The 57,049-nt window shown below is 54.6% G+C and carries 52 protein-coding genes and 1 tRNA gene (2 of these 53 running past the window's edge); 26 read left to right on the top strand and 27 right to left on the bottom strand.

Annotation, left to right across the window (positions count from 1 at the left end):
* The 6 genes from HMJ29_RS09870 to rpmH all read right to left on the bottom strand — a co-directional run.
* A protein-coding gene (locus HMJ29_RS09870; protein ID WP_171591322.1) for a DUF2480 family protein crosses the window boundary here: on the bottom strand, positions 1-176 show its 5' end (the start). Its footprint begins 337 nt before the window's first position; only the first 176 of its 513 coding nucleotides appear in the window; its start codon is at positions 174-176; its stop codon lies off the left edge, out of view.
* 85 nt (positions 177-261) lie between these two features.
* Positions 262-960 (bottom strand): tRNA (adenosine(37)-N6)-threonylcarbamoyltransferase complex dimerization subunit type 1 TsaB, encoded by a 699-nt coding sequence (gene tsaB, locus HMJ29_RS09865; RefSeq protein WP_171591321.1) that lies wholly within the window; start codon positions 958-960, stop codon positions 262-264.
* Positions 961-990: 30 nt separating this feature from the next.
* A complete protein-coding gene (locus tag HMJ29_RS09860; protein WP_171591320.1) occupies positions 991-1,701 on the bottom strand; it encodes a hypothetical protein in 711 nt (236 codons plus the stop codon).
* A gap of 60 nt (positions 1,702-1,761) precedes the next feature.
* Complete coding sequence (locus HMJ29_RS09855) at positions 1,762-3,471, bottom strand: S41 family peptidase (RefSeq protein WP_171591319.1); 1,710 nt, start codon at positions 3,469-3,471, stop codon at positions 1,762-1,764.
* A gap of 24 nt (positions 3,472-3,495) precedes the next feature.
* Positions 3,496-3,921 carry a ribonuclease P protein component gene (locus HMJ29_RS09850; protein WP_171591318.1) on the bottom strand — a complete coding sequence of 142 codons (426 nt, stop codon included), beginning with the start codon at positions 3,919-3,921 and terminating at the stop codon, positions 3,496-3,498.
* A 34-nt stretch (positions 3,922-3,955) separates the two neighbouring features.
* Positions 3,956-4,114: a 50S ribosomal protein L34 gene (rpmH, locus tag HMJ29_RS09845; RefSeq protein ID WP_045689549.1), complete on the bottom strand. Its 159-nt coding sequence runs from the start codon at positions 4,112-4,114 to the stop codon at positions 3,956-3,958.
* A 231-nt stretch (positions 4,115-4,345) separates the two neighbouring features.
* Between rpmH and HMJ29_RS09840 the strand changes: the two genes are divergently transcribed.
* Complete coding sequence (locus HMJ29_RS09840) at positions 4,346-6,079, top strand: M61 family metallopeptidase (protein ID WP_171591317.1); 1,734 nt, start codon at positions 4,346-4,348, stop codon at positions 6,077-6,079.
* Between the two features lie 55 nt (positions 6,080-6,134).
* Entirely contained in the window at positions 6,135-7,022 is an 888-nt protein-coding gene (locus HMJ29_RS09835; RefSeq protein WP_171591316.1) for a hypothetical protein, read from the top strand.
* A gap of 91 nt (positions 7,023-7,113) precedes the next feature.
* On the opposite strand, the gene HMJ29_RS09830 is transcribed toward HMJ29_RS09835, so the two are convergent.
* The 3 genes from HMJ29_RS09830 to HMJ29_RS09820 form a co-directional block, all read right to left on the bottom strand.
* Complete coding sequence (locus tag HMJ29_RS09830) at positions 7,114-7,389, bottom strand: hypothetical protein (protein ID WP_171591315.1); 276 nt, start codon at positions 7,387-7,389, stop codon at positions 7,114-7,116.
* Between the two features lie 135 nt (positions 7,390-7,524).
* Positions 7,525-8,460 carry a PfkB family carbohydrate kinase gene (locus tag HMJ29_RS09825; RefSeq protein ID WP_171591314.1) on the bottom strand — a complete coding sequence of 312 codons (936 nt, stop codon included), beginning with the start codon at positions 8,458-8,460 and terminating at the stop codon, positions 7,525-7,527.
* Between the two features lie 156 nt (positions 8,461-8,616).
* Positions 8,617-8,690 (bottom strand) — tRNA-His (locus HMJ29_RS09820).
* Between the two features lie 267 nt (positions 8,691-8,957).
* Here HMJ29_RS09820 and HMJ29_RS09815 point away from each other — a divergent pair.
* Positions 8,958-10,388 (top strand): DEAD/DEAH box helicase, encoded by a 1,431-nt coding sequence (locus HMJ29_RS09815; protein ID WP_171591313.1) that lies wholly within the window; start codon positions 8,958-8,960, stop codon positions 10,386-10,388.
* A 207-nt stretch (positions 10,389-10,595) separates the two neighbouring features.
* Here the strand turns inward: HMJ29_RS09815 and HMJ29_RS09810 are convergent, their stop codons facing one another.
* From HMJ29_RS09810 to HMJ29_RS09800, 3 genes are all read right to left on the bottom strand, one after another.
* Positions 10,596-11,009, bottom strand: coding sequence for a hypothetical protein (locus HMJ29_RS09810; RefSeq protein ID WP_216634106.1), 414 nt, complete (start codon positions 11,007-11,009; stop codon positions 10,596-10,598).
* A gap of 178 nt (positions 11,010-11,187) precedes the next feature.
* Positions 11,188-11,895: a uracil phosphoribosyltransferase gene (upp, locus tag HMJ29_RS09805; protein ID WP_171591312.1), complete on the bottom strand. Its 708-nt coding sequence runs from the start codon at positions 11,893-11,895 to the stop codon at positions 11,188-11,190.
* Positions 11,883-12,863 (bottom strand): GNAT family N-acetyltransferase, encoded by a 981-nt coding sequence (locus HMJ29_RS09800; protein ID WP_171591311.1) that lies wholly within the window; start codon positions 12,861-12,863, stop codon positions 11,883-11,885. Before HMJ29_RS09800 ends, upp begins: the two co-directional genes overlap by 13 nt.
* A 161-nt stretch (positions 12,864-13,024) precedes the next feature.
* Between HMJ29_RS09800 and HMJ29_RS09795 the strand changes: the two genes are divergently transcribed.
* From HMJ29_RS09795 to HMJ29_RS09760, 8 genes are all read left to right on the top strand, one after another.
* Positions 13,025-14,914: a hypothetical protein gene (locus HMJ29_RS09795; RefSeq protein WP_171591310.1), complete on the top strand. Its 1,890-nt coding sequence runs from the start codon at positions 13,025-13,027 to the stop codon at positions 14,912-14,914.
* 197 nt (positions 14,915-15,111) lie between these two features.
* Complete coding sequence (locus tag HMJ29_RS09790) at positions 15,112-15,480, top strand: ADP-ribosylation/crystallin J1 (protein ID WP_171591309.1); 369 nt, start codon at positions 15,112-15,114, stop codon at positions 15,478-15,480.
* 55 nt (positions 15,481-15,535) lie between these two features.
* Positions 15,536-17,383 (top strand): ABC transporter ATP-binding protein, encoded by a 1,848-nt coding sequence (locus tag HMJ29_RS09785; protein WP_171591308.1) that lies wholly within the window; start codon positions 15,536-15,538, stop codon positions 17,381-17,383.
* Between the two features lie 132 nt (positions 17,384-17,515).
* Entirely contained in the window at positions 17,516-17,926 is a 411-nt protein-coding gene (locus HMJ29_RS09780) for a hypothetical protein (protein WP_171591307.1), read from the top strand.
* 8 nt (positions 17,927-17,934) lie between these two features.
* Positions 17,935-18,519 (top strand): D-sedoheptulose 7-phosphate isomerase, encoded by a 585-nt coding sequence (gene lpcA, locus HMJ29_RS09775; protein WP_244678954.1) that lies wholly within the window; start codon positions 17,935-17,937, stop codon positions 18,517-18,519.
* Between the two features lie 177 nt (positions 18,520-18,696).
* Positions 18,697-20,235, top strand: a complete 1,539-nt coding sequence (locus HMJ29_RS09770) for a YifB family Mg chelatase-like AAA ATPase (RefSeq protein ID WP_171591306.1) — start codon at positions 18,697-18,699, stop codon at positions 20,233-20,235.
* Between the two features lie 115 nt (positions 20,236-20,350).
* Entirely contained in the window at positions 20,351-21,382 is a 1,032-nt protein-coding gene (locus tag HMJ29_RS09765; protein WP_171591305.1) for a quinone-dependent dihydroorotate dehydrogenase, read from the top strand.
* 63 nt (positions 21,383-21,445) lie between these two features.
* Entirely contained in the window at positions 21,446-21,559 is a 114-nt protein-coding gene (locus tag HMJ29_RS09760) for a 30S ribosomal protein THX (RefSeq protein WP_171591304.1), read from the top strand.
* Between the two features lie 72 nt (positions 21,560-21,631).
* Here HMJ29_RS09760 and HMJ29_RS09755 read toward each other — a convergent pair whose 3' ends face one another.
* On the bottom strand, positions 21,632-22,273 hold the full coding sequence (locus HMJ29_RS09755) for a DUF2306 domain-containing protein (RefSeq protein ID WP_171591303.1): 642 nt from the start codon (positions 22,271-22,273) through the stop codon (positions 21,632-21,634).
* 141 nt (positions 22,274-22,414) lie between these two features.
* Positions 22,415-23,533 carry an acyloxyacyl hydrolase gene (locus tag HMJ29_RS09750; RefSeq protein WP_171591302.1) on the bottom strand — a complete coding sequence of 373 codons (1,119 nt, stop codon included), beginning with the start codon at positions 23,531-23,533 and terminating at the stop codon, positions 22,415-22,417.
* Between the two features lie 267 nt (positions 23,534-23,800).
* On the opposite strand from HMJ29_RS09750, the gene HMJ29_RS09745 reads away from it, so the two are divergent.
* The 5 genes from HMJ29_RS09745 to HMJ29_RS09725 all read left to right on the top strand — a co-directional run bounded on the left by HMJ29_RS09745 (position 23,801) and on the right by HMJ29_RS09725 (position 27,783).
* Positions 23,801-24,556, top strand: a complete 756-nt coding sequence (locus tag HMJ29_RS09745; protein WP_171591301.1) for a porin family protein — start codon at positions 23,801-23,803, stop codon at positions 24,554-24,556.
* Between the two features lie 150 nt (positions 24,557-24,706).
* A complete protein-coding gene (locus tag HMJ29_RS09740) occupies positions 24,707-25,378 on the top strand; it encodes a porin family protein (RefSeq protein ID WP_171591300.1) in 672 nt (223 codons plus the stop codon).
* A gap of 138 nt (positions 25,379-25,516) precedes the next feature.
* Entirely contained in the window at positions 25,517-26,215 is a 699-nt protein-coding gene (locus tag HMJ29_RS09735; RefSeq protein ID WP_171591299.1) for a porin family protein, read from the top strand.
* A gap of 164 nt (positions 26,216-26,379) precedes the next feature.
* Positions 26,380-26,973 (top strand): porin family protein, encoded by a 594-nt coding sequence (locus HMJ29_RS09730; RefSeq protein ID WP_171591298.1) that lies wholly within the window; start codon positions 26,380-26,382, stop codon positions 26,971-26,973.
* 99 nt (positions 26,974-27,072) lie between these two features.
* Positions 27,073-27,783 carry a porin family protein gene (locus HMJ29_RS09725; RefSeq protein WP_171591297.1) on the top strand — a complete coding sequence of 237 codons (711 nt, stop codon included), beginning with the start codon at positions 27,073-27,075 and terminating at the stop codon, positions 27,781-27,783.
* 75 nt (positions 27,784-27,858) lie between these two features.
* Here the strand turns inward: HMJ29_RS09725 and HMJ29_RS09720 are convergent, their stop codons facing one another.
* The 9 genes from HMJ29_RS09720 to HMJ29_RS09680 all read right to left on the bottom strand — a co-directional run bounded on the left by HMJ29_RS09720 (position 27,859) and on the right by HMJ29_RS09680 (position 41,366).
* Positions 27,859-29,220, bottom strand: coding sequence for a dipeptidase (locus HMJ29_RS09720; RefSeq protein WP_171591296.1), 1,362 nt, complete (start codon positions 29,218-29,220; stop codon positions 27,859-27,861).
* Between the two features lie 336 nt (positions 29,221-29,556).
* Complete coding sequence (plsY, locus tag HMJ29_RS09715) at positions 29,557-30,198, bottom strand: glycerol-3-phosphate 1-O-acyltransferase PlsY (protein ID WP_171591295.1); 642 nt, start codon at positions 30,196-30,198, stop codon at positions 29,557-29,559.
* 197 nt (positions 30,199-30,395) lie between these two features.
* On the bottom strand, positions 30,396-35,555 hold the full coding sequence (locus HMJ29_RS09710) for a hypothetical protein (protein ID WP_171591294.1): 5,160 nt from the start codon (positions 35,553-35,555) through the stop codon (positions 30,396-30,398).
* 227 nt (positions 35,556-35,782) lie between these two features.
* Complete coding sequence (gene prmA / locus HMJ29_RS09705) at positions 35,783-36,619, bottom strand: 50S ribosomal protein L11 methyltransferase (RefSeq protein WP_171591293.1); 837 nt, start codon at positions 36,617-36,619, stop codon at positions 35,783-35,785.
* A gap of 390 nt (positions 36,620-37,009) precedes the next feature.
* Positions 37,010-37,387: a 7(1) septoil knot domain-containing protein gene (locus tag HMJ29_RS09700; protein ID WP_244678952.1), complete on the bottom strand. Its 378-nt coding sequence runs from the start codon at positions 37,385-37,387 to the stop codon at positions 37,010-37,012.
* A 175-nt stretch (positions 37,388-37,562) separates the two neighbouring features.
* Positions 37,563-38,327, bottom strand: coding sequence for a triose-phosphate isomerase (tpiA, locus tag HMJ29_RS09695; RefSeq protein WP_171591292.1), 765 nt, complete (start codon positions 38,325-38,327; stop codon positions 37,563-37,565).
* An 82-nt stretch (positions 38,328-38,409) separates the two neighbouring features.
* On the bottom strand, positions 38,410-39,225 hold the full coding sequence (locus HMJ29_RS09690) for a TspO-related membrane protein (protein WP_171591291.1): 816 nt from the start codon (positions 39,223-39,225) through the stop codon (positions 38,410-38,412).
* Positions 39,226-39,374: 149 nt separating this feature from the next.
* Positions 39,375-40,028: a response regulator gene (locus HMJ29_RS09685; protein WP_171591290.1), complete on the bottom strand. Its 654-nt coding sequence runs from the start codon at positions 40,026-40,028 to the stop codon at positions 39,375-39,377.
* A gap of 264 nt (positions 40,029-40,292) precedes the next feature.
* Complete coding sequence (locus HMJ29_RS09680) at positions 40,293-41,366, bottom strand: LacI family DNA-binding transcriptional regulator (protein WP_216634105.1); 1,074 nt, start codon at positions 41,364-41,366, stop codon at positions 40,293-40,295.
* A gap of 599 nt (positions 41,367-41,965) precedes the next feature.
* Between HMJ29_RS09680 and HMJ29_RS09675 the strand changes: the two genes are divergently transcribed.
* The 3 genes from HMJ29_RS09675 to HMJ29_RS09665 all read left to right on the top strand — a co-directional run bounded on the left by HMJ29_RS09675 (position 41,966) and on the right by HMJ29_RS09665 (position 44,992).
* Entirely contained in the window at positions 41,966-43,240 is a 1,275-nt protein-coding gene (locus HMJ29_RS09675) for a sugar MFS transporter (protein ID WP_171591289.1), read from the top strand.
* 111 nt (positions 43,241-43,351) lie between these two features.
* On the top strand, positions 43,352-44,410 hold the full coding sequence (locus HMJ29_RS09670; RefSeq protein WP_171591288.1) for a LacI family DNA-binding transcriptional regulator: 1,059 nt from the start codon (positions 43,352-43,354) through the stop codon (positions 44,408-44,410).
* A gap of 78 nt (positions 44,411-44,488) precedes the next feature.
* Positions 44,489-44,992: a cupin domain-containing protein gene (locus tag HMJ29_RS09665; protein WP_171591287.1), complete on the top strand. Its 504-nt coding sequence runs from the start codon at positions 44,489-44,491 to the stop codon at positions 44,990-44,992.
* 80 nt (positions 44,993-45,072) lie between these two features.
* Here the strand turns inward: HMJ29_RS09665 and uvrA are convergent, their stop codons facing one another.
* The gene (gene uvrA / locus HMJ29_RS09660; RefSeq protein WP_171591286.1) at positions 45,073-47,910 is read right to left on the bottom strand and encodes an excinuclease ABC subunit UvrA; all 2,838 of its coding nucleotides are present in this window, start codon (positions 47,908-47,910) and stop codon (positions 45,073-45,075) included.
* A gap of 165 nt (positions 47,911-48,075) precedes the next feature.
* Between uvrA and HMJ29_RS09655 the strand changes: the two genes are divergently transcribed.
* Complete coding sequence (locus tag HMJ29_RS09655; protein WP_171591285.1) at positions 48,076-49,035, top strand: hypothetical protein; 960 nt, start codon at positions 48,076-48,078, stop codon at positions 49,033-49,035.
* 12 nt (positions 49,036-49,047) lie between these two features.
* Here the strand turns inward: HMJ29_RS09655 and HMJ29_RS09650 are convergent, their stop codons facing one another.
* On the bottom strand, positions 49,048-49,746 hold the full coding sequence (locus tag HMJ29_RS09650; RefSeq protein WP_171591284.1) for an SGNH/GDSL hydrolase family protein: 699 nt from the start codon (positions 49,744-49,746) through the stop codon (positions 49,048-49,050).
* A gap of 350 nt (positions 49,747-50,096) precedes the next feature.
* On the opposite strand from HMJ29_RS09650, the gene HMJ29_RS09645 reads away from it, so the two are divergent.
* Entirely contained in the window at positions 50,097-51,590 is a 1,494-nt protein-coding gene (locus tag HMJ29_RS09645) for an alpha/beta hydrolase family protein (RefSeq protein WP_171591283.1), read from the top strand.
* A gap of 263 nt (positions 51,591-51,853) precedes the next feature.
* Here HMJ29_RS09645 and HMJ29_RS09640 read toward each other — a convergent pair whose 3' ends face one another.
* Positions 51,854-53,137: an MFS transporter gene (locus HMJ29_RS09640; RefSeq protein WP_171591282.1), complete on the bottom strand. Its 1,284-nt coding sequence runs from the start codon at positions 53,135-53,137 to the stop codon at positions 51,854-51,856.
* Positions 53,138-53,324: 187 nt separating this feature from the next.
* On the opposite strand from HMJ29_RS09640, the gene HMJ29_RS09635 reads away from it, so the two are divergent.
* The 5 genes from HMJ29_RS09635 to nth all read left to right on the top strand — a co-directional run bounded on the left by HMJ29_RS09635 (position 53,325) and on the right by nth (position 56,354).
* Positions 53,325-53,753 carry a hypothetical protein gene (locus HMJ29_RS09635; protein ID WP_171591281.1) on the top strand — a complete coding sequence of 143 codons (429 nt, stop codon included), beginning with the start codon at positions 53,325-53,327 and terminating at the stop codon, positions 53,751-53,753.
* A 45-nt stretch (positions 53,754-53,798) separates the two neighbouring features.
* Positions 53,799-54,383 (top strand): DUF6799 domain-containing protein, encoded by a 585-nt coding sequence (locus HMJ29_RS09630; RefSeq protein WP_171591280.1) that lies wholly within the window; start codon positions 53,799-53,801, stop codon positions 54,381-54,383.
* A gap of 315 nt (positions 54,384-54,698) precedes the next feature.
* The gene (locus HMJ29_RS09625) at positions 54,699-55,334 is read left to right on the top strand and encodes an RNA polymerase sigma factor (protein WP_171591279.1); all 636 of its coding nucleotides are present in this window, start codon (positions 54,699-54,701) and stop codon (positions 55,332-55,334) included.
* Complete coding sequence (locus HMJ29_RS09620) at positions 55,273-55,503, top strand: anti-sigma factor (protein ID WP_171591278.1); 231 nt, start codon at positions 55,273-55,275, stop codon at positions 55,501-55,503. The genes HMJ29_RS09625 and HMJ29_RS09620 overlap by 62 nt, the downstream gene beginning before the upstream one ends.
* 131 nt (positions 55,504-55,634) lie before the next feature.
* Positions 55,635-56,354 (top strand): endonuclease III, encoded by a 720-nt coding sequence (gene nth / locus HMJ29_RS09615; RefSeq protein WP_171591277.1) that lies wholly within the window; start codon positions 55,635-55,637, stop codon positions 56,352-56,354.
* 63 nt (positions 56,355-56,417) lie between these two features.
* Here nth and HMJ29_RS09610 read toward each other — a convergent pair whose 3' ends face one another.
* A protein-coding gene (locus tag HMJ29_RS09610; protein WP_171591276.1) for a glycosyltransferase family 4 protein crosses the window boundary here: on the bottom strand, positions 56,418-57,049 show its 3' portion. The gene runs 571 nt beyond the window's last position; the window shows 632 of its 1,203 coding nt (coding positions 572-1,203); its start codon lies off the right edge, out of view; its stop codon occupies positions 56,418-56,420.

The raw sequence follows: 57,049 nt of genomic DNA, 5'->3' as shown, positions 1-57,049 counted from the left end.
TACTGGGTCCAGTCGTGGGTTTTGATGAACTCGCGGAAGTCCTTTTCGCGCAGAATCAGGCCGTGGAACAGGTTGTCTTTGATGTCGTACACCACCCGCTCACCGGGGTGCAACAGCTCCTCTAGGTTGAGCGAGGTAAGAGCGCTTTGCGCTACGCGGTTGATGATTTCTTCCATGATGCAATACCGGCTGATAGCAGGCAATTTTGGGCGATGTTATAGAAAGCGAGGCCAGTTGCGCGAAGGCACCTAGTTAATAGGCTTACTTGGCTTTAGGCGTCGTGGTGTATACTTCTTTGAGGTAGAAGGGCTCGTAGTAGGCCACATCCCGGAACCCCTGCCGCTGGTAGGCCTCTACGCCAAGGGCTCCGACCGCCACCGCGGAAGGCACCACCTCAGCTAAAAAGCCAGCTTGCGCAGTAGTTGGGAGAAGTGTCTGAAACTTTGCCGCTCCACTACCAAAGAACAACAACCGATGGTGGGCCATTTGTTCGGCTAGGGTATCCGCATCTAGCAGAAGCGGCGTGGGTGCCAGCACTTCTTCGCCGGTGTGCGTGTACACAGCACCGTATACTTCCATCCGGCGCGCATCCAGCATAGGGCAATACAGGAACTGCTCGGGCCAGGCGGTGCCAGCTGCTACCTGATGCGCTAAGCTTTGCAGGGTGCTTACGGCAAGCAGCGGAATATCGAGGGCGTAGCACAAGCCTTTACCGGCGGCGGCCCCAATGCGTAGGCCAGTATAGGAGCCCGGTCCATCTGACAAGGCAACTGCCGCCAGATCTTGAAGTGTATGCCCACTGTTCTCAAGTAACTGGCTTATCAGCACACTCAGGTGAGAAGAGTGCGACTTCTCCAAGCGCAGCTCCGACTGGCCTACAAGGCTACCATCGGCCACCCGGTGCAGGGCTACTGAACAAACGGGAGAGGAAGTTTCGAGGGAAAGCAGCAACGTAGACATAGAGCAAAGGTACTCCACGTGAAGGATTGCTTAATAAATTTCCTCTGGGGTAGCCGGATGCTTACTGATCTTGATTAGCTGTAAGCAAATAGACTTTACTGGATGGCTTTTTAAATCTGTAGACACTTCATGGTATTTACCATTCCGATAAACTTCAAGAGTCCAGTATGAACCATCTGTATGTGAAGGTGCCGGATAAACCGGCTTCATATCCCAAAATCCAACAGTGTCAAGTAACTGAATCACTGTGGGAGTTTTATTTGTAGGCAGCCTCTCAACATGTTGTTGGAATACAAAAGGTGGGATTTTGCCTCCTGGCTTACCACTCACCCAGAAAGTAAAATCCTTATTTAAGGATTGAATGTCTGTCTTATATGTAGCAAACCACTCCTGCCAAACTTCTCGCTTGATATTGCCTGAATCTGAGAAAGCTATTGTTGGCCTATTCTCTAGACGAATAATAGCTAGGCCATGAAAAGAGCGCCACCAGATGAAGCTCAAGGCAATCCGAGTTGTGTCTTCAATCTTACTGTAATCTTCTTCAAAATTTCTTCGCAGGAATACTTGGCGCTTCTGACAGTTAGTCAATTTATTATTGAAACGAACTGTATCGATATCAAAACTGATGCTACATGAATCAATTGTTGCAGCAGAGCTATTTACCGGAGCCTTTACGGGATTCTGTTCGCATCCTATTGATACAAACAGGAGGGATATAAAGTATAGTCTAATGTGATTCATTGTAAAACAGAAAAGCAGCCCCAATATGAGGCTGCTTTTCTGTTTTACAATTCTGGATTCTTACTTCCCTCCTGCCGTGCTGCGCTTGGCTTCGGGGCGGGTTTTGGCTTCTGCAGTGCCGGGCTTCAGGAGAGCCGCGTAGCGCGACTGGTCATTGAGCACGTTCATGGCCATCAGGATGTTAGGGTCATCGTCGAAGGTGGCTTCTACGCTGCCTTTCTGGAAGTAGTAGCGCGACACAATTTCCTGCTCTAACAGCTCCTTGATTTCGGGCTTAAAGCGCGTCAGGTCATTACTCTTATTGGTGAATACCTTGCGGCGCATAGCTTCGAGTTCCGTCTTCACGTCCTCGTAGTGCTTTTCATCCTTCACCTTCTTGGTGAGGTCAGCCAAGGCTTTTTCCGCGTCGGTGCTGTAGTTGATATCCTTGTTCTTCAGGTAGTCAACAAACTTTTGGTAATCGGCGTCGGAGAGGGAGAACTGACGGGCTGGGGCAATAGTGGCGTGCTCAGACCGGAAACGAGTAGCGTAGTCGAAGAGGTAACTCTTTTGGAGCAGCACCCGCGTGATGTCAGCAATTTCGCGGTCCTGCACCTCTACATCGGGCGCTACGCCACCGCCGTCGTATACCGTGCGGCCAGCCTGTGTCTTGAAGGAGGTGCGTAAAGAATCCGGCACCTTACCTAGCGTACCATCTTCAGCTCGGTGGCTGTAGTCGATTTCCTGAATACAGCGGCCGCTTGGGATGTAGTATTTCGCGGTAGTAACCTTTAGCTGCGAGTTGTAGCTCAGTGGCCGAGTGGCCTGCACCAGCCCTTTGCCAAAAGTCCGCTCTCCTACCAGTACGGCACGGTCATAATCTTGCAGCACTCCCGACACAATTTCGGAAGCCGAAGCGGAGCGGTTGGAGGTGATAACCACCATCGGAATTTGCGTATCAAGGGGAGCATCAAGGGCCTTATAGGTCTTGTTCCATTCCGTAACCTTGCCTTTGGTGCTCACAATATCAAGCCCTTTGTCTACGAACAGATTGGCGATATTAACCGACTCATTCAGTAGGCCACCCGGGTTGTCGCGGATATCAAATACTAGTTTCTTAGCCCCCTGCTCCTTCAGCTTAGCCACGGCCAGGCGTACCTCCTTGCCGGCATCAACCGTAAAGCCCGACAGCTGGAAGTACCCTATTTCTGGGGTGAGCATGCCATAGTAGGGCACGTTTTCCACCTGAATTTTATCGCGGGTAATCACAATTTCAGCAGGTGCCTCCTGCCCGTAGCGGGTTACCAGCAGCTTTACCTGAGAATTGGCCTGCCCCTTCAGCAGCTTGCTGATATCAGAGTTGGTCTTTTTATCAACGGCAATACCATTGATGCTTAGAATCTCGTCGCCAGGTAATAGGCCGGCTTTCTGAGCCGGATAGCCTTCGTAGGCAGCTTGTACTACCGTTTTGCCGTTGCGTTTCACCACAATGGCCCCAATCCCGCCGTACTGTCCGGTGGTCATGGTGCGGAAATCCTCAATGTCGTCCTCTGGGATGTAGTTAGTGTAGGGGTCCAGCGACTTTAACATCGCATCAATCCCCGTCTTCACCATTTTCGCCGGTGGTATCTCGTCAACGTAAAACGTATTCACCTCCCGAAATAGGGTAGCGAAAATGTCGAGGTTTTTGGCGATTTCGAAATACCGCTCGTTCTCAGAAGCCGAGCGGAAGGATACGAGTAGGGCTGCACCGCCGAGCAATGCGGCAGCAGCCAAGGATTTTTTACGCATAGACGGGGCAGCAGAGAAACTATCCTACGAAGGAGATGCCGCCCCCGGTATTGGAGGGGCACCCGTTAGTAAACGCTCTAGCCCTGAAATTAATTTTTTTTCGACCAGCGTAAAAGGCTTTTTTTCCTTGCCGGTATAGATAATCGCTAATTGCCCTACGCGGTGCCCGCCCTCGGCCTCCAACAGCCGATATTTATTGAGGCGGTAGGCCTCTCGCATGAGGCGCTTGAAATAGTTGCGGTCTACGGCGCGCTTAAAATTGCGCTTGCTCACGCTAACTAGCACTTGAGGTGGCGCGGTAGTAGGCTCCGAGGTAGGCAGCCATACCAACCGGAGCGGGTATAAACCAAAAGAAGAACCCCGACCGAAGAGCTCATCAATGAGCTTCTTGCGGCACAAGTGTTCTTCTTTCGGAAACGAAAAGGAGCGCGCGCCCGGCGTAGAATTCATCGTCAGGAGCGGTGCGGCGGAGGCCGTCAGCGGCTTAGCGCTTATGACGACCTTCGTCGGATACGGTCAGGCGCTTGCGGCCCTTGGCACGACGACGGGCAATTACGCTGCGGCCGTTTGCGGTTTCCATGCGTGAGCGGAAACCGTGCTTGTTGCGGCGTTTGCGCTGCGAAGGCTGAAAAGTACGTTTCATGATATTGTTAAGTGACTCAGTGACAGGTAAGGCCGGCAAAGGTAAGAGGATGAATTGGAAAAGACAACGGTTAGCTGCGGTTTTTCCGGTTCAGCTCAGAAATGGCTCTTACTGTATTCAGGCGTAAATCTATGCTGGTTTCTGCTGAAAGCCGTATGAAAAGCCGGGCTTACCGCCCTGCAATTCGTAGCTTTACGTCAGGTTTACCGGCAGTTGCCGTTTCGCGCTTCCATGATCCATTATTACGCTTCCTTCGAGAATCCGCTTACCTTTTACCTGCAGATACAAATGACCTTTGAAGTGGCCGCTGATGCCACTCAGGCCTTGAACCTGCAGCTCCCGGCGTGGCGGCCGGGGCGTTATGAAATTCAAAATTTTGCCCAGAAGCTGCAGCACGTTGTCATTGAGGACGCCGCTTCGGGCGAGGCGCTGGTAACGCGTAAAGTCACGAAGGACCGCTGGCAGGTGACGAATGCTGCCGGCCGCACCGTGCGGGTGCGCTACAATTTTTACGCTCATCAGATGGATGCCGGGGGCTCCTGGCTCGATGAAACTCAGCTTTACCTGAACCCCGTGCAGGCGCTGATGTACATTGAGGACCGCCAGCAGGAGCCGTGCCAGTTGGCGCTAGACCTGCCAGAAGGCTGGCAGCTCTCCTGTGGCCTACCCCAAAGTGGCCCCAACACACTACAAGCGCAGAACTTCGACCACCTCGCCGACTCTCCCCTCATTGCCAGCCCCACGCTGCAATACCGCAACTACGAGGTAGAAGGCATTCCGTTCTACATCTGGATTCAGGGTGAGTGCCCCGTCGACTGGCCTAGATTGGTAGCTGACTTCCGGGCTTTCTCACAGGAGCAGCTGGCTTTGTTCGGAGGTTTTCCGGCCAGCGACTATCATTTCCTGAACCAGATTCTGCCCTACAAGCACTACCACGGCGTAGAGCATCTCAACTCTACTGTTATTGTGCTGGGCCCCGCGGAGCTGCTAATGACGGAGGGCTTGTATAAGGAGCTGCTGGGGGTAAGCTGCCACGAGCTCTTTCACGCCTGGAACATTAAGAGCATCCGGCCCCTGGAGATGCAGCCCTATGATTATGCTCGGGAGAACTACTTCCGGACGTGCTTTATTGCGGAAGGCATTACTACCTATTATGGTGAGTACCTGTTGGCCCGCGCCGGAGTACGCACGGCCGCGCAATACTTTCATGAGCTTAACGCTGTACTGCGCAAGCATTTTGATGATTATGGCCGCTATCATCTGTCGGTAGCCGATGCCAGTATGGACCTCTGGCTGGATGGCTACAAGCCCGGCGTGCCCGACCGTAAGGTATCGGTATACCATAAAGGTGCTCTCGTAGCACTGCTACTAGACCTTACCCTGCGGCAGCTTTCCAACCACAAGCGCAGTCTCGATGACGTAATGCGCCGCCTCTGGACGGAGTTTGGGCAAACCGGGGTGGGCTACACCGAAGAAGACTACACCCGCATTGTGAACGATGTGGCCGGTCGTGATATGCAGGCCTACTTCGACAAGTTCATTTACGGCACGGCCCCACTGGAAGAGCCCTTGAACAGAGTACTCAGCTTTGTTGGCTGCCGCCTGCATACTGAGGAAAACGCCTCGGCTTCAGAAGGTATCTACGGATTCCGAACGGTGGTGAAGAACGAGCGCACTGAGGTGACAAACATTCTGCCCGATGCTCCGGCAGCGTTGGTGCTCACCGTTGATGATGAAATTGTGGCTGTAAATGGTCGCCGAGTAGCCATGAATCTTCACTCGCTTCTCAGCGACGGAGCTCTTCAGCACGAGGTAACCGTATTCCGGCAGAACCGTTTGGTTACGGTGCCACTGGTAGCAGAGCCCGGCCACCGTTTCTGGCAGAAGTTTACCGTGGAAAAGCTCCCAACGGCTACTCCCGAGCAGCAGGCCAGCTTCCAGCAGTGGTTAAAGCAAGATTTTTAAGAGCAGGGCAGCGCATTCCTACTTACAGCCGTAAGCACTTGCTCACTTCTGTTGCTTGAAATTTCCCTCACAGCATACCTACTGCTATTCGATTTCTCTCTACGTACCATCGTTTTCGTTGAACATCGCCATGTTTCGGCTGCGCACCGTCGCAAAAGTGTTGCCTCTGGCTGCTGTACTGTCGGCGTGCTCCATCAGGATGCAGCCCGCGGAAAAGCAACGGCCAGCCGTAACGGCTATGCCGCAACTGCCTAAGCCGCCCAAGCCGCCCCGTATTTACCGCCTCGACCATCTCGATACCATTGTACAGGTACCGGGCCGGGTGCTACGCATATATCCCGCCGCCAGGCCAGTTTATGAAAAGCTGGAAAGTCCGGCGTGGCTTACGCCTAAGCCCACTTCTGCTGAAGAAGAGGAAGCTTTTCTGGATTTTACAGTAGAAGAGAGGCGTCGTATTACGCAGGCCGGGACCCGCGTGCAACGCACTGGACGGGCCCTGCGCCTTCGCCCGGCCTCGGGCCCAGAGGTAAAGCTTATCAACAACCCCGTAGAGAACGAGCACAATGTGGCCTACGAGTTTGTGGCCAGCCTGCCGGAGATAAAGCAGTGGCTTGTTTCCGTGCACCTGTATGAGGGTGGCTACTACATGCTGGTTGACCAGCGCACCGGCCGCAAGACGCAGCTCATGGCCCCGCCCGTTATCTCTCCAGATGGCCGGCACTTCGTGTGTGGCAACTCCGACGTACTTGCCCGCTTTGAGCCGAGTGGCCTACAGCTCTGGTCGGCGGAGGGAAATAGCCTGCGTCTGCTCTGGGAACGGCAAACAGAATGGGGATGCACCAATCCCCGTTGGCTTGATAACAAGACCATCTTGTTTGAGCAAGACTTCTTTGATAAGGGTGATGTTGATACCCGCGTAGTCCGGTTAAGTATTGTACCGTAACGCGTAGGCGGTTAGCGGTTAGTATAAAAGCGAATCCCCAATCTGACGTATCAGACCGGGGATTCGCTTTTATACTTTTGTGTACACAACCCTATTTCTGGCTTTGCTGGCTGGGGTTGGGGTTGCTACGGGGTTTATTGGTTCTAGCCGACCGTACCTCATTGATGTTACCGCCCGGCGTGTTGTTTTTGATTGGATTACCGCTCACGGTAATCTGATTCTGGTTAGGATTCTGAGTATGGGTTCCTCCACTGGTAGAATGGTTACCTGGGGCAGCAGAGCCTGGCGCATGCTTTAGTGCATCAGGCCCCATAGAAGTATCATGCTGCTGGAGAGAATCGGAGGAATCTTTTTTATGCTTAGACATGGCGGTGGGTGCTAAGAGTGAAAAAATCTTCTCTCTTTTACCCTATTACCTACCAGAAGGTTATGTAAAAAGAAACGCCTCTCCACCTCTGAATACATCAGCAATGGAGAGGCGTGAAGGCCAGCAAACTATTACTTAAGCGTTTTGCACGGCTGAGGCAGGTACTACGGCTACCAAGTCGGCAAACTGCTGCTCACGGGCTTCAATTTCTTCCTGAGTAAGGTTGAGCAGGCGCTCAGTCCCGAACTTTTCTACGCAGAACGAAGCCATGGCCGAGCCGTGAATTACGGCGCGTTTCATGTTGTCAAAGCTAATGTCATCGGTAGCGGCGAGGTAACCGATAAAGCCACCCGCGAAGGTATCGCCGGCACCGGTGGGGTCAAACACTTCTTCCAGGGGCAAAGCAGGCGCATAAAACACCTTGTTCTTGTGGAAGAGCAGGGCACCGTGCTCACCTTTCTTGATGATGAGGTACTTGGGACCCATGGCCTGAATAATTTTGGCGGCTTTTACCAGCGAGTGCACACCGGAAAGCTGGCGAGCTTCTTCATCGTTGATGCTAAGCACGTCTACCATCTCGATGGTTGTTTTCAGGTCTTCCAGAGCCACATCCATCCAGAAGTTCATTGTATCCATTACAATGAGCTTAGGCCGGTTTACGAGGCGCTGAATTACGAGGCGCTGAATCTGAGGCGTGAGGTTGCCCAGCATCAGGTATTTGCAATCCTGGTATGAATCGGGGATGATGGGGTCGAAATCAGCCAGTACATTGAGTTCTGTAACGAGCGTTTCGCGTGAGTTCAGGTCGTTGGAGTACTTACCCGACCAGAAGAACGACTTCTCGCCCTGCTTGATCTGCAAGCCTTCGGTATCAACGCCATGCTCTTCCAGCAGCATAATATCCGACTGGGCGAAGTCATCACCGACTACGGCTACCACCTTCACGGGCTTCACGGAGTAGCTGGCCGACAGGCCAATATAGGTAGCAGCACCACCAACAATCTTGTCGGTTTTGCCGAATGGCGTTTCCAGGGCATCAAAAGCCACAGTTCCGATAACAACCAGACTCATAAGTCAGAGGGGTAAAAGGTGATTCATGCAAGACACTTCTGCGCTGCAACACCACAAATATCCAAATCCTTCCGAAGAGACACGAAAAAGAGCCTGATGCGTGGGTGGCAGTTAAATAAAAAGGCCTCTACCGTGCAGCAGAGGCCTTTTAAGGTGGGTAAGTAATGGGGCTCGAACCCACGACCTTCGGAATCACAATCCGACGCTCTAACCAGCTGAGCTATACCTACCATGTGGGGTATTGGAGCGACAAAAGTAGCCGGTAGCCGCTACTTTGCAAAAGAATGCGCGAGTTTTTTTGAATCTAAATCGTAATCCTCTGTTAGTCTTCACCAAGCATTCCTGAACCCCGCCTGCTCTGATAGGATTGGCTAGGCCAGTCTACGCAGGGCGCAGCACGAGCTTGACTTGTGGAGATACGGACAGCGGTTTTAGCACTAAGCAAAGCTTGCCGCCGGTATTCCCCGTACCTTTGCGCTTTGTAATACCCTTTTGTCATGTCAGATACGCCGCAGCCGCTCACTTTTGCCGATTTTAAGCTCAACAAGCAACTCCTCACGGCCGTGGCCGAGGCGGGCTTTGAGCATCCTACCCCCGTGCAGGAGCAAACTATTCCGCTGTTGCTGGCTGGCCATGATGTGTTGGGTATTGCTCAAACCGGCACTGGCAAAACCGCCGCTTTTGGTTTGCCTCTGCTGATGAAGGTGAAATATGCTCAAGGCACGCACCCCCGAGCCCTGATTATGGCTCCCACCCGGGAGTTGGCCATGCAGCTGGAAGCGCACCTAAAGAAGCTGGCCGTGTACACCGACCTGCGCATTTTTGCCATTTACGGTGGCCTGGGTCCCAAAACGCAGATTGAGACCATTGCCAAGGGCGTTGATATTCTCATTGCCACACCTGGCCGCTTGATGGAGCTGTACCTAAAGGGCGACTTGGTACTGAAGGAGCTCAAGACGCTGGTGCTGGATGAGGCCGACAAGATGATGGATATGGGCTTTATGCCCCAGATCCGGCGGTTGTTGGAGGTTATTCCGCGCAAGCGCCAGAACGTGCTGTTCTCAGCCACCATGCCCGATAAGGTGACCACGCTGAGTGAGGAGTTCCTGGAGTTTCCGGTGCGAGTGGAAGTAACGCCCGCCGCTACCTCGGCCCAAAATGTATCGCAGAGCCTGTACGAGGTACCTAACCTTGTCACGAAGATTAACCTGCTGGAGTACCTGTTTCTTGATTGGGACAGCTTTAATAGGGTAATGATTTTCACGCGCACCAAGCAGCACGCTGAGAACGTTGCGAACTTTTTGAAGCGCAAGGCCCACGGAGAAGTGCGCACCATTCATGGCAACAAGGGCCAGAATGTGCGCATCAATGCTATGGAGGCCTTTAAGGCCGGTGAGGTCAGGTTCTTGGTAACAACAGATGTTGCTGCACGGGGCATTGATGTGCCCGAGGTGAGCCATGTCATTAACTTCGACGTGCCGCTGGTGTACGACGACTACGTGCACCGGATTGGCCGCACCGGCCGGGCCCAGCACACTGGCGCAGCCATCACGTTTGCCAATGAGGCTGAAATGCACCACATGGAGCAGATTGCCGAACTGATTCGGCAGGAGATTCCACTATTGCCCTTGCCGCCTGAAGTGGAAGTGGTGCCTACTCCGTTTGAGGAGCAGCAGAGCATGGACCGCGAAAAGGACGAGCGCCGTAAGCGGGAAGACCCATCTTTCCAGGGAGCCTTCCACGAGCGTAAGGAGTGGATTAAGCCTGGCGTGACCATTGACAAGCGTACCGGCCGGGAGTTTGCCGTGGGGCCAAACCGCAGCCAGAAGGGCAATAAGGCCAACCCGTCTAAGGGCAAAGCCTCCTCCCCTTCTTCCAAAGCTTTTCGCGCAGCTCAGGGCCGTGCCCGCAGCCGCCGCAGTAAATAAATGGTGAGTCAGTGATTGAGTGAGTAAGTGCAGTGTCATGGCGAGCAGCGCGAAGCAATCCTTCCTTTTCGGATTTTAAGGCCCAGAGAATAGAGAAGCCCTTACTTCCATGCAGGAGGTAAGGGCTTTTTGCGATAGAAGAGTCAGCGCGCTGAATAGGCAAGATTACTTCGCGCTGCTCGCCATGACAGGCCTAGGGCATCTCACTCACCGGTAGTGGTCGAAGATGGGTAGGTGGCTGAAGCGGATGGCTAGCATAGTAAACATGCCACCCCACAGCACTGCGCTCCAGAGCATGTGCACCAGAATACGCCAGCGCGGCACGTGCAGCTGAGTGGCAATAACGGTTCCGCCAATGGGACTGAACAGAATGGGCGTGAGAAAGGCAATGCCCACAATGCCAAAACTCCGGTAAATGCGCACAATCACGCGGCTCTTTCGGCTGAAAAGTGGCTTGCCCTTTTGCTTGCGTTTGCGGCGCTGATGCAATGCCCACGCCTGCCCCACCCCGGAAATAATAACAACGGTTGTCATCATCCCCGTAACAGATAGGCCCCAGACCAACATCATGGGCAGGCCGGCTGCAATGCCCGCAACAGGCCCTGCCACAAACTTGAACATGCTGAGCAGGAAAACCGACGCGTATTTTAAGAAAACCGGAACCACTGATGCTTAACTGAAACTACTTAGTACTCCTAAGAATGCGCAAGGGCAAAAAAACGTTGCCTTCCCTACAAAACGTTACAGCCCCGCAAATACCTTACCCTTTCCCGGTCTGCTGGCTAGTTGCTGCAGTGGCCTAGAGCTTGCTGCCGTACGACAGGTCACCGGCGTCGCCGAGGCCGGGCACGATGTAGGCCTGGGCATTGAGGTGGTCGTCGATGGCTGCCACCCACAGATTGGCTTCGGGCACTTCGCGGGTCACGTACTCTACGCCTTGGGGGCTGGCAATAACGGCGGCAATGTGCACCTGGCGGGGTGTGCCGAAGCGTAGCATAGCGCGGTAGGTTTGCACCAATGACTTACCAGAGGCCAACATAGGGTCGGCCAGAATCAGCACGCGCTCATCAAGGCTGGGGGCCGACAGATAATCAACCTGCACTTGTACCTGGGCTGTGCCCTCAATGCGGTAAGCAGCCGCAAAGGCCGAGGGTGACTGATCAAAGTAATTCAGGAAGCCTTGGTGGAATGGCAAGCCTGCCCGCAGTACTGTAGCCAGCACAGGAAAATCGTGGAGGTGCTTGCTGCTGGATTCTCCCAGCGGGGTGTGCACGGTTTTATCGGTGTAACTCAGTTGGGAGCTGATGCGGTAAGCCATGATTTCGCCGAGGCGCTGCAGGTTGCGGCGGAAGCGCAGCGAGTCTTGCTGCACAGTCACATCGCGCAGCTCGGCCAGAAAATGATTGGCAATGGAAGGCTCAGCGCAGACCACATGAACACGGCTGGGCTCAGACGGGGCACCCGTAGCAGCTAGAGAATCGGGGGAAGTAGGCTTTAGCGCATCCATGATAGGTACCAGGGTTGTGGAGAGGTGAAGGAAAGGGCCGCATACGGTATGGGCGTGGCCCCGAAATTGGCAAAAAAACGGGCAATTGAGGGTATCATTCCTCCTTCAAAGTCAAGAATAAGCTGGGGAGTGCCTGCGTACCGCCGAATTTGGTGGTCAAGCAACAGCAGTGGAGCCCCGGCCTTTTTGCCGGCTTCCGAAGCCGCCGCAAACAGGTAAATCAATCGGGTCCGGTACCTGACGAACAGCGCCCCCGCCAACAGCTCCTGGGTAGCCGGCTCGTGCACTTCTACTATTTCCAATAGCTGCCGGGCCTGCAGCTCGGCTACCAATCGGCGCAGGATGCGGTAGTGACGGGCTTTTAAACCAGCCGCCCTTCCTTTAGTAGCACGAAACAACGTGAGTAGCGGCGCTGCTTGGGTTGTGGAAGTGACGCGCAACGGAGAAGTAGCTGTTTCCTGAAGCCGAAGCCGGCGGCGGTAATCGGCCGTGTAGCCGGCGCGTAACACGTCGTAGGCCACTCCGAGGGGCAGATGATAGGTGTAGCGTTGCCGGACGAGTGCAACTGACTGGCCTACACCCTCAGCTGGCCGGGCAGGCAGATGATTAGCGTCGTTGAGCTGAGTATAGAACTGCCGGTAGCGGCTGGCTAGATGGGTCACACTCGCCTTATCCAGTGGGCTTATACGAGGTAGCTCAAGCCAAGAAGCCCTCTGTACAAGGCCAAGTTGTTGCGTGAAAGGAGGCTGATACACTTCACGGCCCCACAGGCGGCGCTTTACCGGCAGGGGCCAAACCGCCAAGTATTGTCCCGACTCGTCGTCTACTGTTATAAGCGCGTCCCAGCGGCCTGCGGTGGCCTGCAGCCACCAGGAATGGGCATAGGGCACCACCTCACGGGCCGCCGCTACGCAGGCGTCCCAGGCAATCAAGTCAATTTCATGATGGCGGAATAGAACGCGACGCAAGCACATGTACCAAAGGTAAGAGCTCAGGAGGTTGCTCAGCTTTCCTAGGCCAGTCACAGACGATTTTTCTAGCCTCATTCGTTGGGTCCTCATTCCACTCTTGCTGATCCTGCGTAGGTTTGCCGACCCGCCCGTCAGTTTCGGCGTAAAGGGCTCTGCTTATGAGAAATTCCTACCTCCTTTTTCTGGGTTTAGTGAGTCTGCTGGCGGCACCAGCCGTAGCCCAGGATACCCCTACTACCCGCCCCACCGATGGGCAGGGTAACTGGCTGACCTACGACAAGCCGCCCCAGGCGCCCCAGCCCGCCCAACCGGCCGCCCAGAATAGCGCTTCGGGCAAGCCGGCCAAAACCACTATGGGCACCACCTACGTGCCCCTTGATGCCGATATCTACCGCCTGATTGATCGATACGCCATTCAATACGGCTCCGATTCTCTGGGCGATATTCATACCTCGGTGCGGCCCTACACCCGCGCCGCCGTAGCCCGGTTAGCCGAGCGAATTCTGCAGGATTCTTCGGCGGGCCTCTCTCGCCAAGACCGGTTCAATGTGCGCTACTTACTGCGCGATAACTGGCACGACGCCCGGTTGGACTCCGCTACTAACCTGCGGCCCGAGCCTATCCTCAAGCACTTCTACGAGCGGCGCTCCGACTTGTATAGCCTGGAGCTGCCCAACTTCTCGCTGCGCGTAAACCCCGTGCTAGGCCTTAGCCTGGGCAACAACGATGGGGTGAAGAGCTACAGTTTCCTGAACACCCGCGGCGTGCAGGTAGAGGGTACCATTGACCAGCGCCTGGGCTTCTACACTTTTCTGGCCGACAACCAGATGGCCGTGCCCCAGTACGTGCAGGACCGGGTTGAGCGCGACAAAGCCGTGCCGCACGAGGGGTTCTGGAAGCCATTTAAAACCGCTACGGGCCAGTACGACTTTCTTTCGGCGCGGGGCTACCTCACGTACGCCGCCAGCAAGCACATCAGCCTGCAGCTAGGCCACGACCGCAACCAGATTGGCAACGGCTACCGCAGCCTGATCTTATCAGATTACGCGGCTCCGTATCTGTTCCTGAAGGTGAACACGCGGGTGTGGAAATTCCACTACGAGAACCTGTTTGCCCAAATGACGGCCGACGCGCCGAACGTGGATGCTTCTTACGACCGGAAGTACCTTGCCTTCCATCATTTGAGCTTTGATGTGCTGCCCAACCTGAACGTGGGCGTGTTCGAAAGCGTGGTATACAGCGGCTATTCCTCCACCAACGACACCCTGTTGGTTACCCGTGGGGGCGTGCAGCAGCAGGTAACTCAGCCCCGCCGCCGCGGATTTGAACTGCAATACCTCAATCCCATTATCTTCTACAGGGCAGTAGAACAGGGCACCGGCTCCGAGGACAACGCTCTGCTAGGCCTCGACTTCAAGTGGAACATCAAGCGCCAGGTGCAGCTCTACGGACAGTTAGTGCTTGATGAGTTTGTGCTCAGCGAGATACGGGCGGGCGATGGCTGGTGGGCCAACAAGCAGAGCATTCAGTTGGGTGGTAAGTATATCAACGTGGCAGGTATTCGAAACCTCGATATTCAGGGAGAATTCAACTTCCTCCGCCCCTTTATTTATCAACATGAAGATAAATTCCGAAACTACCAGCACTACCAGCAGCCTCTGGCGCACCCCATGGGAGCTAATCTGTGGGAGCTGATTGGTATTGTGAGCTACCAGCCCCTGCCACGCCTGAATGTGGTGGCTAAAGGCTTCTACGTGAAACAGGGCCTCGACCCTAATGGCCAAAACTTCGGCTCGAACCCCAATTTACCTTACACCACTCGCTCACAGGAGTACGGGTATAAGGTGGGCTCAGGCATTACCTCTTACCTCTTCCACGGCGACTTCACGGCCAGCTACCAGGCAGCGCACAACCTATTTTTGGATGGCAAAGTTATCTACCGCCATCGCACCCTCGATCAGCCCGTTGCCTATTTCACCGCCGATGGCGGAGTGCTGGCGTCAGTGGCCCTGCGCTGGAACATTGCCCAGCGTCTGCACGAGTTCTAGGCCAGTCGGCTTCCTACTACCGTCATGCTGAGCGCAGCCAAATGACCTCGCGTATTGATGTCTGGTTACTATTCCAACATCAGCACGCGAGATCCTTCGGCTGCGCTCAGCATGACGTCTTTTTTTTGTTTCTAGGCCAGTCTGTCTCCACTTCTTGTTATCACTACCTCACCTAATCACCTCCTGCCCCAAACACAATGCGCCACGAACCACAGGCTCTACTCCTATATTGGCCCGTTGATCAGCAGGAGCTGGACCTGATTGCGGCCTCAGGCTGGCTGGCGTTTCCGGCGCGGCAGCCGGAGTGGCCTAGCTTCTGCCCTACCCTTCGGGAAGAATATGCGGCGAGGTTAGTAAGCCAATCGGGCGCTTCAGGAGCGGTGGCCTACGTGCTGCGCTTTGCCATTGATGCCGAATACGCCGCCTGCTTCCCCATGCGCACTACGGTGGGCGGCTTAGAACAAGAGGCCCTTTGCGTACCAGCCGAGGAGTTAGCTGACTTCAACCAACAGCTCATTGGTCAGATTGAGATTGTGAGCATGCTGCAAGGTAGCCTAGGCCACTAGCCGTGATGGCAGCGAACCCAGTGCCACTCGGAATGCACTACCTTTGCCGCTTCCGATGAAAACCTACCTCCGCATTCTGCAATACGCGCGGCCCTGGGCCGCTTTTCTGCCGCAGTACCTGATATACACCGTGTTGGGTACGTTCTTCGGCCTGGCTAACTTTACACTTATCATTCCTCTGCTGAAGGTTTTGTTTGACAAGACCGATAAAGTACCCTTGCAGGCTCCGGAGCATATACCAGCTTTCCAGTTTAGTCTTGACTGGATCCGTGATACGTTTAACTACTATTTCGCCGATGTACTAGTATCACAGGGTAAGTTAGGCGCCTTGGGGTTTGTCTGTGCCATCGTGGTAGTATCTGTGTTGCTCAGCAACGTATTCCGCTACCTCAGCCTGCGCTTATTGGCCAAAGTGAGGGCGCGCGTTATTAGCAATTTGCGCCGCGATTTATATCACCGCATCCTAGGTCTGCAAATGAGCTTTTTCAGCAACGAGCGAAAAGGTGACCTCATGTCGCGCTTTACCAGCGATGTGCAAGAAGTAGAGACCTCCGTTGTGAATACGCTCACAGCAGTTATTCAAGAGCCATTTAAAATCGTAGCATTTTTTGCTCTGCTGTTCTACATATCGGTGCCCCTTACCTTATTTACGCTGGTTTTGCTACCTATTTCGGGAGGCATCATTGCCAGTGTCTCTAAGCGGCTGCGCACGCAGGCCAAGCAAAGCCAAAGCACCCTGGGTACCATGCTATCGGTGATTGATGAAACGCTGGGCGGAGTTCGGGTAATCAAGGCCTTCAATGCTCAGGAATACATCAAGGGTAAGTTTGAAGATCAGAATGACCAGTACGCTCACACCTCCCGCGCCATTGATAACACCCGCGACTTAGCCTCGCCGTTTTCGGAGTTTGCCGGCGTTTCGGTAGTGGCCGGCTTACTGTACTTTGGCGGCACCCTAATTTTGGGTGGGCAGTCAAACCTAACAGGCGAAACGTTTATTGGCTATGTAATTCTGTTTTCGCAGGTGCTTACGCCGGCCAAGGCTCTGTCCTCGTCGTTTGGCAACATTCAGCGGGGCCTAGTGGCGGGTGAGCGGGTGCTGAGCATCATCGATACTGAGCCCGCCATCCGCGACAAGCCCAACGCGCAGGTGCTGCCACCCTTCGAGCAGCAGATTGAGCTGCGCAACCTGCAGTTTGCCTACGGCGATACGCCCGTGCTGCAAGACATAAACCTCACCATCAAGAAAGGCAAGACGGTAGCGCTGGTAGGCCCCAGCGGCGGCGGCAAAAGCACCCTCGCTGACCTGCTGCCACGTTTCTATGACCCCACCGGCGGCCAGATGCTCATTGATGGCCACGATGTGCGTGACTGCACTATTCATTCCGTCCGCGACCAGATGGGCATCGTGACTCAGGAGAGCATTCTGTTCAACGATACTATTTTCAACAACATCCGTTTCAATACTCAGGCCACCGAAGCCGAGGTAATAGAAGCCGCCCGTATTGCCAACGCCCACGACTTCATTACGGCCACGCCGGAAGGGTACCAGACGATGATTGGCGACCGGGGCTCCCGGCTTTCGGGTGGGCAGCGCCAGCGCCTGAGTATTGCCCGCGCTATTCTGCGCAACCCACCCATCCTGATTCTGGATGAGGCCACTTCCGCCCTCGATACGGAAAGTGAAAAGCTGGTGCAAGAAGCCCTTACGCGCCTCATGCAGAATCGCACCTCTCTGGTCATTGCGCACCGGCTAAGCACCGTGCAGCACGCCGATGAGATTGTAGTGTTGCAGCACGGCCGCATTGTGGAGCGCGGTACGCACGAAGAGCTCGTCCGCCATGAGGGAGGCCTCTACAAGCGCCTTAGCCTGATGCAAACCACCAACGCCGCCTTGGTTTAACCAGAATTGGTGGCAGTGAGGTGAAGCTGAACGCTAGAACAAGCCGGAGGCAATGGCAAAACACTATATTTAGTCCGGGAACTGCGCTTCTGCGTAGTATAGCCCTAGTTTTCTCCTTAGCTTCTGAACTCCATGCTCGCTATCAAACGTCTGGTTACAATTCTGGTAATGGTGTTTTTGCTGCTGGCGCTGCTGATTCTGCTTAGCCCAGCCGTACGCAACTCCTTCGCTAATATGGCCGGCTCGCCGGAGTCGTTGTTCTTCACACTCTTTATTGCGGCCGTCATTCTGTTAGGCCTGCAGCTCATTACCGAGAACCTTGATAGTGTACTGCTGCGCCGCGAAGTAACGGCCCGCGAAAGCAAAATCAACGAGCTGAAAGCCCGCCTGTATGACCAGCAGATGGAGCAGCAGCGCCTTGCTGACCGCGTGCCCAGCACGGGTGCCCGCACCGGCACCACCACCATTCCCGACGGCTACGTGACCCCTACTACGCCGCCATCCTCTACCCCCTACGACCCCTCGGGCCAGCCCCTGACCTAATTTTTCCCGTGTCTGAACTGCTTACCGATATCATCCAGGCCGAGCTAACGGAAGCCCGCGCCGTTCTTGACCGTTTTCTGCAGGAGCCCGCTAACCTGCAGGCCATTGAGCAGGCCGCCCGCTTAATGGCCGACTCGCTCAACAGCAGTGGTAAAATTTTAACCTGTGGTAATGGCGGCAGCCTCTGCGATGCCCAGCACTTTGCCGAGGAGCTGACGGGCCGCTACCGCCAGAACCGCCGTGCCCTGGCTGCCATTGCCCTCACTGAGGCCTCCCACATGAGCTGCGTAGCCAACGATTTTGGCTATGACCGTGTATTCAGCCGTTTCGTAGAGGCCCTTGGGCGGCCCGAGGACGTACTGCTCGCTATTAGTACCAGCGGTAACTCGCCCAATATTCTGTTGGCAGCCGAAGCGGCTAAGGCGGCCGGCATGAAAGTAGTAAGCCTCACGGGCAAGGACGGCGGCAAGCTGGCCGGCCTCAGCGATGTGGAGATACGGGTAGCCCATACCGGCTACGCCGACCGCATCCAGGAGGTGCACATCAAGGCTATTCATATTATGATACTACTGATTGAGCAACTAGTAAAATAAGGTTTTCAGCAGGCAAACAGAAGGGTTTATCGATGGGCAGAACACACTGGTCGAGCAGTGTCCGTAGCCCAGCGGTAAGCCCTTTTATTCTGTTTAGAGTGGCCTAGTTTTGTCGTCAGCCTGGTAAACTCACTATCGGGGAAGTTTCTGATTCTTACCGCTTATTCAGCTTGATTTATGCTTACTAAAACCTTCGGCTCTGCCGTGCAAGGGGTTAATGCTTATACTATTACCATTGAAGTAGTTGTATCACAGGGAACGGGCTTTTTTGTAGTGGGCCTCCCGGATAATGCCATCAAGGAGAGTCAGCAGCGAGTGGAGGCCGCACTCAAGTTCCGCAACTACCGCATGCCCCGTACCAAGGTGGTAGTAAACATGGCCCCGGCCGACATCCGGAAGGAAGGGTCCTCGTATGATTTGCCCATTGCCCTGGGCATTCTGCACGCCTCACAGCAGCTCAACACTGAGCGCCTGAGCGAGTATGTGGTAATGGGTGAGTTGGCCCTCGATGGCGCTTTACGCCCCATTCGGGGTGTACTGCCCATTGCTATTCAGGCCCGAAAAGAAGGCTTTAAGGGCCTGATTCTGCCGAAAGAGAATGCCCAGGAAGCAGCCATTGTCAACAACCTTGATGTAATTCCGGTGGAGACGATGCAGGAAGCCGTAGACTTTCTGGAAGGCCGCCAGACGATAGAGCCCGTGGTTATTGACACGCGAAACGTGTTTCAGCACACAGCCAATCAATACGCCGCCGACTTTGCCGACGTGCAGGGCCAAGAGAATATCAAGCGCGCCCTGGAAATAGCGGCGGCGGGCGGTCATAACGTAATCATGATAGGCCCTCCCGGCGCGGGCAAGACCATGCTGGCCAAGCGCCTGCCTAGCATTCTGCCGCCCCTGAACATGCAGGAGGCCCTGGAAACCACTAAAATTCATTCGGTGGCGGGCAAGCTGGGGGTTAACAGCTCCCTACTGAATAACCGCCCATTTCGCAGCCCGCACCATACTATTTCGGATGTGGCGCTGGTAGGGGGTGGCGGCAACCCACAGCCGGGCGAAATCTCACTGGCGCATAACGGGGTTCTGTTTTTGGATGAGCTACCGGAGTTTAAGCGCACGGTGCTTGAGGTAATGCGCCAGCCTTTGGAGGAGCGCCGGGTTACTATCTCCAGGGCCAAGCTCAGCATTGACTTCCCGGCTAACTTCATGCTTATTGCCAGCATGAACCCATGCCCCTGTGGGTATTATAACCACCCGGAGAAAGAGTGCGTGTGCGGGCCCGGCGTGGTGCAGCGCTACTTGAACAAGGTAAGCGGCCCCCTCCTCGACCGAATTGACCTGCACGTAGAGGTAACGCCCGTTACATTTGATCAGATGACGGAAACGCGCCGCGCAGAAAACAGCCAGGATATTCAGCAGCGCGTGGAAAAGGCCCGGCAGCAACAAGCTGCGCGCTTTCAGGAGTTTTCGGAAATCCATTCTAACGCCATGATGCCCTCGCAGATGGTAAAAGATATCTGCCGCATTGATCAGGCCGGCCTAGCCTTGCTGAAAACGGCCATGGAGCGCCTAGGCCTCTCTGCCCGAGCCTACGACCGAATACTGAAAGTAGCCCGCACTATTGCCGACCTCGCCGACGCAGAGGAAATCCGCATTGAACACCTCGCCGAAGCCATTCAGTACCGCAGCCTGGACCGCGAAGGCTGGGCCGGTTAGGTGGTGAGTTGGTGACTGAGTGAGGTGTCATTGCTTCGTCCTGCGTCCTCGCAATGACACCTCACTCAGTCACCAACTCACCATTTCGCAAATTCACCTCTACCTTTACAGGGCTATGTATAAAGCGCTGCTGAAACCCCTGTTCTTCCAGCTCGATGCCGAACGGGCCCACCATTTGGTATTCGACAACCTGAAGAGGGCCCACCAGGTGCCGGGTACGGCGGCGCTCCTGCGGGGCCTGTACGACTTCCGCCATCCGACGCTGGAGCGCGAGGTCTTCGGTCTTAGGTTTCGTAACCCAGTGGGCCTGGCAGCTGGCTTTGATAAAAACGCCCTGCTCACGGATGAGCTGGCAGCGCTAGGGTTTGGGTTTGTGGAGATTGGAACGGTTACACCGCGGCCACAGCCCGGCAACCCGGTGCCCCGCCTCTTCCGGCTGCCGCAAGATGAAGCGCTGGTAAACCGGATGGGCTTCAACAACGAAGGTGCCGCGGCTGCCGCTAACCGTCTGCGGAAGCGCCGCTCCGACATAATCATTGGGGGTAACATTGGCAAGAACAAGGACACCCCCAACGAGCAGGCGGCCCAGGACTACGTAGCCTGCGTAGAGGCTCTGCACGAAGTAGTAGATTACTTTGTGGTGAATGTTTCCTCGCCCAATACGCCCAACCTGCGGCAACTGCAGGAGCGTGAACCACTAATTGCTCTACTGCAGCAGGTGCAGGCCCGAAACCAGTCGCTGCCCCAGCCTAGGCCACTATTACTCAAGATTGCCCCCGACCTGACGGATGGACAGCTCGACGACATCCTGCTGATTGCCCGCGAAACCCAGCTGAGTGGCCTAGTAGCTACCAATACCACCATCAGCCGCGACGATTTGCAGACGCCAGCCAGCCAAGTGGCCGCGCTGGGGGCAGGTGGGGTAAGCGGCCGGCCACTGCGTCGTCGCGCCACTGAGGTTATCCGGTATCTGCATCAGCATAGCCAAGGTGAGCTACCTATTATTGGAGTGGGCGGTATTCACTCGCCGCAGGATGCCCAGGAGAAATTGGTCGCAGGGGCCTCCTTGGTGCAGCTTTATACTGGCTTTATCTACGAAGGCCCGGGCTTAGTGAAGCGAATAAACCAGACCTTGGTGCAGGCTTGACAAAGCCATTCGGTTGCTGTAGCTTAGTTAATTGTCAGTTTCACCTTTAATTAACTAGCAGTTATGGGCAAAGGAGACATCAAGACCCAAAAAGGCAAACGCAGCAACGGCAGCTACGGGGTACACCGCAAAAAAACGGCGCGCCGCGAAGGCTGCAGCTCCCAAACCAACCGATAAAAAATAAAGCAAAAGCCCCGAGCCAGGTATAGTCTCGGGGCTTTTGCTTTGAGCAGAGAGGCTACTACTGGCCTACGCCGCTAGCGGCTGGTAGCGACGCTGCATCCAGATTAAAACGGGTACTAGCACCAGCGTAGGCCACAGGAAGTTGAGCGGGAAGGGAATGAACTTCAGACTGGTGGCTGAGAAAGCCGAAACTGCGGCAATGTAAGAGCCTACAAAGCCCGAAATATGATTGCGCAGCCACTGCCCGGCTGGCCACGGACCGGGGCGCATAAACCCCCGAAGCTGGCGCAGGGTCGTCAGTAGGCCAATGCCACCAAACACCAAGGGCACCGGGTTAAATGGTCGGCTCAGGATTCCGTAGGCCAGGGTGCCCGCGAAAAGCAGCAGGCCCAGCGTTACCACACTCCAATCATATAACTCAGGCTTTTGGTGCTCGGTGCCCATGCGCTTGTGGTACAACGAGCGGTAGCCAAACTGCGCCAGATACAGGCTAAAAACCCCAGTCAACAACAGAAACGTGAGGCCATTGAGGCAAGCAGAAAGTATAGCCGTGGTGCCGGCCACCAGCATCGACCAGAAAAACACGCGGCCCCAGAGCCGGTGCGCGGGCCCACCCTTCCGGACGGCCAATGCTACGGGGGCCACAAAGAAGCCGGTAAAACCTGCCGCAATGTGCAGCCAGCGGTTCAGATGCAGGAAAGTTTCCATGGGTTAAGAAGAGCGTGCAGTAAGTGGCAGTGAAGAATCTGTTCCAAGGTTCAGCTACTTGCGCTATTCTCAAATCGCATCTTTCTCAACCCGCACTATCCCCTACTGAAACCGCCATTCGGCTTCCTGAAATGTGCAGCGCTATAGCCGCACTCCCAGGCGAAACTCTACCACATCGGCGGCGCCGCGGTGCACTTTTAGGTCTACGTTGCCAAACAGACGCTCAGTAAACCGATATTTCAAGCCTAAGCGCTCGTAATAGAACTTGTTGGACTTGTAGGGATTATAGAGGTAGAATCCCAGCTGCGACACAAATGCCAGCCGCCCAAAGAGCAGCTCATGCCCAACGTAAGCCCCGGCCTTCCTGACGTCTGGGAGCTTATCGGTGGTACGGGCTGTGTCGAGGAGTTCGGCCCGGAGGCTGCGGTCGTAGAATCCTTCCACTCCTACTACCAAGTTACTTTTGCGATTCACGCGGCGGCCAGCCGAAATAGTCACCGAGTTGACCCAGTACTTGGTGCGGTCGGTTTCATTGCGCTGCTTCACGCCGGCCGTAGTGCTCAGCTCCACAAAGTTGCGGCCCAGGTCGGGGGGCATAATGGCAGCCTCTCCTATTGGCAGCGGTGCAAAGGGCCGTTGCTGGTGGTAGTTTAGGCCCAGCAGCACCGTGGGCAGATTAATACCGAAATTAGGTTTGGTGGTAGCGCCATTGGAATAGTGGTTGAGCCCCACCCCCAGCAACAGGCCTACGTGCTCCGACACGGCCACATCGTACTCCAGCCGCGTTTGAATGGTGGCATTCAGGCGGGAGCTAACGATGGTATTTTTGTGGTTGGTTTCCTGATTATACCGGGTTGGGAAATACCCTAGGCCAGTACCAATCCGGAAGTTTAGCTCTTGGCGCTGCGTGCGCAAAAAGGGCTTGTTGATGTACACCGTGGCGGCATATGACTTCCCTAGCACGGGGTTATGATAATCATAGTAAACCAAGGCGAGACCCACTTTAGGGTAGCGGTACCAGGCGTGCCAGGGCGCCGAGCCGTTGGTTTGGCGTTGCAGGTTTAACTCTGCTCCCGTGGGGTGCGAAACCGCCAGATGCTTTACAGCGGGCGTGTGCGCAAGTATAAAGCTACCCTGCGCGTAGGCTCCCAGTACCACGGGGCCGGTGGGCTGAACAGGCCTAGCACTCTGCCCTCTTGCATGGCCTGCACCAGTGGTGGCAAGTAGGCCTGTTAGCAGCAGTACAAGTCGAGTCGTCATAAAAAGCAGAAGGCAAGCAGGCCAAAATTAATGAAATTGGCCTGATGGGGGCACCTACTCTATTTGCCTCCAACGTAGATAAAGTACTACTACTGTTAAGCTTGGCATAGCCAGATACAACGAAACATTTATTTAATACTAATAAAAGGCTACTTAGTCGCAACCCTGACTTATTGCTTACGGTATGAGTCCCTGTGAACCACGAAGAACGTGGCTGCGTCGGTCCGTGAAGTGGTATTTATTGGTGTTATCCCCATCCTCATCCCCATGAAAAAAATTGCAGCTCTCACTTTAGTATTGGCTTCGGCTGCTTCTCTAGCTCACGCCCAAGATGCGGGCGGGTTTCGTATCGGTGTAAAAGCCGGTGCTACGTATTCTAACATCTCCGGTGATAATGTTAGCCAGATTACCGGCCCTAATTACAGCAGCGACCTAGGCGACTATAAGCTAGGCTATAATGCGGGCGTGTCGCTTTCTGTTCCGCTGAGCAGCGACGGCTTCTTCTCGTTTGCCCCAGAGCTGTTGTACAACCGCAAAGGCTACGAGATTAAGTCGAACCAGTCGGGCAACCTGGGCGTAGAAAACGGCAAAACGATAGAAAGCCGCGAGGTGGAGCAGCAGCGCGTACTCCATTACTTAGACGTGCCACTGCTGGCCAAAATCAATGCTGGTGGTCTTTTCTTTGAACTAGGCCCTCAGGTTAGCTATTTGTTCGGCTCGAAAAACAAACAGCAAACTACCACTAAGTACACGGACGGTACCAAAACCAAAACCGATAATGATGGTGGCTTCTTGGATTACAGCGGCATCAAGCGCGGCGAGTCATCGAAGTCTGATTTAGCCCAGTTTGACATCAGTGGGGTGGCTGGTCTTGGCTACATGACCGAAGGAGGCCTAAGCCTTGGCCTGCGTTATGCACGAGGCTTTAACTCCCTCATCGACACCAAAAACACCGACAACGAGCCCAAAGCCTTCAACAATGCGTTTACCCTGCAAGTAGGCTACCTGATTCCTACCCGATAAACGTCTGGTATGTGATTCTCAACAGAGCCGCTCCCTCAAGGAGTGGCTCTGTTTTTTTATAGAATCACGCTAATATTCATATACCAGCGTTAAAGGTGTATTACTACAGTATTTGCCCCCTTCCTTTCACTCTTCATTTTTAGCTACATCATGAAAAAAGCAGCTTTTGTGGCTGGTGCGCTGCTGGCGGCCGCCACGCTTTCTTCCTCCGCCGCGCACGCCCAGGGCGTCCGCCTGGGTATTAAGGGAGGAGCCAACCTCTCCAACCTCTCCGGCGACCTAACTGACGAGGACCGCTTTGAAAATAAGGTAGGCTTTCATGGCGGGCTAATGCTCAACGTAGGCCTCCTCGATGATGGTTTCCTGTCGTTGCAGCCAGAGGTGCTGTTCTCGCAAAAGGGCTTTAAGTACGCCGACAGCCAGTTCAACATTGGCGGCAATACCATTAAGTACGAGGGTGACCGGACTTACAATTACATTGATGTACCGGTGCTGCTGAAGATTAACGCCGGTGGCTTCTTCGTAGAAGCCGGGCCGCAATATAGCTACCTGCTCAAAGTGAAGGACGACTCCAAGACTTCCATTAATGGCAACACTGCCGCGCAGCGCAGCGGCACCAGCGACCTGAGCAACGTGAACCGTAATGAAATCGGGTACGCCGCCGGCCTGGGCTTTCAGTCAGATGCTGGCTTGCTCTTGGGCCTGCGCTACAACGGCTCCTTTACAGATTTTGGTAAAGATGGCTACCAGGATAGTGACGTGCGCAACGCCCGCAACTCCGTATTCCAACTCTCTCTGGGCTACCTGATTCCGAGCAAGTAGCCATGCCTTGCTGCATGGTAAAAAGGCCGTTCTCAGCTGTGGGGGCGGCCTTTTACCTGGCAAGCTGAAGTGTAATTGGCACACTTTTAGTTCAGGCTGCATCAGTGCACTTTCTCTACCTCTAACTTTTGTTGCACCATGAACCACAAACTGCTTACTGCTGCCTTGCTTACCGTAGCCGCAGCAACCTCTGCCCAAGCTCAAGGAGTACGCCTGGGCCTGCGTGCCGGCACCAACTATTCTAACCTGGCCGGCAACGTTAAAAACGAGAATACCTACAACAACAAGTTCGGGTTCTTGGGTGGCGTGATGCTGAACGCCGACGTAACCGGCGATGGGTTTTTCTCCATTCAGCCGGAAATTTTGTACTCGCAGAAAGGCTTTGAAAACAAGCCCAACGAGTACACCAATACTGTTTTAGGCGTAGGCTACACCGAGAAGCGCGAAGGCAAGGTGAACTACAACTACTTAGATGTACCAGTGCTGCTGAAAATCAACGCCGGTGGCTTCATTGTGGAAGCTGGCCCCCAGTATTCTTACCTGCTGAGCGCCAATGACCAAACGAAGCTCACTCGTACGCGCCAGCCGAATGGCACGCCTACTGTCACGGAAACCCAGGACAAGAAGGACGTAAGCGGCTTTAAGCGCAGCGAGCTAGGCTACGTAGCTGGCGTGGGCTACCAAGCAGATAATGGCCTTAGCCTGAACCTGCGCTACACCGGCGCCTTCAGCGACTTTGTGAAGAGCGACAATGGCACCTACTTCAACGGCGACCTGGCTAATGCCCGCCACTCAGCGGTGCAGCTCTCCCTGGGCTATCTGATTCCCAGTAAGTAAGCCCTCTAGGCCACTTGCTCTTGTGCCGCCCGGTTCCTTGGTAGGAGCCGGGCGGTTTTGCGTTTAACTTAGGGGGTTAGACACATGAAGCGGCCTACTGAAGCATGCACGAAGTATTTCAGCGTAGTTTCGCGACAATAATTACCGTGTTTTTGACGACTACAATGAAGAAAATTTTCCTCTCCGGATTGCTGCTAACAGGCCTGGCCAGCACCGTACAGGCCCAAAGCGATGTATCTCTGGGCTTGAAGGTGGGCGGCTCTCTGTCTTCCTTCTCGGGTGAGCAGGCCTCTGGCTATAAAAGCATCGTTGGGTACCACGCGGGTGTATTTGCCAACATTGGCCTCACCCGCATGTTCGCGTTTCAGCCTGAACTGCTGTACTCGCGCAAGGGCGCTAAACTCTCGGGCGCCGACTTTACTACTCACCTCGACTACGTAGATGTGCCCTTGGTTTTCCACGTAAATGCCAACGGGTTGTTCTTTGAAGCAGGACCTCAAGTGGGTTTCCTGATAGCAGCCAAAAACAAAACCAGTAACATCACTACTGATGTAAAGAACGGTTACAATACGGTTGATGCCGGCTATGTATTCGGGTTGGGCTACCAGCGTAAAACTGGCTTAGGCATAGGCCTACGCTACAATGGTGGATTTACTAACGTAGAAAAATCAGTTCTTGTGGGCAGCACTAAAGTGCAAAACAACATCCGTAACAGCGTATTTCAGCTATATTTAACTTACTCACTGAATGGGCGATAGTGACCCAAATATTTCGTAAGCAGCAACTGCCCTGCGCTTACCCGTGTTGGGCATTATATTTACTTACGCCTATACATTTATAGTTACTTCACTATTGTGATGAAAAGAATTGTTTTGGTTTTGCTAGGCACTATTGGTTTAGCAGCAAGTGGTTATGCACAATCCCTTCACTTCGGCGTAAAGGCAGGCGCTGGCCTAGCAACACTCGTTGGCCCCGGTGCTGGAGTTTCTGGCCCTGCCGGGGCTGTTGCCAACAAGAATAAACTGGGGCTCAGCGCCGGTGGCTTCGCACAGATAAGGTTGCGAGACGATAACTCCCTTATGTTACAGCCAGAATTGCTGTACTCGATGAAGGGCACTCGTACCTATTCAGAATCCTTATATCCTGGGTCTACCACAGTACTAAACTTCACACAGACAGCCACAAAGCTCAACTATATCGATATACCAGTGCTAGTACACTTCACGGCCGGCAGTCTATTTTTCGAAATAGGGCCTGAGCTAAACGTGTTAGTTAAGCAAAAAGTAGAGGTTGAGGGCGGTGCAATAAGAGGTCGCTCAACTAAGGTCACCAGTGAAAAGTACTCTTACTCTTTTCCAGGTGTTTACAAACGTGTAAACCTGAGTGGGGTAGTCGGAATCGGCTATCAAGTAAGCAAAGACTTCAGCGTTGGCATACGCTATAGCAGAGGTATTACTTCTGTCTATACAGCCATGTTCGGGCTTGGGGCGTATGGGCAAAATACCGAGACCCGTCTCTATACCTCAGGGTTGCAGCTTCAGGCCAGCTATAAGTTGGGTGGTCAATAGCCAGTAGGGCACAAGAAAAGGCTCGCCTCCAACATCGGAAGCGAGCCTTTTCTTGTGCCCTACTGGCTATTTTTTCTATTTTATGGCTGCCGCGTAGTTGCGGTAGAAATGCGGGATAGTCTCAATGCCTTTCAGGAAGTTGAATACGCCGTAGTGCTCGTTGGGCGAGTGAATGGCATCCGAGTCGAGACCAAAGCCCAACAGCACGGTATCAAGACCAAGCTCAGTTTTGAACATGGCTACAATTGGAATGGAGCCGCCGCCGCGCGTGGGGATGGGGCGCTTACCGAAGGTGATTTCCATGGCATCGGCAGCGGCTTTGTAGGCCACTGAGTCGGTGGGCGTAACTACGGGCTCGCCACCGTGGTGGGGCCGCACCACCACCGTTACGCCGCTGGGCGCAATGCTGGTGAAGTGCTTCTGGAAGATTTCGGTGATTTCTTCGGAGGTCTGGTGAGGCACCAGGCGCATCGAGATTTTAGCAAAGGCCTTAGAGGCAATAACCGTTTTGGCGCCCTCGCCGGTGTAGCCGCCCCAAATGCCGTTCACGTCCAGCGTAGGCCGGATGCCGATGCGCTCAACTGTAGTATAACCTTTCTCACCGTAGGTATCGGGCAGGCCGATGCTCTGCTTGAACTCGTCGTCGGAGTGCGGTACGCGGTTCAGTTCGGCGCGTTCCTCGTCCGTGAGTACGGCTACGTTGTTGTAGAATTCCGGAATGGTGATGTGGTTGTTCTCATCGTGCAGGCTGGCAATCATCTTGCAAAGCACGTTGATGGGGTTAGCCACGGCGCCGCCGTAGAGACCGGAGTGCAGGTCGCGGTTGGGGCCGGTTACTTCCACCTCATGGTAGCTCAGGCCCCGTAAGCCTACCTCAATGCTGGGCTGGTCATTGGCGAGCATGCCGGTATCCGAAATCAGGATAACATCAGCCTTGAGCTTCTCCTTGTTTTCGCGCACGAAGATGGCCAAGTTATTCGAGCCAATTTCTTCCTCGCCCTCAATCATCACCTTCACGTTGCAGGGCACGCCACCATCCTGGTTCATCACTTCCAGGGCCTTCACGTGCATGTACACCTGGCCTTTATCGTCGCAGGCGCCACGGGCGTAGATCTTGCCGTCTTTAATAACCGGCTCGAAGGGGCCAGAAGTCCAGAGCTCGTACGGGTCGGCGGGCTGCACATCGTAGTGGCCGTACACCAGCACGGTGGGCAGGCTGGGGTCAATGATTTTCTCGCCGTACACAATGGGGTTGCCGGCCGTGGGGCACAGCTCCACGTTCTCCAGGCCTACTTCCTCGAAGCGGGCTTTCAGGTACTCAGCGGCACGCAGTACGTCGCCATGAAACTTAGGATCAGCGGAAACCGACGGGATGCGGAGCCAGTCCATCAGTTCGCTCAAAAAACGCTCTTGGTTCTGTTCGAGGTAAGAAGCCATGCGGCGGTGGGGTTAGTTGGAAATGCTAGGGTAAAATTAGGGAAGGAAACGATAGTGGATAGTAGCCCCCTGTTTCATATAACCTGCAGAGTAGCTACTTTACTTCTATCAATAAGCTAACCATGCACTTTCATAAAATCTTTTGTGCAGTTCTGCTTGCAGCCTGTTTGTATCCTAGCGGCGTTCAAGCTCATGGCGGATCAGATTGGCTGTATACCGCATTTGCTGTAGGCCCAATTTTGATTGGCCTTTTCTTGATCAGCTTACTGCTATTCTTGGGCTACAACCTGTACCACTATTTTAAGCGTAATTGAGCTTAGTGTGTACTTTTGGGCACTATTTCTTATCCCACGGCATCGGCACGCGGCTCTCAGTACCAGCGCGCAGTCGCCCGATATTAGCACGATGAGTGTACACCAGCAGCACCGCCAGCACGAAGCCAAACCACACCAGCAACTGGTTATCGGGCCGGAAGTGCGGCAGCAGCTGGAGCACAGCAAACGTCACACCCGCCGTCATAGAGGAAAGCGAAACGTAGCGCGAAATCAGTAGGGTGACAATGAATACCAGAATGCACACGCCCACAGTGGCCGGGGCAATGGCCAGCATCATGCCCAGCACAGTGGCCACGCCTTTACCACCCCGGAAGCCGGCATAAATGGGATAGATGTGGCCTACCACAGCCAGTACGCCACAGGCAATTTGGTAATACAGCAGCTGCTCCGGCAGAATGGCGCCTTGGTTCAGCATCACGGAGGCCAAGGAAGTAGCGGCCCAGCCCTTTAGCACATCAATAGCCATCACAAAAGAGCCAGGCTTCTTACCCAACACCCGGAAGGTGTTAGTAGCGCCCGAGTTACCCGAACCGTGCTCCCGGATATCAATCCCGAAAAATAAGCGCCCCACCCATAAGGCAGTCGGGATGGAGCCAATGAGGTAAGCGGCCACCAAGAGGCCTAGAACGAGGGGGAGATTCATGCAGGAGGTGGGTAGATGTCGAGCTATGGGGTAAAGATACGTTTCTGATGCCGTGGTGTTGAGGGAATAAGCAGTGGTGTATCGATTGCGCCACTAGCAGCTATTTGCTACGCTTTAGGTGTGCATAAAAGTGGCCTAGGCCACTAACAGCAAACCGCCCCGCCAGAAGCTCTAGCGGGGCGGTTGCAGTTGGGGGGTTACTCTTCGCCGAAGGGGTCGTTGGCGTCTTTCTTCTTTTTCTTTTTCGTGTCCTTTTTAGGGTCTTCGGCAGGGGCCGCGGCGGGTGGCGTAGCTTCTACCACCTCGTCCTTTTTCTTCTTTTTCTTACCCGTATCGGCGGGGTCGGCCTCAACGGGTGCGGCGGCTTCTACGGCCTCATCTTTCTTCTTTTTCTTTTTGCTGGTATCCTCTGCCGGAGCGGCACCAGCATCCGACTGCATAGCTTCCTCTACGGGGTCGAGCTTCTTCTTTTTCTTCCTCGAATTGCCCTCCATGTTATCGAAGTTGCCGGTACTCACGGGTTGGGTGGTATTCACCTTGCGCTTACCCGACTCCTTCAGGTAGTCTTTGCGGAAGTGGTTGAGGAAGGTTTGCACCTCCATGTCATCGCCCAGGAAGAAGCCGTACTGCGTGGCTGTGTTATAGTCGCCTTTTGCTTTCAGACCAATGATTTCGTCGAAGGAGCCGTGCTGGGCTTTGGCCAGCATTACATTGTTAGAGTACTTGAGGTAGTACCAGGTCTGAGGCTCGGCCTCCAGGTACAGCTCTACAGCGTCGCCGGTGCTTTCCTTCTTGATTTCAATGTATCCATCAATCAGGGCATTGATGTCTTTCTTACCCACGCTCACCAGGCCTATTTTACCCACTGAGTACCAGGCGCGCAGCTTCTCGTTCCAGCGCAGGTTTACCTGGTTGAGCACCACCGTGTGCAGGAACTTCGGCGACACTTTTTGCAGGGGCACGTATGAGCCTTTGCGGGCACTGTAATCCTGTACGCCCTTGTTGCCAATGAACTCCGCCATTTTATATAGCTGGCTCTGCGAACCAGTGAGGGCTTCTGGCAGGCCCTTGGCGTTGGTGGCTAAGTCGTTGCCCATGGCTTCTACTGCTTTCTCAGGCAGCACAATATCGAAGGCCATGAAAGTATCGAGGTCATAGATAGCGCTGTCGGGTTTGGCATAGCCTAGGCCCGAGGCCGTCAGGGTATAGTCTTTGTTGGAATTTATGAGGTTGAGCTTACCCCGGAAGTTCATGGCGCCGGTAGAGTCATTCAACGTCAGTACTGAGCCCTCATAGATGTCAGGGCTGTTGATGTCGTGCTGACTGATACCATACATGCGCTTTTTCTGATCGTAGCTAAGCGTACCATCCACTTGGAATACGTTTTGATCCGTCACTCCAGGTTTAGCCGCTACAAACAGCGGGTACACCTTACCCGAATTTTCTGACAGGAACAGGCCCGAGAGCATTGGTGTCCCGTCTTCTGTTTTTGGCTCGTTGAGCTTAATCCGGATGCCCTTGGGGTCAATGCTATCCTGCACGGCAAACCACTCTGAGGCGGCGGTGCTCTTCACAAACTCCAGCTTAGCCTGTCCATCAAAGGTAAAGCCCCGCTTTTGCGAATTCATTTTTACAGCCCCGCGATAGGCAATGCGAGGAGCCAGATGGAACTTGTCGGTAGCGGCAATGCTGGCCACAGCGGTTGTTGGCAACGAAACCGGCGCATCGTCGGGGTTGGCCCCCCGCTTCAGAAGGCCTTTCCCCAGCTTGCCCACCTTGGCTCCGCTCATTGCCAGAGCGGCGGCAGAGTCGGCCTTAAAGTTGGTAAACTTAATGGCGAACGAGTCGGCGGAGGCGTTTTTGTAGCTGTACAGTGCGTTACCAGTGAACGAGGTGCGCGAGTCAATTTTTATTTCGCCCTTGTACAACGCATGGTACTTGTGCAGGGTATCCAGTACAATACCGGCGTTCTGGAAGCTGCGTATTTCAGCGTTGGGCAGCACGTACACTTTGCTGGAGTCGGGCATGATCCAGGCATCGGCGGCGGCAATGTGGGGCACGCCACCCGCCACCAGCCGGTAACGGCTCAGGTCATACTTACCCGTGGCTGCCTGAAATTTAAGTCCGCGCTGCTCTGGCTTGGTGCTGAAGAAGTAAGAGCGCGATGAGTCGGCGCCGGCTTCTACGCTGAGCTGCACAATCTTCTTCTTGAAGTCCCACTTACCGCCCGAAAGCGTAGTGCGATACTGCGAGTACGGCAGGTCGATGCTGGATTTATTGTCTCCGGCTTCGCGGGCGAATTCTGTGTTACCCGCCTTCAAATCGTAAGTAAAGCCTACGTTGTTTGCCGTAAGAGCCGGCTTATTCACTTCCGCCGACTTGATGCTGAGTGTAGCGTTCTTACCCGTGTAGCGGGTGGGCTTGAATACAAAGCCAGCCGAGCGGATGAAAGACTGCGGCCCATCCATGCCGCCGTTGCCGTAGAGGCCGCCGGGCGTGTAGGTGAGGGTACCTTTGAAAGCATACGTGGCATCATACATCTTTAGGCCCTGCCCCTGCTGGCTGCTCAGGTACATAGAGTCCTGCTTCACGGCCCACTTCATTTGGTAGCCGGGCTGTAGTGTTACCTTGGCAAACTCAGTCCCGTTCAGCGGCCCCTGCAGAATAGTGCCCGACTTACCTACCGTTACTACGGAGTCTTTATAGAAGATGAACTGGTCGCTGGCGAAGTCGCCGGTCAGGTACTTCAGGTTACCAATGCCCTGCAGGCCCCGGTTACTCATAGTAACCTTGTTAAACAAACGCCCTTTGCTGCCATACAGCGGGAAACCCTCCTTGGGTACGTCGTACACGAAGCCCAACGAGCCATCATCCTGTAAGGAGAGCTTGGTTTTGAAGGAAGGCATAATGCCCCCCGACACGAATGTACCTTTGAAGCCTACGGCACTACGGTTTTTATTATTAAGTGAGTCGAGCCTGAAAGGTGGGATATCGAAATACATGGTGGTATCATAGGCCCCACCCAGTATTTCGGGCTTATCAAAGTACACGTAAGCCCCAGTGCTGGCATCGAAGGATGGATAAGCCCCCAGCTTTTTGCGGCCTGATTTGTTGTTGGGCGCGTTGATATAGAGCTTCCCCGAAGAGGTTTTCTTCTTGTTGGTAAGGGTGAAGTCGGTGTCTTTGCGAGCCTTCATCACCGAACCTTTAGAGCCCTTGCCTTTCACAATGATGGAGTCAATCTTCACTAGGTCAATGAAGAAGCCATCATAGTCGAACTTGAACTCTTTGCCTTTGAAAACAAAGGCAGAGGCTACCACCGTGCCGTTAAACAACACCCCCCGATTTTTCTGGATGCGGATAACGCTGGAGTCGGGCTTCACAAATACCGTTACGGAGTCGTCGGAGAAATTGAAGCGGTCAACGCCCCGCACCAGCAGGTCGTTGGTAGCCAAGTTGAGCGTGGCGTTTTTACCCGAGGGCGACAACGATTTAATGGCAATGTGGTCGTAGTCTTTCTTACCCCGCGAGGAGTTTACGTAGTGCGACGCCTTCGGCAGCAGCACCACCTGGTCGGTCTGTGGATACCACTTCACGTACCCATCACGCGCCAGACCCGACATAGCCGAGCGCAGGTTTTCCGGGCTGATCTTCAGCGCCGTTACCATATCTTGAATAGTGAATAGCCGGGTATTACCGTGGCTCTGGCTATAGCCCACCACCATTTGCAGGGGGTGCATCTTATTGATGGACTTAATCTGCTGATAGCGGGTGTTGGTGTAAAATTCCTTTGATTCGAAGTTGGCAGTAACTTGATTTTTAGCCGTTAGAATCGAGAAATCAATGTTAGACGTCCGGAGCGGCCAGGTGAGCAGCTCGGTCGTGATTTCCATCTGGTGGTAAGAGTCGTAGTAAGGCGTGTTTTTATACATGCCTTCCTCGCGGGTGAGCTGCAGTACCTGCGGCCCCTTTGAATACTTGAGCTTTACCCCAGGGTGAGTAAGCGAGTCCTGCTTGTCCTGGAAAATGGTAACGGCTGCCCGCTGGCTGCTGATAATAGAGTCGCCGAGTGCGTAAGAGAGCGAGGAAGCCTTAAACTTGGGCTTGCCATCTACCTCCACAATAATCCGGGAAAGGGCCCCATCCAGCGAAGCCGACATGGCCCGGTTGCCAGAAAGCGTGAAGCCGCCGTAGTAGCGAATGTTTTCGCCGATGTTTTTTACCCGGGCGTCGTTGGTATTCGAGATAAAGCGTGGGTAGCCGGTATCAGCGGTGGACGTTTTGCGCTTGAGGCTGCGGTAGGCCAGCCAGCCTTTCACGGGAGCCTCCAGCACGGCCGGATACGTGAGCGTAACCGGCTGAGCCGTGAATTCAGCCTTGCTGATGTCGAAGTTGTAATTCGTCAGGTCGGCCGTAACGGGGTTGTTGTTTATCTGCCAGCCGTACTGGCCGCCGTAACCTACAAACCGGTTTTGTGAGGTGATGGCTCCGCTGGTTTTATGAATGATGACGGAGTCGCCGGGTGAGGCCATAAACAAGTCAGCATCCTTCAAAATCAGGACCGGGCCACGGGTGGTAGGCGCCATGTACGTATCATAGGTGGGAGCCAAACTAGGGGTAGAAGCACTACCCGTGTCATCGGCGCCCCACATATCAGTAGAGTCCCAGCCATCGGAGGCTTTTTTCTTGCCCGTGCCTTTAGCGTTAAGCGGCTTTGATACAACGGCGGCCGCAGCCGGCGCGGCCGGTGCTACTGGCGGAGCCATGGAAGGCATATCCGTTTCGTTGTAGGCGTAGCTGAACGTACCACCCTCTACCCGCAGCCGGTTGTAGCGCGAGCGGTAGAGGTACTTGGTTTGCAGGAACTGGGCTGAGTTTGTAAGAAACTTCTCCACTTCGGGGGCTTGCTCCTTTGCCAGCGCTTTCCCTACTACGTTCAGAAACTCGGTCATTTGGGCATCCGAGAAGTTCTGCACCTGGGCGCCCGCCGTGATGGAGTTATAGAAGGCTTCGAAGTGCGGCTTAGCTTTAAACTTGCGCGCCAACATCTGCTGCGAGAGTGCTACAATGTAAGCCTGTTGGGTAGCCGTGAGGCGGTTACTGGCCCACACCTCCTGCAAACGAGCAGCGGCAGCTTTGCCTGAGGCCACATTGGCGGTGGCCATCATTGACTGCACATCTACCATAAACTGCTGAGGGTCACTGCTCAGCTTACCCGTAAATCGGGGAAGGGCCGGAGCCGCTGGTGCAGTTCCGGCAGGTTGTTTAGAAGGTTGGGGTTTGGTCTGCTGCGCCCACGCCGGAGTACTCAATCCCAGCAGCAGCGCGCATACCCATCTAAAAGTAAAATGCTTCATACTAAGTCCGTCAGCGCCTAATTAATCGCCTACAATTTCGACAAAACCCGGCACTTTCCGCCATCTCCGCCCCTATCCCTCCAACAATCATACCCAGCCTGAATTTTATACTATTTCCAGAGCCATTTTCGAGGACCTAACAGCAAAATAAAAGGCCGATTCCTCAGAACCAGCCTTTTAACTCCTAAAACGCTATATATATTTCTCCACACTGAGGTGGTATGTTTTTAGACTGGCTGGCGGAACACAGCTGATACCCAGTGGTTCTGGGTACGGTGGCTCTCGTACCGGAAACCGGCCTTTTCCGCGGCCTCCTGAATAAGGGGAAGGTCTTCTTCATAAAAGCCAGAGAACAGGATAGGGCCGCCCGGCTTAAGGTACTGGGCATACGCTGGCATATCCTCCAGCAGCACGTTGCGGTTAATGTTAGCCAAAATAATATCGAAGGGCTTCTCTCCCTCTAGGGCCGTTACATCGCCGAGGCGAGCTTCTACCTTGTCCTGCACGTTGTTTTCGGCGGCGTTGTCGGCAGCATTTTCCGCGGTCCAGGGCTCTACATCTACCGCCAGCACGTAATCGGCTCCCAAATGCACGGCCATCACGGCCAGAATGCCGGTGCCACAGCCCATATCCAGCACGCGCTTATTCTGATGGTCGATGTCGAGCTGGTTGGTAATCATGAGGGCCGTGGTATCGTGGTGGCCGGTGCCGAAGGACATGCGCGGCATAATCACGATTTCGTAGGCCAGGTCGGGGCGCGCCTCATGAAAAGGAGCCCGCACCGATACTTTATCGGCAATAACCAGGGGCTGGAAGTTCTTTTCCCACTCGGCGTTCCAGTTCTGGCGCGTAATTACGCGGTGCGTGTAGCCCACTTCGCCCAGGCCCAGGTAGCGGCTCATGATTTCGGCCACGTCGTCGGGGTTGAATACGTCTTCGGTGGTGTAGGCGCAGAAGCCTTCGTCGTTGTCTTCGAAGGTATCGAAGCCTAGCTCAGCCATCTCGGCTACCAGAATATCAGACAGCTCGCGAGGAGCTTTTACGGTTACTTCTACAAAGTCCATGTGGGGCGGCAAGTGGTATCAAGAGAAAAGGAAATTGCCGCCCAACAAATCAGGACGGCAATTCCGGCGCAAAAATACAGATTTGGCCTGGAGGAACTGGCCTAGGCGTTCAAGTCAGGCCAAAGCTGGTGGCGTAGGCTACCTTCATTACGCTTAGCCAATGCGCAGGCAGGCCCGGGAAATAGCCGCTTATCTCACTACTGATGACCCAGTAAATTTATTTGCTAAGCTATGCCGATAACAAGGGCTTGAGACAATGAACGAACGTCATGCTGATCGGAGTCGAACCCTCGCGTTCCTGTTGCTTATTATCCACGCAACCTGATTCACTGACATGCCCTTCTCAAAATACGAGAAGAGCGTGTTACTGAATCAGGCAATGAGCATTGCCTACTGTTTCCGGCAACCAGCGTAGGAGCGCGACTTTGTGAACTGAATACTGAAGTCGGCGAGGTTGCGGTTATCAGTGACGAACAGCACGTAATCGGCGAAATTCGGAGAATCGGCGAGGTACCACAGGCCTACCTTATCGGCGAAGAGCTTGCTGGTTTCTTTGAACACCATCAGATCAGCAAAATCTGCTTCGGGCTCCATGTACACCGAGCCAAAGCAGCGGCTCTGCCGGCGTGGGTCGGTTTCTAAGTACACGGTCCCGAAGATGCGGCATGGGTCAACGGATGTTACCGCAGTGGCCGCTAGGGGCACGCGCGGCGCCGGCTGAAACGGGTTCAGCGCCAATAGCCCAGAAACAAGTAGCGTGGAAAGCATAAAGAGAATGAAGACAAGTCTTTTGCTGCCGGACAATTATCCGGCCGCGTTTAGTTCGCTTGCTCCGCTAGGCCAGTATAAACTATCATCCCAGGCAAAGCGAGAAAGCTGAGGCAGCCTTTAGGCCCAAACCACGCTTCCTCACTTTGCTCGGAATAATAGCTCAAGAACTGGCCTAGAATGACTTGATGATGTCGGTGAAGTCGCGGGACTTAAGCGAAGCGCCACCAATGAGGCCGCCGTCTACGTCGGGCTGGCTGAACAGCTCACGCGCGTTTTGAGCGTTAGCCGAGCCACCATACAGAATGGTGGTGTTCAGGGCTGCTTCGGCGTCGTAGGCGCGCGCAATTTGCTCCCGAATGAAGGCGTGCACCTCCTGCGCCTGTGCGCTGGTAGCCGTTTTGCCGGTCCCGATGGCCCAGATGGGCTCGTAGGCCACCACCACCTGGTCAAACTCCTCGTTGGAGAGGTGAAACAACCCGTCTTTCAGTTGCTTGCTGATGTAGTCGAAGGTTTCGTCGGCTTCGCGCGTCTCCAGTGACTCACCCACGCAGAAAATGGGTTGCAGGCCGGCAGCCAGAGCAGCTTTCAGCTTCTGGCTCAGCAGCTCATCATCTTCGCGGAAGTACTGGCGGCGCTCTGAGTGGCCTAGAATTACGTACTCTACCCCTACCGATTGCAGCATACGGGCTGAAACCTCACCGGTATAAGCGCCGCTGTCTTTCTGATGGCAGTTCTGAGCACCCAGGTGAATCAGGCCACCGCTGGGCAGGTGCTTGCCAATGGTAGTCAGGAACGGGAAGGGCGGGCACACCACCACCTCCACATTGGAGCCAGTGACTTCGTCCTGTACCATATTTACGATTTCGGAAATCAGCGCTTGGCCATCCTGGAGGGTAGTGTTCATCTTCCAGTTACCGGCCACAATATTCTTACGCATAGCGGAAAGGATTGAGGTTGGGAGTTGGCGCAAGTTAGAACAATGAGCAATTAGTACTGAGTACCAGATACGCAAAGGCTGCTCAGTGCCCAGCGTTACTTGTCCTCCTGCTTCCCCACCACGTGAGCCCCAGGCCTAGCACAGCCACCAGCACAGCGGCGGCCAGGGCCATAATGGCCAGCACCTCCGTATCGGGGCTGGGGCGGCGGGCTACGTAAATGCCCAGCAGGCCCCAGGCTACGGCGGCCGGGTAGGCCAGCTCTGCAAAGCGCCAGGTAACACTCAGGGCCAGACCCGCCGTGATGCCCACCAGCACAATGGCTAACTGCAGGCTCAGTTCCGCATCGGGCTGCCATTTGGTGCCCAGTGCCAGCGTTACGTTTACCACGGTAGCTACTGAAATCCAGCCCAGATAGAGCCCAAACGGGATGCTGCTGTACCAGGGCGCATCAGCACGGCGTACCAGCTGGCGGGCCCGGCCATATACTACTGCCAAGCTTGCCAGAATACCCAGCATCACCAGCATGCTGGGTACCAGGAGCTCATACGCAAAAACTACCAGCCAGAGGCCCGTCAGGAGGTTGGCCCACACCAAGGGGCGAGCTACGGCGTCGGGCAGCAGGTTGCGGCGCTGGGCAGGGCGCAGCTGCCATATCGCGTAGGCCAGCAGGCTCAAAAAAATCAGCCCCCAAATGCTGAACGCATAGCCCGCGGGCGTGAGCGGTGTGGGGTACTTATACGAAACCTGCGCGTTGGTTTGCCCATTGAAGGGGAAGCGCTGCGATACGTAGTTAAGAGCAATGTTGCCGATAATAGCGGCAGTAGCGGCCCAGCGCCAAGCCCTACTGGTGGTAGGCGCCGTGAGGGCATCAAAAGCAGGTTCTAGAGGAGCAGGCATAAGCGAAGAAAGCAGAATAGAGCCGCAAGTACGCACAGAAGCCACTACCCCGGTAGTTATTTAACCGTGGGGTAGTGGCTTCTGTGCGTAACTGCGTTGTGCTGACAAGCTGCAGGAGCTACGCAGTTTAGCGCGCCTGCAGTGCAGCTTCAGGCAATTAGGCCATGGCTAACAGCGTAGCGCATAAGGGCGGCCGTGTTTTTTACCTGCGTTTTCTCAATGATATTCTGGCGGTGGGTTTCAATGGTGCGCTTGCTGGTGAAGAGCTTCTCAGCTATTTCAGCATTCGTGAAACCTTCGGCCAGTAATTGCAGCACTTCCTTTTCCCGCTCGGTTAGGTTGCCGGGGCGGCGCTTGGTGCCGGGAATTACGTCGGGGTTGGGGCGTTTTACCAGCCGTTGCAGCAGGCTCAGGCCCAGCTCGGTGCACATAAAAGGGCGCCCGGTGGCTACCATCCGGATAGCATACACAAACTCTTGGCTCTCGGCATTTTTCATCACGTACCCGGCCGCGCCGGCCTGCATCATCCGGTACACATCGGTTTCATGGCCTAGCATTGACAGCACCAGTACCCGTACCCCCGGAAACTGCTCTTGCAGCAAGGGCATAGTGGCAAAGCCATCGAGCACGGGCATGGCCACATCCATCAGCACGATATCAGTGGGCGTGTGAGCCAGAAGCTCCAATAGGCTCTGCCCATTATCGGTTTGCCCGACTACTTCAATATCGGGCTCTTGAGCAAGCAACGCTTGGATGCCATTCCGTACAATAGAATGATCATCCACCAGAAGTACCCGAATCATAGTTTCAATACACTTAACTCACTCTTTCCTGGCACTGCCAAGCCCGGTTCAAAAAGAAGCGAGGGCACCAAGTTAGTACGTAAGCACAATTGTTTAAGATGAGCTTAAATAGTAGGTGACCGGTAGCACAACCGTATCCCCTTTCCTTCAGACAAGTATGGCGAAGGAAAGTTTTGCCGGATGGCCACCCATCCGTAGCCCAAGTAACTGCTGGTAGCCCCAGGCCTTACATTACCCCAGGCGGCCCGTTTGTGGGGCAGTGGCCTACTCTTGCTGCTTTACAGATGACTTACGAACAACCAACGCGGTGGGCAGCACAATGCGGTTGTCGTTGACCATTGCGTGGTCGTTGGGTTGTTGCAACTGCTCCAGCAGAATATCAATTACGTTTTTAGCAATACTTTCTATGGGCTGCGCAATTACGGTAATGGCCGGAGTGTAAAGCCGAAACAGGTCGTGGTCGTCGTAGGATACTACGGCTATGTCTGCGGGAATCTGCAGCTGCAACCGGTTAATAGCCTCCAGTCCGTAAATGCTCAGGTAGTTAGTTGAGAAGATAATAGCATCGCAGGAGTCTCGGTTTTCCTGAATAAAAGCATGGAGTTCAGCAATGAGAGGCTCTGCATTTTTAGAGGCTACCACGCGCTTCACCTTGGGGGCTAGCCCCCGCTCTTCCAGTGCCTTGGTGTACCCGGCCAAGCGCGCTTCCATCTGGGTCTGCACTGAGTTGGTGGTGACGAAAGCAATATTGCGGAAGCCTTGCTCCAGTAAGTGCTGCGCCGCCTTATAAGTACCCTGAGCGCCATCAACTACTACATAATTGGTAGCCAGGCCAGGCAGGAAACGGTCGAATAGAACGGTGGGTGTTTGCTCACGCAGAATATTCTGCACTTCGTCTTCAATACCGTCAGAGGGCACAATAATGAACCCATCTACGTGCCGCTCCCGAAACATGCTAATCAGCTCCTTGCTTTTGGCGGGGTCGTTATCGGTGCTGCAGTAAATAATGCGGTAGCCGCGCTCAAATGCCTGCTTCTCTATCAGCCAGGCAACCGTTGCGAAGAAGGGGTTAGATATATCTTCTACTACCAGCCCAATAACGTGCGTTTTGCCCGTGCGCAGGCTTTTAGCTAAATGGTTGGGCTTATACCCTACCTCCTCCACGTATTTCAGCACCCGCTCGGCCACGGCATCACTGATGCGGCTTTGCTTGGCTTTACCGTTCAGCACCAATGATACCGTGGCAATGGACACTTCCAAATGACTGGCTATATCATTAATCAACGTCCGTTTTTTCACTTTGCTGCTCATGTTGGGCTTCAGGGGCTGGTTACCCAAAGGTAGGACAACTCTCTCCGTAACTCTTTCATCATTGACCAATGCTATGCATTACCTAAGCACGTAGGCCACTCACTTGTTGCTACTGGCTGCCGTATTCCAGCAAAATGCCGCGGGCAGTGCACAACGGAAGCAATTCCGCTATGCCCTTCGCATACAAGAAAGGATTAAAGCACAGGTACGCCGCCACACAATTATCTGTGAATTAATATATTGCTTCTATTCTTATCACATACCTAACTACACTGCCACAGCAATATCAACTCAAATCAAGATGATAATACGTAATGTGGTATTGTTGCTAAAAGGTTTTATTAAAGCGTGAGATGCCATCACCTCAACTATCCGCCTTACTCAGCCACGGCAACAGCCTTTTTAAATAACATGCCCCCTTTGCCGTATGAGCTCCTTGTCCTTAGCAACCTGCACACACTCAGGCTTGGCCTAATGCTCTGGGGCAACCTCGCGCCCCCTTACCACACCACAACGCTCTAAAAAACGGCTACTTTACGGGGCATATCCACGCTTACATTAGGTAGCCCATCTAGCACGTAGTAGTTCTCCCTCTCCTATATCCCACCCGCTCTGTTCCTTTTACTATGGCTTCCCCTTCTCCCACGTTACCTCCAGTTTCCGCAACCGGCTCAGGCACTCAGCAGCGCTACACTTCAGCGCTGGCCGCCGTGACTACGCTGTTTTTTCTGTGGGGCTTTATTACCTGCCTGAACGACATCTTAATTCCTTATCTGAAGGCCATTTTCCAGCTTTCCTTCGCGCAGGCCAATCTTATCAACTTATGCTTCTTTGGGGCATACTTTCTGGTAAGCATTCCGGCGGGCAAGCTTGTGAGCCGCGTTGGCTATAAGCGTGGTATGCTTATTGGCTTTGGCGTAGCGGCCGTTGGGGCCTACTTGTTTTACCCCGCGGCGGCCCAACGGGTTTACGGTTTGTTTTTGGGCGCTCTTTTCGTGCTGGCCTCTGGTATTACAATTCTGCAAGTAGCCGCCAACCCTTACGTAGCTATTTTGGGCCCACCCGAGTCAGCCTCTTCGCGGCTTACGCTCACGCAGGCTTTCAACTCACTGGGTACCACTTTGGCTCCTTTGCTGGGTAGCGCACTTATCCTGAGCCGCTTACCTAAGCTTAATACGGCGGCTGGTGCAGCTTCCATTGATGTAACGGCAGTCCAGACGCCCTACCTTATCATCGGTACGGCCTTGCTGCTTATCAGCTTGCTCCTGAGCCAGGTTAATCTGCCGCATATTGAGCCTGCCACGGATGAAGTAGCGGCTGTGGATGCCAGCTCGACGCGGGCTTGGCACTACCGCCATCTGGTGCTGGGCGTAGTGGGCATTTTTGCCTATGTAGGTGCCGAGGTAGCCATTGGCTCGCACATAGTTAATTACCTCGCCCTGCCCGATGTGCTAGGCCTTGACCCCGAAGCTGCAGGCAGGCGCGTGACCTTCTATTGGGGCACTGCCATGGTGGGTCGCTTTATGGGGGCTTATTTACTCAACAAAGTATCGCCAGCTAAACTGTTAGCTTTCAATGCTGTTTGCGCAGTAGTTCTTATTCTTATCTCGGTTAACACCTCAGGAGAAGTTGCTACATATAGTCTGCTGGCCGTGGGCTTGATGAATTCTATTATGTGGCCCGTGATTTTCCCATTGGCACTGGCAGGCCTAGGCCGCCATACCGCAGAAGGCTCAGGCCTCCTATGCACAGCCGTAGTAGGCGGCGCAATAATACCCATGCTTTTTGGCTTCATTGCCGACCATAGCGGCCTACGCCTGGCCCTGTTGCTGCCGGCAGTGTGCTACCTATACATCATGTGGTATGGCCTGCGCGGTAGCCGCCGAGCCGGAGTGGCCTAGCCCCCTGAGCTGCCGATTTCTGCTGTGCTGTGGGAAATTCATTAGTCCTTTTGCGCTCGGTGTAGTTGTTTTGACACTGGCGGTAACGCTTTTCCCCTAACACCCTGACTCATGTCTTCCAGAAAGCAGCAAATCTCTCTTCGGGACTTAGCCAACCACCTGAACCTATCTACCTCTACTGTTTCGCGGGCCCTGGCTGACCACCGCGACATCAGTGAGGCCACCAAAGAGCGCGTGCGCCAGGTGGCCAAGGAACTCAACTACCGCCCCAACCAGTTGGCTGCCGCCTTGCGCAAAGGCCACAGCAAAACATTGGGGGTCATTGTACCGCACATCAAAGGCTACTTCTTTCCGGCCGTGATGAATGGCATTGAGAAGGTAGCTACTCGTGAGGGCTTCAACGTGCTTCTGTGCCAATCAAACGAAGATCTTTCCCGGGAAAAGCGCAACATTGAGGCCCTGCTGGCCGCTCAGGTTGAGGGCATTCTGGTATCGGTTTCTGCCAATACTCAAACAGATTTGCAGCATTTTGAGCAGGTGCGCCAGCAAGGGGTGCCCCTCGTGTTTTTTGATCGGGTGCCAGAGCTGCCCCAAAGCATGGCCGTTATCTTGGATGATTTTCAGGGTGCCTACCAGGCTGTGCGCCACCTCATTGAACAGGGCTGCACGCGCATTGCGCACTTGGCCGGCCCCCAGCACCTTAACACCAGCCGCAACCGTTTCCTTGGCTACAAAGCTGCCTTGGAAGCGCACGGCCTGCCTTACCAGGAAGAAGAGCAAGTGTATTCCCTGCCGGCCCTCACCCATGAGGCCGGCCGCCTGGGCATGCAGCACCTGCTGGCCCTCGACCCACCCCTCGATGGGGTATTTGCCGCCTACGCTATTCCCTCGGTGGGGGCACTGGAAGTATTGCGCGAAAAGGCAATCAGAGTACCGCAGGATATTGCGTTTGCCTGCTTCAGCAATGAGCCCTTCACTACCATGACCCAACCCCAAATGACGGTAGTAGACCAGCGGGCAGAGCAGATGGGCGAAACGGCTGTGCGCCTGTTTTTGCAGCTGCTCAAGCGTGGCCCCTCCTACGTGCCGCCCCACCTCATTCTGAAGCCTGAGCTTATCATCCGAGACTCTTCTCTGCATCTTTCGCATGAGCCGCGGGAGCCGCGCTAGCACCGCTACAGTGGCCTAGGCCCCTCACGGGGCATTTTTACTTGCTTGTATTATTCTCTCCCCTTCACATTCCGCTCTATGAGTTCTGACCTGTCTAAACAGGAGCTGTTTCAACAGACTGAGCACCAGCTGCGCCAGCAAGGCTTTGGCATCACGAAGCAAGACCAAACGCGCCCCTGGGGTGGCTTTTTTGTGTTAGATGAAGACCAGGCCCAGGCATTTGCCAACATCTATTTTGATGGCTTATCGGTGGATAACCTGCGAATTTCCGGTAAGCTGAGCCCTAAAGTATTGCTGGTAGCGCCTCACCAGCGCCTCTCGTGGCAGTACCACCACCGCCGCGCCGAAATCTGGCGCGTGGTAAGCGGTACCGTGGGCGTTATCACGAGCCCTACCGATGAAGAAGGCGAGCTGAAAACCTACGGCCCCGGCGAGCAGATTGTGCTGCAACAGGGCGAGCGGCACCGCCTGATAGGCTTAGACGACTGGGGTACCATTGCCGAAATCTGGCAGCACACCGATGCCCAGCAGCCCTCCGACGAAGATGATATTGTGCGGGTGCAGGACGACTTCGGCCGGTAACTGTACCATCACAGCACAACAAAAAAGGTGGCCTACGCTTGTAGGCCACCTTTTTTGTTTTTTATACTGGCCCAGGCCACTTACAACTTCTCGGCCAGGAACCGGGCCGTATGGTTAGTATCCTTAAGCTTTACCATTTCCTCGGGAGTGCCTTCGAACAGCAGGTGGCCACCATTAATGCCGCCCTCCGGGCCGAGGTCAATAACCCAGTCGGCGCACTTAATGATGTCCATATTGTGCTCAATGATGAGCACGGAGTTGCCCTGCTCCACCAGCGCATTGAGCGCTTTCATCAGCTTATTGATATCGTGAAAGTGTAGGCCAGTACTGGGCTCATCGAAGATAAACAAGATCTTATCGTTCTGCAGGGTATTGCCCTTAGTCAGGAACGAGGCCAGCTTCACGCGCTGCGCTTCACCACCGGAAAGCGTATTCGCCGACTGGCCCAGGCGGATGTACCCGAGGCCCACATCATCCAGCGGCTTGAGGCGCTCCACAATCTTTGGCTGGTCTTTGAAGAAGGTGATGCTGTCCTCGATGGTCATTTCCAGCACCTCGTTGATGCTCTTGTCCTGGTACTTCACGTCCAGAATATCCTGCTTGAACTTGCGGCCCTCGCAGGCTTCGCAAGTCAGGTAGATATCAGCCATGAACTGCATCTCAATCTTCACCTGACCCTCGCCCTGGCACACCTCGCAGCGGCCACCTTCAATGTTGAAGCTGAAGTGCGACGGTTTGAAACCGCGCGCCTTGGCCAGCTGCTGATCGGCAAACAGGCTCCGGATGGCGTCGTAGGCCTTCACGTAGGTTACCGGGTTGGAGCGGCTGCTTTTGCCGATGGGGTTCTGATCTACGAACTCCACGTGCGTTACCTGCCCGTTTACCCCCGTGAGGCGGTCGAACTTGCCGGTGGCCTCGCCCGCTCCGCCGCCCAGCTGCTTAAGCAGGGCCGGCGCCAGAATGCGGCGAATCAGCGTAGACTTGCCCGAGCCCGATACACCCGTTACCACCGTCATCACGTTCAACGGAAACTTCACCGAAACGTTCTTGAGGTTGTTTTCGCGGGCACCCGTTAGCTCCAGTGCATTGCGCCAGGGGCGGCGCGTTGTGGGCACCGCCACCTCCAGCTTGCCGCTCAGGTACTGGCCGGTATACGACTTGGTGTCCCGCAGAATTTCCTCGTAGGTACCCTGGAACTGCAGGATACCGCCCCCGCTGCCCGCCTCGGGGCCAATGTCGATGATCTGGTCGGCTTCCTCCATGATCTTCTCCTCGTGCTCCACCACAATTACGGTGTTGCCGAGCTGCTGCAAAGAGCGCAGCACGCCAATCAGCTGCTCGGCATCCTTGGGGTGTAGGCCTATGCTGGGCTCATCGAGAATATACATGGAGCCCACCAGCGCCGAGCCCAGCGACGTAGCCAGCGAAATACGCTGGCTCTCGCCACCCGAGAGCGTACTACTCAGGCGGTTGAGGGTGAGGTAGCCCAGGCCTACGCGGTTCAGGTACTCCAGCCGGTTGGTAACTTCCGTTACCAGGCGCTCGGCCACTTTCGCCTCGTGCTCAGGCAACTCCAGGTTCTGGAAGAACTCAAGCGCCCGGCTTACGGGCAGCAGTACCAGATCGGTAATACTCTGGCCTTGAATTTTGACGTACTGGGCGTCTTTGCGCAGGCGCGTGCCACGGCAGTCGGGGCAGGTGGTGCGGCCCCGGTAGCGGCTTTGCAGCACGCGGTACTGGATTTTGTGGGTTTGAGTAGCCACCCACTTGAAGTAGCTATCCAGGCCCTCGAAATACTTATTGCCCTTCCAGAGCAGGTTGCGCTCAGCTTCACTTAGCTCATTATACGGCCGGTGAATCGGGAAATCGAAGCGAATACCGTTTTTGAGCAGGGGCTTCAGCCACTCGCTCTGCTTATCGGTGCGCCACGGAGCAATAGCGCCTTCGTACACCGTCAGGCTCTTGTCCGGAATCACCAGGTCCTCATCAATGCCCAGCACCGAGCCAAAACCTTCGCAGGTCTGGCAGGCTCCGTAGGGGTTGTTGAAAGAGAAAAAGTTGACGCTGGGCTCCTCAAACACCTCCCCATCCAGCTCAAAGCGGTCGGAGAAGATGCGGGTTTCGTCGTCGAGCTTCACCAGGCAGGTACCGTGGCCCTCAAAGAAAGCCGTTTGCACTGAGTCAGAGAGGCGGAACATCAGATCTTCGTCGCCGGGCTGAATTACGGCTCGGTCAATCATGATGTAGACCTCCCCTTTCACTTCGGGCTGACCTTCGGCAATCAGCTCTTCAATGAAGGCCGTTTCGCCATTCACCACCACGCGGCTGTAGCCTTTCTGCAGCAGCAAGTCCAGCTCCTTGCTCATGGGACGCCCGTCCTCAGCGGGCAGCAGCGGCGAGAGCAGCATCACGCGGGTGCCTTCGGGCAGGTGCATGAGGTAGTCCACCACGTCGGCCACGTTATCCTTGCGGACCTGCTCCCCACTCACGGGCGAGTACGTGCGGCCTACGCGGGCGAAGAGCAGCTTGAGGTAATCGTAAATTTCGGTGCTAGTGCCTACCGTGGAGCGGTTGTTCTTGATGCTGACCTTCTGCTCAATGGCAATGGCCGGCGAGATGCCCCGGATATAATCTACATCGGGCTTATCCATGCGGCCCAGAAACTGGCGGGCGTAGCTGCTGAGGCTCTCCACATACATCCGCTGCCCTTCGGCGTACAGCGTATCAAAGGCCAACGACGACTTGCCCGAACCCGATAGGCCCGTGACAACGATGAATTTATTGCGCGGCAGCGCTACGCTCAGGTTCTTAAGGTTATGAACCCGGGCGTTTTTTATCAGAATAAACTCGCGCGGATCGAGCTGGTCAATGGGGTCGGCCGCCGGGGCGGCTACTTGCAGAACGGAGTTGTCGGCCATAGAACGGGTAAACAGCCGCAGGCCGGGGTTTGGTTTCCAGCCACTGCGGTTTCAATGGGCAAAGGTACGGGGATTGAGAGGTGAGTGAAACCTCAACTCCAGAAACGGATACGTAGCGCCTCACAATTCAGTAACATTGCACTACGCTCTATTTACTGTTTCTCAATGCCGGTTATCAGCCCATTAGCTTCGCTTTATTCTGTTTTATTGGCTGTTCGAGCCAGCGCTGAAGCCAATGCCGCGCTACTGCGCAAAAACGAAGCAGCTACCCGAGCCGCTCTCATCGACCCCGTATTACGGGCGCTTGGCTGGGATACGGCTAATGTGCAGATGGTGGAACCCGAACGGATAATCGGTAGTGAACTGCGGGTAGACTATCTGCTACATGATGCCTCTGGCAACCCGCGCCTGGTGATAGAAGCAAAATGCCTCGGTGCCAGTCTCGATAAACACGGCTATGTAAGCAAAGTCCTGGGCTATGCGCTGGGCTTCAAAGTCCAAACCGTTTTCATTACCGATGGTGTGCAGTGGCACTGCTACTCCAATCTACACAAAGGCAACACCGAAGCCATTACGTTCTCTATAACGGATGATTTACTTCCCGCCGCCCTGCAGTTAATTCAGTGGCTGGATGCCGCTCAAAGTGGCCACGGAATTTCACCAATATTAGCCGACGAAACTATTGGCCTAGCCGTACTACCTGCTGTGGAAGGCATTAATAAGGGTAAATTGGCCTTAGCAGATGTGTTACCTGGCTTCATAGAACTGCAGCAATTAAACCTGCGCCAATTGCCTAACCAGAAACCAAAGCAACTCCGATTGCCTGATGGCACTATCAAGGAGGTGAAAACATGGAAGGATATTTTAGTGGAGACCAGCCTGTACGTGCTCAAACATCAACCTCATGTACCAATCCCCTATCCTGACAAGGCAGGAAAGAAGAAGTTTTTGTTTGACTGGTATAAGCCAGCTCCTGGTATCGGCTATAAGGAAACTACCCTGGGAAGCAGGCCGCTATTCATTTACACTAACTATAGCGCGCCTGACTGTATAAGCAATACCATACATGCCCTGAAACTTGTCCCTACTACTTTTCAGAAAATAGCACCCGCGGTAGCATTCTAGTTTTAGTAGCCCTTACCTCTTCAGTCCCTTTCCCACTACCCGCTTCCACACCACATAGCCAGCAGGCGTCATGTGCAGGCTGTCGGATACGTAGAACTGCGGTTGGGGCCTGCCATTGGGGCCTAGCAAGGGCGTAGCCGTGTCTACGTAGCGCAGGCGCTTGGGGTGAGCCGTAATGTATTCCCGAATAAGACGGTTGGCCTCCTGAACTTTGGGATAGAGCGCCCAGCGAGACGGGCTGGGCTTGATGGCCAGAAACACCAGCGGCACCTTGGGCAGCTTCTGCTGCATCAGTTTCTCAAACGCCAGAAATGACCGGAACACCTCCTGCGGCGTAGCTCCGGAGCCAATGTCGTTGTCGCCCTCATAAAGCACTACCTGCCGGGGGTGGTAGGCCACCACCAGCTTATCGAAGAAGTAGAGAGCATCGGGGAAACGGGAACCGCCGAAGCCGCGGTTCAGTACCGGGCGGCCTGCAAAATCCTGCCGGAGCGTTTCCCACTTCCTGATAGAGGAACTCCCATAGAACAGAATAGGCCTGGCGGGCGGAGGCATAAGACTGTCTTGCCGGGCAAAAGCACGAAGCTCATCGGCCCACTGCACGGGGTTTACTGGCGCGGATGTAGCAGTTTGGGCCCGGCCTGATAAGCTGAGTAACCACAGGCTTATAAGCAGCCCAGCGTAGTAAAACCGAAAAGAGACACGAAGCATATTCAACTACCAAAGATCTGTGAGCTGCCATTGAACCACTCACCGCAAAAATAGTATCTACGAAAACAGCAGTAATAAGAGTATGAGCTAGCTCAATTAGACACATTACGCTCAGGTTGGGGCACCTGCTAGGCCACTCCACTGGCCGTATATAGAAGTATATTTATATATTCACTGGAGAAGTCAAATAACTAATCAGGATGAAGCGACAAATTTCCTGCCTTTTCAGAGCGCATAGGCTATTAGAGGAGGTTCGCTGAAACCTTGGCTAGCAACTCTGCGTCAGGTTTGGTATTTTCCGTTCTTACTGTGCTCTCAGGCGGTAAAATTCCATTCTTGAGTTTAACTTTATGAAGACAGCTTTACATGCGTTTGCCCTCTTTTTATTGCTTTTTGGGCTTCCGTTTATAGCTCTTGCTGGCGAAACTCCTACTCCCGTTCTTAACGGAAAATGGAAGGGGCCGCTAAAGGTGCCAGGTGGCACGCTTGAGCTATTTATTACTCTGGTGCCGCTCTCTAATGGTACCTACTACGCAGCCCTCGATGCCCCCCAGCAGCGCATTAGCCGGATGCCCGCCGAAGTAGAGCTCAAGGGCAACGACCTTACTATTCGCATTGAGCAGGCCGGCAGCCGTTTTGTGGGCAAGGTGAAAGATGCCGGCACCCAATTTACTGGTACCTGGACTCAGCCGGGCCTTTCGGTGCCGCTGGTGCTTACACGGGTGGTAACGGCCGCTACTCCGCTGGCTACGGGCGGCAAAATGCGCCTCACCCCTCCCTACCGCGAAGAAGAAGTTACGTTCACCAACGCCGATGCTAAAATCCGGCTCTCGGGTACTCTTACTATTCCGGCAGGCCCCGGCCCCTTCCCGGCCGTAGCCCTGCTCTCCGATTCCGGCCCTCAAGACCGCAATGCCGAGCAGTATGATTACCATATGTTTGGGATCTTGGCTGACCACCTCACTCGCCGTGGCATTGCCGTACTGCGCTTCGATGACCGTGGGGTAGGGAAGTCTCAAGGCAACTACCTTACCGCTACTACCGCTGACCTGATGGGTGATGCCCAGGCCGCCATAACGTTCCTGCGGGCCCGCAACCTTATCAACCCCGAGCAGATTGGTCTCATTGGGCATGGTGAAGGAGCCAACGTAGCCCTGTTGGCTGCCGCCCAGCCAGGGCTAGGCAAACCAGCTTTTGTAGTGTCGTTAGCGGGTTATGGCCTTACGGGGCGCAATGTGCTGGTGCGCCAGCAACTAGAAATTCTGCGGCTAATTGGGGCTAACCCCGCCCAGGTGAAAGCGGCCCTGGAGTTTCATGAGCGCGTAATTGATATTGTGCGTCAAACGCCCAACGACAACCAGGCCCGCGGCAAAGTGGCGGCCAACCTGCGCCTCAACAACACCGACCTCGACCCACAAATGGCGCGCGCCCGTGCTGCGCAGCTTACCTCGCCCTGGTCGCGCTACTTCCTCGACTTTGATCCTACCCAGAAGCTGCCCGACGTGACCTGCCCGGTGCTGGCCCTCAATGGCACCGCCGATCTGCAGGTAGACCCAGAACATAACCTGTCCATCCTAAAAAAAGGCCTTAAGAATACCAAGGTAAAGTCAGACAAGCTTTCTGGTGTAAACCATTGGTTCCAGCCCGAAACTAAAGACTGGCCCTTGGTGAACGGAGTACAGCAGCCTACTTTTTCTCCCAAGGCCCTGGCTGAAGTGCGTGAGTGGATCTTTGACAACACCACGCGCCCAGCCCCCCTACCCATTACGGAAAGTCGTGACGCGGCACCCAAAATCAAGAAAGTCACCAAAAAGGTGGATAAAGCCGCGCAAGCCAGTCGCTAACGTTCCTGCCCTGCTATAAACCATAAAACCAGAAGGGCCCCCGCTAGGCGGGGGCCCTTCTGGTGCCGGTCCTGTAATTATCTGGCCCCTGCTGAGAGTGCCTAGGGTGGCCTAATAAGGTGTTTGTTGATCCTGGTGCTTTCTGGCAGTTGAAATTATTTAGAAGGCGCGGCTATGTTGACTTGGTTTTTCAAAAGAATTTGTTAACAACTTCAGGCTTATCCACAGACTTATCCACATTTGTGAGGCAAGTCAGCTTTTCGCTAGGCTTTCACTGGCTGCGGAGTCATATCAAGCTTGCGCAGTTTATCGGCTTTTAGGGCGGTAATGGCCACAACTACCATCGTCATCACGCCCCCAAATATCACCGACGGCACCACCCCCATTAGCTTGGCCGTTGCCCCTGACTCAAAGGACCCAATCTCGTTAGAGGAGCCAATAAAAATATTGTTTACAGCCGATACGCGGCCTTTCATATGCTCGGGGGTGAAGGTATGCAGCAGTGTGGAGCGAACAATTACTGACACGGAATCGAAGACGCCCGTTAGGAAGAGCAGGAACAATGACAGCCAGAAACTGGTGGATACCGCAAAGCAGATGGTAGCCAGCCCAAACCCTCCCACGGCCCACAGCAGCTTACGCCCCGCGTGGTGGCGCAGGGGGAAATAGGTCAGGAAAGCCGCCATCAGTACTGAGCCCACAGCCGGGGCTGCTTCGAGGTGGCCTAGGCCAGCGGCGCCCACCTTGAGTATATCCACGGCAAATACGGGCAGCAGGGCCACGGCTCCTCCAAACAACACGGCAAACAAATCCAGCGAAAGCGCGGCCAGCACCAACTGATTGTTCCAGATAAAGCGTAGGCCACTAAGCACGCTGTCTTGCAGACCAAGCCGCTCGCCAACCAGCTCAGGCAGTGGCCTAGAGGCAATAGCAATAAACTGCACCAGTGCTATGGCTAGCAGCCCGGTAGCTACCAGGTAAGAGTTTCCTACATCAAGGTGGGCAATAAGGTAACCGCCCACCGCGGGCCCCAGCACGGCTGCCGCCTGATAGGTGGTGCTGTTCCAGGTGATGGCGTTGGCCAGTTTCTCCCGGCTGGGCAATAACTGTGGCATAAAGGAGAACAGCGCCGGGCCCAGAAACCCGCGGGCAATACCGCTCACAAAAATTACGCTGTAGAGGGGCAATGTAAACCAAGCTCCTTTGGCCAGCAGCGGCAAGCCAGTCGGCGAGGCGAAGAAAGCCAGCGCCGCGGCACACAATACCAGCGCCCCCACCGTTGCCACAATGATGTTCTTCCGACGCACGGAGTCGGCTACGTGACCGGCGTAGAGTGATACGGCAATGCTAGGAATGGCTTCCGTTAGGCCGATGAGGCCCAAAGCCAAGGGGTCGTTGGTGAGCTTGAATATCTGCCAGGCCACTACCAACCCCTGAATGCGAGTGGCCACGGTGAGAAGAATACGGGCAGATATAAGACGGCGAAAATCAGGAATCCGCAGCGCGGCGTAGGGGTCGTGGCGCAGAGCCGAATCAGGAGCAGACATAGCAGGCAGCCGAGGTAAAGCGACTAACCGCAAAGGTAACCCCAAACCAGGGGGCCAGAAACTGAACGGTGGCAAATTAGAAGGTTCTAAGGCTAGGCCCCTTCCCGCAAGTAGCTGAGCCATTCTGGTAATGAAGCCGTATACACGGAGTGTTGTTCGCCCTCCTGCTGCTCCAAACACCCAGCCAATGCCCGATTCCAATCTGTTGTCGCCGCCTGATTCCGTTGAGCTTCACTACCGCAAAGACCTGCAGATATTAACTGCGCGCTGGCTACGCCCGATTACCGGTCCTGAGCTGGTGCACGGCTATGAGGCCGCCTTGGTTAAAGCCCGGCAGCACCGCGCCCGTTATTGGCTGCTCGACGTGCGCGGACGTGGCCCCGCCTCTGAAGACGACACAGATTGGGTATTGAGTGAGTTTTTCCCGCGGCTGCCCTCGCAGTTGGGCGGCCGGGTGTATGTCTGCTTTTTGCTGGCCGCATCCCAGCTCAGCGCTTCCGAGCAAGAAGCGGGCGCCCCGCTTGTGGCCAATGAGCATTACCACGTGCGCCTGTTCGCGGCTGAGGCGCCGGCCCTGGCCTGGCTAGCACGGCGCCAAGATTTTGAAAGCGCCTGAGCAGTAGCCGCACTATTTCCCTCTGTTCTCCTTCCCTCTCTTCTTATGCATACTTTCCAACTCCTTACCCGACTGGCTTTCTGTAGCATTCTTTTGCTGGTCACTGCCGCCTTCTCTGAAGCTGTTGCCCAAGCCAGCCCGGCATCTATCCCCACGGTAGATCTGAAAGATGGGGCGTATCGTCGCAATGGCCTGGTTATGCGTCTACAAGCCGGGCAGGCAACTCGTCTTTCTGCCCCCATGCGCTTCGACAATGGCCTTACACTTCGCCCCGATGGCATTATGGTAAGCAAGGACGGCACCCGCCAGCTTCTCGAGGAAGGGCGGGCACTCAACATGCAGGGCCAGATTGTAAATCTGCGCGACGATATGAAAACCGCTGCCGCCATTGAACGCCACGACCAGCAGGTAACCGGCGCTAAACCTACAGTGATTATCACGCCCGCTCCTAACACCACCGTGGCCCCTGAGGTGCTAGCAGCCTTACAGCGCACCGAAGAGCGATTAGCCACTCTACAACAGTTAACTGTACTGCTGAATGAGCGCGCTGCGAGTATGAGCGGCACCAGCCCTGAAAGCCAGACGCTCGACAGCAAAATTCAGGAACTGCAGTCCAAACTTCGGCCTTAGCGCCTAACTCTTCTGCTGATTGAAAAAGCCCGCTTTGGCGGGCTTTTTGCTGCCTAAAATATTTTTTCTACTTAAGTGCTGGGTAAGATTTGGTTGTTTTGAAACAAAAAATTAGGCATTCAAAATATTTAATTCTTTGGTTTTCAGTTATTGAAAATATTTTTTCAGGAAGTCATTTACCCATTGTGTTTGGCCTGCTAGTTTTCTACATTTGATTTTGGCAAGCGCCCTTCATTTCTTCTTCATTCAGAGTCTTCACCCCGCAACTGCACTATATGGCCTAAAGCTCTACGCCCCTTAATTCTCGTAGCCTTTATGGAAACCATGCAGCCGAGCGACTCTGCTCTGATATCGCGTTACATTGCCGGGCAGGAAGAAGCCTTCGCTCTCCTGCTTGAGCGTCACAAATCCCGGGTATTTACCACTATCATGCTTATCGTGCGCGATGAGGATGTAGCTGAAGACCTCTTACAGGATACCTTCATTAAGGCTATCCACACTATGAAAAGCGGACGGTACAACGAGGAAGGAAAATTTTCTTCCTGGATCTGCCGTATTGCGCATAATTTGGCCATTGACTTCTTCCGGCGGGAAAAACGTAGTCCTTTGTTGAATCTGGACACAACAAGTCATGCCTTTAATTCGTTGTCGTTGGCAGAAGAGGGTGCCGAAGCTATCCTCACGCGGGAGGAAACTCACGCGCGGCTTCGGGAGCTGATTCAGGAGCTGCCCACGGCGCAGAAAGAAGTCCTGATCATGCGTCATTACGGCGACATGAGCTTTCAGGAAATAGCCGACGCGACGGGGGTGAGCATTAATACTGCGTTAGGGCGTATGCGCTACGCGCTCATCAATCTGCGGAAGAAGATGGCCGCACAACCCGTTTTCTATGATCAAAACCTTACCCCACGAGAAACTGCTCCGGTACGTATACAACGAATTGCCGGCTGATCAGCAACAAGAAGTAGAACAGTCGTTGCAGCACGACCCGGAGCTGGCCGCTACCTGCGCCGATATGCTGCTGGCTCAGCGCCTGCTCAACGGTGTGCAGCGTACTCCCAGCCAAAAGACTACTGATTCTATTCTGCAGTACTCCCGCACCTTCCTGAAAGCGGGGTAAGAGAAAGGGGAAGTATATCATCATCCTGCCATGCGTAGCCTGCCTGCTCCCGCTCTGGAGCCAGCAAGTATGCGTGGCAGGATGACGTGTTTTTGCCGTTTATTTGCGGCTCTCTTTGTTTTGCCTACCGTATGCGTAAACCTGAGCGGTTCCGCCACTTCCTCGAGTACTTTACCACCCACTTTCCGGAACCGGAAACGGAGCTCGTTTACACTAACCCCTACGAGCTTATTGTGGCCGTGGTGCTCAGTGCCCAGTGCACTGATAAACGCGTGAACCAGGTAATGCCAGCTCTGCTGGAGCAGTTTCCTACGCCCGCACATTTAGCCGCCGCCACACCGGAAGAGGTATTTCCGTTCATCCGGAGTGTATCTTATCCCAACAACAAGGCCAAGCACCTTGCGGGGTTAGGGCGCTTGCTGGTGTCAGACTTCAACGGAGAGGTACCCAGCACTATTGAAGAGTTGCAGCGCTTGCCTGGCGTAGGCCGCAAAACGGCTAACGTGGTAGTATCGGTTATCTACAACCAGCCCGCCATGGCCGTGGATACGCACGTGTTCCGGGTGTCGCATCGGCTAGGCCTGGTATCGCGCACGGCCACTACGCCGCTGGCGGTAGAGAAGGAATTGGTACGGTACATTCCGGAAGCTGTAATTCCGAAGGCGCATCACTGGCTTATTTTGCACGGACGTTATATCTGCGTGGCTCGCAACCCGAAGTGCGGTATCTGCCCCCTGAAAAGCTGGTGCAAGTACTACGCTGAAGTGGTTGTGAAATCAGCCCCGGCGCCTAAAAAAGGCCTATTAAAGGGCATTGATCCAGCCTCACTCTCACCTGATAGCACAACATAGTTTATAACTAGTTTTAGACAGCACAAAACCTGACAACCGAGAGTTTGCCTTACCCTATGCAAGCTATTGGGCCGCTGCCTTCTCTAAAATCTGCTGCATTTGAATTGCCAGCTGTTCCCGGTTAAACGCCTCATGGGCCACTCGCTTGCCGGCCTCGCCAGCAGCATGGCGCTGCTCATCATGCTGCATCATAGCTGCTATTCTGGTAGCTAATGCCGGGGCATCACTGGCCGGGGAGTACCAACCGCAGCGGTGCATTTCTACCAGTTCTCTCGTCCAGCCACTGTTTGTGACGATAACCGGCGTACCTACCGCCAGGCTATCATAGAACTTAGCCGGAGAGTTGCTATCCAGCACGGGCAGGCCTAGAAAGGACACGACCGATACCTCTGCCAGCCGGAACCACTTAAATACCTCGTGCCGGGGTTGGGGCGGCACTACCCGAATGGCCGGACACCGATCTGCCGCCTCGCGTAGACGCGGCTCGTCAAACCCATGCCCCATAAACAGCCATACTACATCGGGTAGGCGCGGTGCCAGTTGTTCTGCGGTGGCAATGAGTGCCGGAATGTCGTTGGCACGCCCGAAAGTGCCAGCGTAGAGTACCACCCGACGACCAATCAGGTTATACTCGGTGCGCAAGGCCTCAGTGGCCTCAGCAGTAGCCTGGGCAGCCAAATCGAGGTCAGTACCGT

Source organism: Hymenobacter taeanensis, assembly GCF_013137895.1.
GTDB classification, from domain to species: domain Bacteria; phylum Bacteroidota; class Bacteroidia; order Cytophagales; family Hymenobacteraceae; genus Hymenobacter; species Hymenobacter taeanensis.
Note: the sequence above shows the minus strand (reverse complement) of the source record. Positions and strands in the feature narration are given on the sequence as shown.

Excerpts from the sequence above, each read along its gene's own strand:
- tsaB (WP_171591321.1), bottom strand. The coding sequence starts at position 960 with ATGTCTACGTTGCTGCTTTCCCTCGAAACTTCCTCTCCCGTTTGTTCA.
- HMJ29_RS09860 (WP_171591320.1), bottom strand. The coding sequence starts at position 1,701 with ATGAATCACATTAGACTATACTTTATATCCCTCCTGTTTGTATCAATA.
- HMJ29_RS09855 (WP_171591319.1), bottom strand. The coding sequence starts at position 3,471 with ATGCGTAAAAAATCCTTGGCTGCTGCCGCATTGCTCGGCGGTGCAGCC.
- HMJ29_RS09850 (WP_171591318.1), bottom strand. The coding sequence starts at position 3,921 with ATGAATTCTACGCCGGGCGCGCGCTCCTTTTCGTTTCCGAAAGAAGAA.
- rpmH (WP_045689549.1), bottom strand. The coding sequence starts at position 4,114 with ATGAAACGTACTTTTCAGCCTTCGCAGCGCAAACGCCGCAACAAGCAC.
- HMJ29_RS09840 (WP_171591317.1), top strand. The coding sequence starts at position 4,346 with ATGATCCATTATTACGCTTCCTTCGAGAATCCGCTTACCTTTTACCTG.
- HMJ29_RS09830 (WP_171591315.1), bottom strand. The coding sequence starts at position 7,389 with ATGTCTAAGCATAAAAAAGATTCCTCCGATTCTCTCCAGCAGCATGAT.
- HMJ29_RS09825 (WP_171591314.1), bottom strand. The coding sequence starts at position 8,460 with ATGAGTCTGGTTGTTATCGGAACTGTGGCTTTTGATGCCCTGGAAACG.
- HMJ29_RS09815 (WP_171591313.1), top strand. The coding sequence starts at position 8,958 with ATGTCAGATACGCCGCAGCCGCTCACTTTTGCCGATTTTAAGCTCAAC.
- HMJ29_RS09810 (WP_216634106.1), bottom strand. The coding sequence starts at position 11,009 with ATGTTCAAGTTTGTGGCAGGGCCTGTTGCGGGCATTGCAGCCGGCCTG.
- upp (WP_171591312.1), bottom strand. The coding sequence starts at position 11,895 with ATGGATGCGCTAAAGCCTACTTCCCCCGATTCTCTAGCTGCTACGGGT.
- HMJ29_RS09795 (WP_171591310.1), top strand. The coding sequence starts at position 13,025 with ATGAGAAATTCCTACCTCCTTTTTCTGGGTTTAGTGAGTCTGCTGGCG.
- HMJ29_RS09790 (WP_171591309.1), top strand. The coding sequence starts at position 15,112 with ATGCGCCACGAACCACAGGCTCTACTCCTATATTGGCCCGTTGATCAG.
- HMJ29_RS09785 (WP_171591308.1), top strand. The coding sequence starts at position 15,536 with ATGAAAACCTACCTCCGCATTCTGCAATACGCGCGGCCCTGGGCCGCT.
- HMJ29_RS09780 (WP_171591307.1), top strand. The coding sequence starts at position 17,516 with ATGCTCGCTATCAAACGTCTGGTTACAATTCTGGTAATGGTGTTTTTG.
- HMJ29_RS09770 (WP_171591306.1), top strand. The coding sequence starts at position 18,697 with ATGCTTACTAAAACCTTCGGCTCTGCCGTGCAAGGGGTTAATGCTTAT.
- HMJ29_RS09765 (WP_171591305.1), top strand. The coding sequence starts at position 20,351 with ATGTATAAAGCGCTGCTGAAACCCCTGTTCTTCCAGCTCGATGCCGAA.
- HMJ29_RS09760 (WP_171591304.1), top strand. The coding sequence starts at position 21,446 with ATGGGCAAAGGAGACATCAAGACCCAAAAAGGCAAACGCAGCAACGGC.
- HMJ29_RS09755 (WP_171591303.1), bottom strand. The coding sequence starts at position 22,273 with ATGGAAACTTTCCTGCATCTGAACCGCTGGCTGCACATTGCGGCAGGT.
- HMJ29_RS09750 (WP_171591302.1), bottom strand. The coding sequence starts at position 23,533 with ATGACGACTCGACTTGTACTGCTGCTAACAGGCCTACTTGCCACCACT.
- HMJ29_RS09745 (WP_171591301.1), top strand. The coding sequence starts at position 23,801 with ATGAAAAAAATTGCAGCTCTCACTTTAGTATTGGCTTCGGCTGCTTCT.
- HMJ29_RS09740 (WP_171591300.1), top strand. The coding sequence starts at position 24,707 with ATGAAAAAAGCAGCTTTTGTGGCTGGTGCGCTGCTGGCGGCCGCCACG.
- HMJ29_RS09735 (WP_171591299.1), top strand. The coding sequence starts at position 25,517 with ATGAACCACAAACTGCTTACTGCTGCCTTGCTTACCGTAGCCGCAGCA.
- HMJ29_RS09730 (WP_171591298.1), top strand. The coding sequence starts at position 26,380 with ATGAAGAAAATTTTCCTCTCCGGATTGCTGCTAACAGGCCTGGCCAGC.
- HMJ29_RS09725 (WP_171591297.1), top strand. The coding sequence starts at position 27,073 with ATGAAAAGAATTGTTTTGGTTTTGCTAGGCACTATTGGTTTAGCAGCA.
- HMJ29_RS09720 (WP_171591296.1), bottom strand. The coding sequence starts at position 29,220 with ATGGCTTCTTACCTCGAACAGAACCAAGAGCGTTTTTTGAGCGAACTG.
- plsY (WP_171591295.1), bottom strand. The coding sequence starts at position 30,198 with ATGAATCTCCCCCTCGTTCTAGGCCTCTTGGTGGCCGCTTACCTCATT.
- HMJ29_RS09710 (WP_171591294.1), bottom strand. The coding sequence starts at position 35,555 with ATGAAGCATTTTACTTTTAGATGGGTATGCGCGCTGCTGCTGGGATTG.
- prmA (WP_171591293.1), bottom strand. The coding sequence starts at position 36,619 with ATGGACTTTGTAGAAGTAACCGTAAAAGCTCCTCGCGAGCTGTCTGAT.
- HMJ29_RS09700 (WP_244678952.1), bottom strand. The coding sequence starts at position 37,387 with ATGCTTTCCACGCTACTTGTTTCTGGGCTATTGGCGCTGAACCCGTTT.
- tpiA (WP_171591292.1), bottom strand. The coding sequence starts at position 38,327 with ATGCGTAAGAATATTGTGGCCGGTAACTGGAAGATGAACACTACCCTC.
- HMJ29_RS09690 (WP_171591291.1), bottom strand. The coding sequence starts at position 39,225 with ATGCCTGCTCCTCTAGAACCTGCTTTTGATGCCCTCACGGCGCCTACC.
- HMJ29_RS09685 (WP_171591290.1), bottom strand. The coding sequence starts at position 40,028 with ATGATTCGGGTACTTCTGGTGGATGATCATTCTATTGTACGGAATGGC.
- HMJ29_RS09675 (WP_171591289.1), top strand. The coding sequence starts at position 41,966 with ATGGCTTCCCCTTCTCCCACGTTACCTCCAGTTTCCGCAACCGGCTCA.
- HMJ29_RS09670 (WP_171591288.1), top strand. The coding sequence starts at position 43,352 with ATGTCTTCCAGAAAGCAGCAAATCTCTCTTCGGGACTTAGCCAACCAC.
- HMJ29_RS09665 (WP_171591287.1), top strand. The coding sequence starts at position 44,489 with ATGAGTTCTGACCTGTCTAAACAGGAGCTGTTTCAACAGACTGAGCAC.
- uvrA (WP_171591286.1), bottom strand. The coding sequence starts at position 47,910 with ATGGCCGACAACTCCGTTCTGCAAGTAGCCGCCCCGGCGGCCGACCCC.
- HMJ29_RS09655 (WP_171591285.1), top strand. The coding sequence starts at position 48,076 with ATGCCGGTTATCAGCCCATTAGCTTCGCTTTATTCTGTTTTATTGGCT.
- HMJ29_RS09650 (WP_171591284.1), bottom strand. The coding sequence starts at position 49,746 with ATGCTTCGTGTCTCTTTTCGGTTTTACTACGCTGGGCTGCTTATAAGC.
- HMJ29_RS09645 (WP_171591283.1), top strand. The coding sequence starts at position 50,097 with ATGAAGACAGCTTTACATGCGTTTGCCCTCTTTTTATTGCTTTTTGGG.
- HMJ29_RS09640 (WP_171591282.1), bottom strand. The coding sequence starts at position 53,137 with ATGTCTGCTCCTGATTCGGCTCTGCGCCACGACCCCTACGCCGCGCTG.
- HMJ29_RS09635 (WP_171591281.1), top strand. The coding sequence starts at position 53,325 with ATGCCCGATTCCAATCTGTTGTCGCCGCCTGATTCCGTTGAGCTTCAC.
- HMJ29_RS09630 (WP_171591280.1), top strand. The coding sequence starts at position 53,799 with ATGCATACTTTCCAACTCCTTACCCGACTGGCTTTCTGTAGCATTCTT.
- HMJ29_RS09625 (WP_171591279.1), top strand. The coding sequence starts at position 54,699 with ATGGAAACCATGCAGCCGAGCGACTCTGCTCTGATATCGCGTTACATT.
- HMJ29_RS09620 (WP_171591278.1), top strand. The coding sequence starts at position 55,273 with ATGATCAAAACCTTACCCCACGAGAAACTGCTCCGGTACGTATACAAC.
- nth (WP_171591277.1), top strand. The coding sequence starts at position 55,635 with ATGCGTAAACCTGAGCGGTTCCGCCACTTCCTCGAGTACTTTACCACC.